Origin of the sequence: Tabrizicola aquatica (assembly GCF_002900975.1) — a bacterium.
Lineage (GTDB): Bacteria > Pseudomonadota > Alphaproteobacteria > Rhodobacterales > Rhodobacteraceae > Tabrizicola > Tabrizicola aquatica.
Genome location: NZ_PJON01000001.1, coordinates 281207 through 337512, shown reverse-complemented (window position 1 = coordinate 337512; position 56306 = coordinate 281207). Strand labels below are relative to the sequence as shown.

Below are 56306 nucleotides of genomic sequence, written 5' to 3'. Positions count from 1 at the left end.
CTGGCTGGGCGGCTCGGACGACAATCTGGAGGCGATGATCCGCTTTCTGGTCAGCCGCTATTCCACCAACCCGGCCTGGCAGGCGGTCAAGGCGGCGGCCCCGGTCGATTACCCCGAGGTCGGGCTTTACCACCCCTCGCTGAAAGCCCGCATCACCACCGACCCGCGCGACCTGCCCCGGCCCCAAGGCGCGACGGCGACCGTGGGCCTGCTGATGCTGCGATCCTATATCCTGTCGGCCGATACCGCGCATTACGATGCCGTCATCCGCGCGTTCGAAGCGAAGGGGATCGTCGTCCTGCCAGCCTTTGCCGGGGGCCTGGACGGCCGGCCCGCGATGGACGCCTATCTGCAGGGCAAGGTGGATGCGCTGGTCTCGCTGACCGGGTTCAGCCTTGTCGGCGGGCCGGCCTATAACGACAGCCCGGCCGCCGTGGCCGCGCTTTCGGGGCTGGACGTGCCCTACATCGCCGCGCACCCGCTGGAGTTCCAGACCCTGGGCCAGTGGCAGGCGTCCTCGGGCGGGCTGGGTCCGGTCGAGACCACCATGCTGGTGGCCCTGCCCGAGATCGACGGCGCGTCGAACCCCACCGTCTATGCCGGCCGCCACTCGGCCGATGGCTGCACCGGATGCGGGCGGACCTGCACCGCGGCCAATCCCGAGGCGCTGGAGACCCGCGCCATGGCCCCCTGCCCGGAGCGGATCGAGGCCCTGGCCGACAAGGTCGCGCGGCTGGCACGGCTGCGCGCTTCCAAGGCGCGGGACCGCAAGCTGGGGATCGTGCTCTACGGCTTTCCGCCCAATGCCGGCGCGGCCGGGACTGCGGCCTACCTGGGCGTTTTCGAAAGCCTTTTCAACACCCTGCACGCTTTGGCCCGCGACGGCTATGACCTGACCCCACCCGCCAGCGTCGAGGCCCTGCGCGAGGCCGTCCTGCACGGCAACGCCGCCCGCCATGGCCAGCCCGCCAATGTCCACACCACGATCCCCGCCGCCGAGATCGTCGCCAGGACACCCTGGCTGCGCGAGATCGAGGCCACCTGGGGCCCCGCCCCCGGCCGGGCGCAAAGCGACGGGCGGGGGGTGCATGTGCTGGGCGCGCAGTTCGGCAAGGTCTTTGTCGGGCTTCAGCCCCTGTTTGGATATGAGGGCGACCCGATGCGCCTTCTGTTCGAAAAGGGCTTTGCCCCGACCCATGCCTTCACCACCTTCTACCGCTGGCTGCGCGAGGATTTCGGCGCCGATGCCCTGCTGCATTTCGGGATGCATGGCGCGCTGGAGTTCATGCCGGGCAAGCAATCCGGCGTCGGCGGGGCCTGCTGGCCGGACCGGCTGATCGGCAACCTGCCGAACATCTATCTTTATGCGGCCAACAACCCCAGCGAGGCGACGCTGGCCAAGCGCCGGTCGAACGCGATCACCGTCACGCACCTGACGCCGCCCCTGGCCCGCGCTGGCCTTTATCGGGGGCTGACCGACCTCAAGGACACGCTGACCCGCCTGCGCGCCCTGCCGCCCGGGGCAGCGGAAGCCGCCGACCTTCTGGCATTGGCCGAGACCCAGGCCCAGGCCGTCGACATGACCGGCGCGCCCGAGGATCTGTGGCTTAAGCTGCTGGAAACCGAAGGTGCGCTGATCACCGACGGGCTGCATGTCCTGGGCCGCAAGCCGGATGCCGACACCCTGGCCGAACTTCTGTCGCTGCTGCCCGAAGAGGCGCGGGCCGATGCCGCCCGCAACCTGGTCGGCGATCACGAGATGACGGGCCTTCTGCGCGCGCTGGCGGGGCGCTTCATCGCGCCGGTGCCCGGCGGCGATCTGATCCGCGCGCCGGCGATCCTGCCGACGGGGCGCAACATCCACGCCTTCGACCCGTTCCGCATGCCCACCGCCTTTGCGCTGGCCGATGGCGCGGCCCAGGCGCAGCGCCTTCTGGACGCGCATCCCCGGTTGCCGCAATCGGTGGCGCTGGTGCTGTGGGGCTCGGACAACATCAAGTCGGACGGCGGACCGATTGCCCAGGCGCTGGCGCTGATGGGGGCGCGGCCGCGCTTTGACCACTACGGCCGACTGTCGGGCGCCGACCTGATCCCGCTGGCCGAACTTTGCCGGCCCCGGATCGACGTGGTGATGACCCTGTCCGGCATCTTCCGCGACCTGCTGCCCCTGCAGACCCGGATGCTGGCCGAGGCCGCCTGGAAGGCCGCCAGCGCCGACGAACCCCTGGCGCAGAACTTCATCCGCGCCCATGCCCTGGCATATGCCGACGAGATGGGCGTGCCCCTGGAAACCGCCGCGCTGCGGGTGTTCTCGAACGCCGAGGGCACCTATGGCGCGAACGTCAACACGCTGGTCGGCCAGTCCGCCTTTGGCGACGAGGACGAACTCGCCGATGCCTACGAGGCGCGCAAGGGCTTTGCCTACGGGATGAACGGCAAGGCGGTGAAGGTGCCGAACCTGCTGCAAAAGGCGCTGCGCGACGTGGACCTGGCCTATCAGAACCTGGAATCGGTGGAACTGGGGGTCACCTCGGTCGACCACTACTTCGACACGCTGGGCGGCGTCGCCCGCGCCGTTCGCCGCGCGCATATCCAGAACGGCGGCTCGGGCGAGGCAACGCCGGTCTATATCGGCGACCAGACCCGCGGCGGCGGCAAGGTGCGCACGCTGCAAGACCAGATCGCGCTGGAAAGCCGGTCGCGCACGCTGAACCCCAAGTTCTACGAGGGCCTGCTGCGCCACGGCGCCGAAGGCGTGCGCCAGATCGAGGCGCATGTGACCAACACCATGGGCTGGTCGGCCACCACCGGCCAGGTGGAGCCCTGGGTCTACCAGCGCCTGTCGGAAACCTTCGTCCTGGACGAGGCGATGCGCGAGCGGCTGGCGAAACTGAACCCCGAAGCCTCCAGCCGCATGGCGACGCGGCTTCTGGAAGCCTCGGACCGGCAGTACTGGCAGCCCGATGCCGAAACCCTGGCCGCACTGCAACAGGCGGCGATGGACCTGGAAGATCGCATGGAAGGAATTGCAGCGGAATGACCGGATGCATCGCCCTTCAGACCCGTCGGAGCGGGGGGCCAGCCCCCCGCACCCCCCGGGATATTTGTGGACAGAAAATGAAAGGGGCCACGCCATGAGCCCGAGAGACGACATTCCTTCCCTGCGGGGCCTGGACGGCGACGGCTCGGTGCAGGTGCATCTGGACCCGACGCAGAAGATCGAGGGGGCCAAGGTGTTCTCGATCTACGGCAAGGGGGGGATCGGGAAATCCACGACCTCGTCGAACCTGTCGGCGGCGTTTTCCATGATGGGCAAGCGGGTGCTGCAGATCGGCTGCGACCCGAAACATGACAGCACCTTTACCCTGACCGGGCGCTTGCAGCCCACGGTGATCGACATCCTGAAGGAGGTCGATTTTCACGCCGAGGAGCTGCGCCCCGAGGATTATGTCGCCACCGGCTTCAACGGCGTGAAATGCGTCGAGGCCGGGGGGCCGCCGGCCGGCACCGGCTGCGGTGGCTATGTCGTGGGCCAGACGGTGAAGCTGTTGAAGCAGCACCATCTGCTGGAGGACACCGATGTGGTGATCTTCGACGTCCTTGGCGACGTGGTCTGCGGCGGCTTTGCTGCCCCCCTGCAGCACGCCGACCGGGCGGTGATCGTCACGGCGAACGATTTCGACAGCATCTATGCGATGAACCGGATCATCGCGGCGGTGCAGGCCAAATCGTCGAACTACAAGGTGCGGCTGGCCGGATGTGTGGCCAACCGCAGCCGCGAGACCGATGAGGTCGACCGCTATTGCAACAAGGTCGGCTTCAACCGTCTGGCCCATATGCCCGACATCGACGCCATCCGCCGCAGCCGGTTGAAGAAGAAGACCCTGTTCGAAATGCCGGACGAAGAGGACATCCTGATTGCCCGCGCCGAATACATGCGGCTGGCGGATACGCTGTGGAAATCGGTCAACCTGCCCGAGACCTTCCCCGAGCCCCTGCCCGACCGCGAGATCTTTGAACTTCTGGGATTTGACTGATGCCCGACTATGCCCGCACCCGCGCCCGCGTCGAGACCTACTTCGACCGCACCGCCACCAAGGCGTGGGAGCGGCTGACCTCGGACGCGCCGGTTTCCCGCATCCGCCAGACCGTGCGCGAAGGGCGCGACCGGATGCGCGCGCTGATGCTGTCGCGCCTGCCGCAGGACCTGCGCGGGATGCGGGTGCTGGATGCCGGTTGCGGCACCGGGATGACGACCGAGGAACTGGCGCGGCGCGGGGCGGTGGTGGTGGCCGCCGACATCTCGCCGAAACTGGTGCAGATCGCGCAGGACCGGCTTCCGGTGGCGCTGCTGCCGCAGGTGACGTTCCAGGCCGGCGACATGACCGACCCCGCGCTGGGGTCGTTTGACGCCGTCATCGCGATGGACAGCCTGATCTACTATGGTGCCGACGATATCGGCCGCACCCTGCGGGCCCTGGGCCAACGCGCGGGCCAGGTGGTGTTCACCGTCGCGCCGCGCACGCCGCTGCTGATGGTGATGTGGCACGCGGGCAAGCTGTTCCCGCGCTCGGACCGCTCGCCGGTGATGATCCCGCATGGCTTGCGCGACCTGACGCAGGCCACCGGGCCGGGACTGGCGAAGGTCGGGCGCGTGGCCCGGGGCTTCTACATCTCGGACTGTCTGGAGTACCGGCCATGATCCTGAAGCAGAAGCATATCAAGGCCCTCTCCCCCGCCTGGATGCCCTTTGCCGAGGCGAGTTCCGAAAGCCTGCCGGCGGCGCAACTGTTGCGGCTGTCGCTGTTCCAGGTCTCGGTCGGGATGGCCACGGTGCTGCTGCTGGGCACGCTGAACCGGGTGATGATCGTCGAGCTTTCGGTCCCCGCCATGATCGTGGCGCTGATGATCGCCATTCCGGTGCTGGTGGCCCCGTTCCGCGCGCTGCTGGGCCATCGCAGCGACACGCACCGCAGCGCGATCGGCTGGAAGCGGGTGCCGTATCTGTGGTTCGGCTCGCTTTGGCAGATGGGCGGCCTTGCGATCATGCCCTTTGCGCTGATCGTGCTGTCGGGCGACCAGATTCACGGACCGGCCTGGGCGGGCGAGGTCTTTGCCGCGCTGGCCTTCCTGATGACCGGGATCGGGCTGCACATGACCCAGACCGCGGGCCTAGCCCTCGCCTCGGACCGCGCGACGGACGAGACGCGGCCGAAGGTGGTGGCGCTGCTCTACGTCATGTTCCTGCTGGGCATGGGCGTCAGCGCGGTCATCGTCGGCTTCCTTCTGCGCAACTACGACCCGATCACGCTGGTCCGCGTCGTCCAGGGCTGCGGCGCAGCAACGATGGTGCTGAACCTGATCGCGCTCTGGAAGCAAGAGATCGTCCGCCCCATGTCGCGTGCGGAACGTGAGGCCCCCCGGCCCCGTTTCCGCGATGCCTGGGCCGACCTGATGGCCGGGGGCCAGGCCGGGCGGCTTTTGATGGTGGTCGTGCTGGGCACGCTGGCGTTCAACATGCAGGACGTCCTTCTGGAACCCTACGGCGGCGAGGTTCTGGGCCTGTCCGTCAGCAAGACCACGCTGCTGACCGCGATCTATGCGATGGGCGCGCTGGCCGGCTTTCTGACCGCCGCGCGCTGGCTGGCGCAGGGGCGCGACCCCTATCGCACCGCCGCGCGGGGGATCCTGGTGGGCCTGGTCGCCTTTCCCTGCGTGATCTTCGCCGGGCCGCTGGACAGTGCCGCGCTGTTCTACCTTGGGGCTGCGCTGATCGGCATCGGCGCGGGGCTTTTCGCCGTCTCGACCCTGACCGCCGCCATGGCGCTGCGGACCTCGGGCACCGGCGCGGGCCTGGCGCTGGGGGCCTGGGGTGCCGCGCAGGCCACGGCGGCGGGGCTTTCCATCTTCCTTGGCGGCGCCTTGCGCGACGTCGTGGGCCATCTTGCCGGAAGTGGTGCGCTTGGCCCTGCCCTCACCGACCCGACCCTTGGCTACAGCTTTGTCTACCACGCCGAGATCGGCCTTCTCTTCCTGACCCTCATCGCACTCGGCCCCCTGGTCCGCGTGCGGCCGCTAACCGCAACCCCGAACTCCGGCGACCGCTTCGGCATCGCTGAATTTCCCACCTGATCCACGGAGGACAACCCAATGGTAGGTGTCACCTTCTTCGGCAACTTCGACCTCGCCAGCCTGTCGATCTGGCTTTTCTGGGGCTTCTTCGCCCTGCTGATCTATTACCTGCAGACCGAGAACATGCGCGAAGGCTATCCGCTGGAGCTGGAGGACGGCACACCCGCCCCGAACCAGGGCCCCTTCCCGGTGCCCAAGCCCAAGACCTTCCGCCTGCCCTTCGGCAAGGGCGAGGTCACCGTTCCCTCGGCCGCGAACGAGGCCGCGCATCGCCGCACCGACCTGGCGCTGGCGCGCACGGCCGTTGGCGAAGGCTTCCCCCATGCCCCGACCGGCAATCCGATGCTTGATGGCGTCGGGCCCGCCGCCTGGGTTCCGCGCCGGGACGAGGCTGAACTGGACGGCCACGGCCACAACAAGATCGTGCCGATGACGCAGCTTGACGGCTTCAAGATCAGCGCCGGGCGTGACCCGCGCGGTCTGCCGGTGCAGGCCGGCGACCTGGAAGTCGTGGGCCGCGTCTCGGACCTGTGGATCGATGCGCCGGAACAACTGGTACGCTACCTGGAGATCGAGTTGAACTCGGGCGCCAAGCGCCTGGTGCCGCTGACCCTGGCCCGGATCTGGGAGGACCGCGTGCGCGTGAACTTCCTGGCCTCGGACAGCTTTGACGGCATCCCGGCCACCAAGTCCCTGACCGAAGTGACCAAGCTCGAGGAAGACAAGATCTCGGCCTATGTCGCCTCGGGCTGGATGTACGACGCCCCGAAGCGCAAGCGCGGCTTCTGATAACCGACAGGTCGCGGCCCGCGCCCGGGCCGCCGCCTTTCACCACCAAGAACGGAGGGTCTGCCATGTCAGACCATGACGATTTCGCTTTCGACGCACTGCCTGGGCTGCCGGAACGGCCCCCGCAAGGCGAGTTGATCCTTTGGCAGGGTCGCCCGGATGCCTGGGCACTGGCGCGGGATGCCTTCAAGCTGCGCTGGTTCGCCAGCTACTTCGCGATCATCGTGCTGTGGCGCGCCGGATCAGCCTTTGCCGATGGCGGGCTATCCCTCGCGCTGGCCATGGGCCTGCCCTATCTGGTGCTTGGCCTTCTGGGCCTTGCGGTGATCTTTGGCCTGGCCTGGGCCCAAGCCCGCGCCACCACCTATACGCTGACCACTGCCCGCGTTGTCCTGCGGATCGGTGCGGCGCTGCCGGTGACCTTCAACATCCCCTTCGCGCAGGTGGGCACCGCCGCGCTGGACCTGCGCCGCGACGGCACCGGGACCATCGCGCTGGACACCACGGGCGAGACGCGGATTTCGACCGTGGCGCTCTGGCCGCATCTGCGGCCCGGCCACTGGTCCCGGACCCAGCCCGCCCTGCGCGCAATCCCTGATGCCGCGCGCACCGCCCGGATGCTGGCCGATGCCGCCGAGGCGCGGCTGACCCAGCCCGCCGTCACCCGTACGCCGGACCTGCATCCGGTCGCGGCGGAATAGGGGGCAAAGATGACACATCAACCCTCGCCCACCTTCAAGTCCCGCGAAAAAGAGATGGTGCCGCGCACCCTGCTTTGGGCCATGTTCGGCCTGGCCATGTCCACGCTGGCCATCACCGGCTTTGCCGCCCTGACCGACCGCCCGCCGGTGGCCCAGCCGCAGGCCGGCACCGTCACGCGTGAGGCCTGGATCATCCTGGAAGGCCATGACGCCCAGGCCGTCACCGTGCGCAAGCCGGATGGAACGGTCCTGCTGGACCTCGCCCATGGCGGCTTTGTCACCGTGGTCCAGAACGGCCTCGCGACGGAACGGAAGAAGCATCAGGTCGACCCGCTGAAACCCCTGCGGATCGTCCAGTACGACAACGGCCGTCTGGCCGCTGAAGACCCCGAAACCGGCTGGAGCGTCGAGCTTTATGCCTTCGGGGGTGACAACAAGGCCGCGTTCGAACGGCTACTCGATCAATCAGAATAGGGAACCACACACATGGGACTGTTCACCCGTACCAAGGAAAGCGTGCCCTGCACCGTCGAGGTCAGCCACCGCTTTGACGCACTTCACGCCCACGTCCGCTTCAACAACGGCGCCGTCGTCCACCCGGGCGACGAGGTTCTTGTCCACGGCGCGCCCGTTCTGGCCGCCTATGGCGAGGTCATCGTCGAGGACCGCACCGCCACCATCACCCGCGCCACGCCCATCGAACGGCTGTGGACCCGGATGACCGGCGATTTCGGCTTCATGGAGCTGTGCGAGTTTTCCTTCTCCGAGGAGATCCGGCTATGAATGCGCATTCCACCACGCACGAAGAACTGCACGCCGAAGTGGCGGGCCAGTTCGACACCACCGCGATGGCGACGGAAACCACGCTCCTGAACCCGCGCTTTTACACCACCGACTTCGACGAGATGGACAAGATCGACGTCACCCCCGTCCGCAAGGAATGGGACGTGCTGATCGCGCAGATGAAGTCCGACCCGAACAAGGGCCATTTCAAGAAGAACGCCGACTGGGACCAGATCGACTGGGACGGCATGGACCCTGCCCTGCGGGCCGAGTTCATCGACTTTCTGGTGTCGTCCTGCACGGCCGAATTCTCGGGCTGCGTCCTTTACAAGGAAATGAAGCGCCGCGGCACCAACCCCGACATCTGCGAGCTGTTCAGCTACATGTCCCGGGATGAGGCCCGCCACGCCGGCTTCATCAACGACGCCCTGCGCGAGGCGGGGGTGGCGGTGAACCTGGGCTTCCTGACCAAGGCGAAGAAGTACACCTACTTCCGCCCGAAGTTCATCTACTACGCCACCTACCTGTCGGAAAAGATCGGCTACGCCCGCTACATCACCATCTACCGCCACCTTGAGGCGCATCCCGAACAGCGGTTCCACCCGATCTTCAAGTGGTTCCGCGAATGGTGCAATGACGAGTTCAGCCACGGCGAGGCCTTCGCCCTCTTGATGAAGACCGACCCCAAGCTGACGCAAAGCTTCGTCAACAAACTGTGGATCAAGTTCTTCCTGACCGCCGTCTACTCGACCATGTGGGTCCGCGACCATGCCCGGCCGGAATTCCACAAGGCGCTTGGCGTCGACATCGAGTGGTACGACCAGGAAGTGTTCCGCAAGACCTCGACGATCAGCCGCCAGATCTTCCCGATCGAGCTGGACATCGACCACCCGCGCTGGATCCCGCGCCTGCGGGCGATGAACAGCGCCTTCCTGGCGATGGACGCGGCCCGGCGGCAGGGCGGCGTCGGCGGCAAGCTGAAAGGCTGGGTCGCCTCGGCCCGCGCCGCGCTGGCCTTTGCCAGCCTCTACACGATCCCGGTCAAACGCCACGCTTTGCCGGCCACCGTCCGGCTGGAGCCGTCGTATTGACCCTTGACCCCCATACCGCTGTTCCGGCAGCGGGTGGCCTTGCGGAATGGGCGCGTTCCGCAGGCCTGTGCGGCCCTCCCTTCGGGGGGGGCCGTACATGACCAATCCCTGGACCGCCGCCGCGATCACGCTGTTTCTCTGGTGGTTCTCCACCGGCGCGATCCTGTGGCGCGTCCGCCATGCCGACCGGGCGGGGGGCGGGGCGCATCAGCTTTCCGTCCTCCTCGGACTGCCCCTCCTGATCGGTGGGGTGGCCGGCCTCGGCTGGTCGCTGGACGACCCCTCGACCTTCGGCACCTACCTGGCCTTCCTCTCGGCCCTGGCCCTTTGGGGCTGGATCGAGCTGGCCTTCCTCTCCGGCGTCATCACCGGCCCGAACCGCCAGCCCTGCCCGCCCTTCGCGCAAGGCTGGGACCGCTTCCTGCGCGCCACGCTGACCATCCTGTGGCACGAGACCGCGCTGATCGCCGCGCTGGCGCTCTTGGCCTATGCCTCGCAGGGGGCGGCCAATGCCTTCGGCCTCTGGACCTTCGGCGTCCTCTTCTTCGCCCGGCTTTCGGCCAAGCTGAACCTCTTCTTCGGCGTGCCCCGCATCCACACCGAATTCCTGCCCCGCCCGCTGGCCCATCTGGCCAGCCACTTCCGCCACGCCCGGATGAACTGGGTCTTTCCGATCTCGATCACCGGCCTCAGCTTCGCCACCGCCTGCTGGCTTGAGCGCGCCTATTCCGCCCCGACCGAGGCCGCCGTCATCGGTCACATCCTGCTTGCCGCGCTGACCGCGCTGGCACTGCTTGAACACTGGTTCATGGTCCTGCCGCTGCCGGACCAGAAACTCTGGCGCTGGATGCTGCCCGACAGCCCCGCCACGCCCAACCCGCCGATCACCAGCCCGATCCCAGCCAGCCCGATTGCTGCCAGCCCGATTCTTGCCAGAAAGTGACGCCCATGGACTTCGCCCAACACTTCCAAGCCCAGCTTGACGCCCTGAAAGCCGAAGGCAACTACCGCAGCTTCGCCGATCTGGAACGGCGCTGCGGGGCCTTCCCCCGCGCGAACCGGCACGGCAACAGCGTGGAAGAGGTCACCGTCTGGTGCTCGAACGACTATCTCGGCATGGGCCAGCACCCCGATGTGGTCGCCAGCATGGTCGCCACCGTCCAGTCCTGCGGCACCGGCGCGGGCGGCACCCGCAACATCGGCGGCAACTCGATCCAGCACCGCGCGCTTGAGGCGGAACTGGCCGCGCTGCACGGCAAGGAATCGGCGCTCCTGTTCACCTCGGGCTATGTCTCGAACTGGGCGGCCCTCTCCACGCTGGGCGCGCGGATTCCGAATGCGGTGATCCTGTCGGACGAAAAGAACCACGCCAGCATGATCGAGGGCGTCCGCCACTCGCGCGCCGACAAGGTGATCTGGAAACACAACGACTGGCGCGACCTTGACCGCAAGCTCAAGGCCGTGGGCGACCGGCCGAAGATCGTGGCCTTTGAATCGGTCTATTCCATGGATGGCGACATCGCCCCCCTGCGCGAGATCGTCGAGGTCTGCGAAGCCCACGGCGCCCTAAGCTATATCGACGAGGTCCACGCCGTCGGCATGTATGGCGACCAGGGCGGCGGCGTCACGGAACGCGAGGGGCTGGCCCACCGCATCGACGTGATTGAAGGCACGCTGGGCAAGGCCTATGGCTGCGTTGGCGGCTATATCACCGGGACCACGGCGCTGGTCGATTTCGTTCGCAGCTTCGCCTCGGGCTTCATCTTCACCACCGCCCTGCCCCCCGCCGTGGCCGCAGCGGCAGCCACCTCGATCCGCCACCTCAAGACCTCGGGCGAGGAACGCGCCCGCCAGCAGGCCAATGTGGCCGAGGTCCGCCGCCGCCTGACCCAGGCCGGCATCCCGCACATGGCCAACGACAGCCACATCATCCCGGTCCTGATCGGCGACCCGGTCAAGTGCCGGATGCTTTCGGACATCCTGATGTCGGACTGGGGTATCTACGTCCAGCCGATCAACTATCCCACGGTGCCGAAGGGCACCGAACGGCTGCGCATCACCCCCGGCCCGCACCATTCGCCCGCCGATATCGACCACCTGATCGCCGCCCTGACCGCATTGTGGAGCCGTTGCGCAATTTCTCACGCGGTCGCGTGAATTTGTGCGACCAGCCCTTGCCAATCCCGGCCCGGGCCACAGTATACAGGCGAAACCGAACCCGGGAGGACCCCATGCGTTTTACTTTGACTGCCCTTGCCTTCGCCAGCCTTGCCGCGCCAGCCTTTGCGCAGGACGTCGAAGCGGGGAAAAAGACCTTCAACCAGTGCCAGACCTGCCACGTCGTCGCGAATGAGGCCGGCGAAGTGCTGGCTGGCAAGAATGCCAAGACCGGGCCGAACCTCTATGGCCTGCCGGGCCGGGTGATCGGCGGCCTGCCGGACTTCAAATATGGCGAGTCGATCGTGGCCCTGGGCGCCACCGGCGCCGTCTGGGACGAGGCAAGCTTTGTCGAATATGTCCAGGACCCGGCCAAGTTCCTGAAAGCCAAACTGGGCGATGACGGCGCCAAGTCGAAGATGTCGTTCAAGCTGAAGAAGCCGGAAGATGGCGCCAACGTCTGGGCCTACATCGCCTCGCTGTCGCCCGCTGCCGCTCCGGCTGCGGACGCGGCCGCCGCACCGGCAGAAGCTGCGACCGAGGCTCCGGCCGAAGGCGCGACCGAGGCTGCGCCGTCGAACTGAACTGAACTGATCTGGCCGACAGGCTGATCCTGACCCCCGGGCCTTCGTGGTCCGGGGGTTTTGCATTTCGGCGGCAGGTGGGCGGATCGCCCACCCTACGCCCGTGCAAAGCCGGTGCCGTCTATCACAGCCCCCGGCAGGATGATCTTGCGCCCGATATGCAGGACACAACGGCCGATGCTGGGACGCCGTTTCGGGCCAGCGTAGGGTGGGTGTATCACCCACCACCCTTCGCGGCACGGGTTGCCAAAAGGTTAACAGAAACGGCTAACCATCTGTTTAATTTAAACTTCGCGACTTTGTCCACCGTGGACAACCGCCCGATCAGCGCAGCGGCAACCCGCCCTCGGCCTCCAGAAAGGCCACGATTTCGGCAATCCCCACCCCCTGACGGACCCGGGCCATCACAAAGGGCCGCTCCCCCCGCGCCCGGCGCGTGTCGGCCTCCAGCAGGTCTAGGTCCACCCCGACATGCGGGGCAAGGTCGGTCTTGTTGACGACCAGGAGGTCAGATCGCACCACCCCCGGCCCCCGCTTCCTTGGGATGTCCTGCCCCGCCGCCGTGTCGATCACATAGATCGAAAGGTCCGCCAGTTCCGGGCTGAAGGTCGCCGCCAGATTGTCGCCCCCGCTCTCGATCAGGATCAGGTCCAGGTCAGGATGCGCAGCCCGCAGCTCCGCCACGGCCGCCAGGTTGATCGAGGCATCCTCGCGGATCGCGGTGTGCGGGCAGCCCCCCGTCTCCACCCCCCGGATGCGGTCCAGAGGCAGCACCTGCGCCCGCATCAGATACTCGGCATCCTCGCGGGTGTAGATATCGTTCGTGATCACCGCCATCGAACACCGCCCCGCCAGCGCGCGGCACAGGGCCTCGGTCAGGCTGGTCTTGCCCACCCCCACGGGCCCGCCGATCCCCACTTTCAAGGGTCCGTTTTTCGACGCCCCGGTCATGTCCTGAAGATCCTCACATCCATCGCCTCGTGCTGCATCGCCACAAGCTCCGCCGCCAGCGCCCCGCTGGCGATCGCCTCCACCTCGGCCCCCGCCGCCCACTCGGCGACCTCGCCGATCAGCGGATGAAGGCCCGCCAGCAGCGCCTGCCCCTCGGTCTGGCCCAGGGGGGCGAAGCGGGTGGCACAGGCGACCAGGTTGGCCGCAAGGGCATGCAGGTAGACCGCCACCACCTCGGCCACCGGCAGGTCCAGCCCCCGCGCCGCCTCGCCCACCGCGACGGGCAGGCAGCGCGGGGCGAGGTCCCGCCCCGTCAGGGCCGCGACGGTCCGGGCGAAGGCCGTGCCCTGCTCCAGCGTCTCGACCAGCCGTTCGCGACTGCCCGCCATCGCGCGGGCGAGGGCATCCAGTTCCGCCGGATCACCGCCCCGCAAGGCGCAGGCCAACAGCACGGCATCCGCCTGCCCCGTCCCGTGCCGCAGGACGCCGGCGATCCAGGCGCCGATCCCCGCCGCACCGCGCTCGCCCCCGGCGATCACTGCTTCCAGCCCGTGCGAATAGGCGAAGCCCCCGGTCGGGAAGGCCGGCGAGAGCCACTGGACCAGGGTCAGCAGGTCAGTGCGCATGGCCCATCGTCCGGCCCATGCCGTAGGCGCCGCCTTCCGGGGTAAAGGGTTCGCAGCCCTCGGTCACACGCGCGCCAAGGCCGCGCAGCATCTCGGCCAGGACATGGTCGGCGCGGATCACCAGGCGGTCGGGCTCGATCTGGCAGGGGGTGTGGCGGTTGCCGATGTGCCAGGCCAGCCGCACGAGGTCGCCGTGGATCACCAGCACCGGCTCTTCGGCTGCGGCGATCTCGATCAGGCGGCCGTCGTCCAGCTCCAAAGCATCCCCGGCCACGAGGTTCGAGGTTTCGGCCAGATCGACCAGAAAGCTGTCCCCGGCCACCGTCACCAACCGCTTGCGGCGCAGAAAGCGGTCGTCATAGCCCAGCACCACGCGGGCCGTGGCCAGGCGCGGCCACTGGCCCGCACGGTGCAGAATTCGGGCGAGCGGCAAGTTCATCGGCGGGCCTTAGCGATTTTTTCAAGGTTTCGGGTGATTCTGCCGGAAAGGAACAAAGGAGGATCAAGATGACAGCTCCCCGCCTCACGCTTGCAGATGAACTGGCCGAAATCCGGGCCGAGATTGCCCGGCTGAAACGCCGCGAAAGCGCGCTTGCGTCGATCGAACATCATTTCCCGGTGGTCCCGGTGTTCCGGCGCGGCTGGCCGATCAATCGGGCCGAACCGGGCACGGCCCCGGTGCGCAAGGCGGCGGGCGAGGTGCATGCCTGACGGCTCAGTACAGGAAGTAGCGCTGCGCAAGCGGCACCTCCTGTGCGGGCTCGCAGGTGAGAAGGACACCATCGGCCCGCACTTCATAGGTCTCGGGGTCGACCTCGATGGCGGGGGTGGCATCGTTCAGCTTCATGTCGCGCTTGCCGATGCTGCGGGTGTTCTCCACCGCCACGGTGTCCTTGGCCAGGCCATAGCTGTGGCGCACATCGGCCTGAAGCGCGGCCTGGCTGACGAAGGTGACTGCGTTGCGGGTAAGGCTGCCGCCATAGGCGCCGAACATCGGGCGGGTATGCACCGGCTGCGGCGTGGGGATCGAGGCGTTCGGGTCGCCCATCTGCGCCACGACGATCACGCCGCCGATCAGCACCATCTCGGGCTTGGCACCGAAGAATGCGGGCGACCACAGCACAAGGTCGGCGCGCTTGCCCTCCTCCACGCTGCCGATGTGGCGTGACAGGCCATGGGCGATGGCCGGGTTGATCGTGTACTTGGCGATATAGCGGCGGACACGCAGATTGTCGTTCGTGCCCTGCTCGCCCTCCAGCCGGCCACGCTGGACCTTCATCTTATGCGCGGTCTGCCAGGTGCGGGTGATGACCTCGCCGACCCGCCCCATCGCCTGGCTGTCCGAGGAGATGACGGAGAACGCGCCCAGGTCGTGCAGGATATCCTCGGCTGCGATCGTCTCGCGCCGGATGCGGCTTTCGGCAAAGGCCACGTCTTCCGGCACGCGACGGTCAAGGTGGTGGCAGACCATCAGCATGTCGAGATGTTCCTCGATCGTATTGATGGTGTAGGGCATCGTCGGGTTGGTGGAACTGGGCAGGATGTTCTGCGAGCCCACGACCTTGATGATGTCGGGCGCATGACCGCCGCCCGCGCCTTCGGTGTGGAAGGCGTGGATCGTGCGCCCGGCGATGGCTTTCAGCGTGTTCTCGACAAAGCCGGATTCGTTCAGCGTGTCGGTGTGGATCATCACCTGCACGTCCATCGCATCGGCCACGGTCAGGCAGCAGTCGATGGCGGCGGGGGTGGTGCCCCAGTCCTCATGCAGTTTCAGGCAGGAAGCCCCGGCGCGGACCTGTTCTTCCAAAGCGGCGGGGAGAGAGGCGTTGCCCTTGCCCGCGAAGGCCAGGTTCATCGGGAAGGCATCGGCCGCCTGCATCATCCGCATCAGGTGCCACGGCCCCGGCGTGCAGGTCGTCGCCAGCGTGCCATGCGCGGGTCCGGTGCCGCCGCCCAGCATGGTGGTAATGCCGGAATGCAACGCATCGTCGATCTGCTGCGGCGCGATGAAGTGGATGTGGGCGTCCATGCCACCGGCGGTCAGGATGCGCCCCTCGCCCGCGATGATCTCGGTCCCCGGTCCGATGATCACGTCCACCCCCGGCTGGGTATCCGGGTTCCCGGCCTTGCCGATCCGGGCGATCCGGCCATCGCGCAGGCCGACGTCGGCCTTCACGATGCCGGTGTAATCCACGATCAGGGCGTTGGTGATGACCGTATCCATCGCCCCTTCGGCACGGCTAAGCTGGCTTTGGCCCATCCCGTCGCGGATCACCTTGCCGCCGCCGAACTTCACCTCCTCGCCATAACGCAGCGCGTTGGCCCCGCCGCTGGAGCGTTCGGCGATCAGGTCCCGCTCGACCTCGACGATCAGTTCGGTATCCCCCAGCCGGACCTTGTCGCCCACGGTGGGGCCATACATGTCGGCATAGGTCTTGCGGGAAATGATGGCCATGCGGTCCCTCAGGGTTGGCCGGGGCCCCGACGGCCCAGGCGCTTGACGTTGGCGGCGGTGCGGCGGCGGATCGGTTTCAGCGCAGCCTCGGCGACAAGGGCCGGCGACTTGCCGGCCATCATCGCCTTCGATGAGGCCATCGCCACCTCGCCCATGGCGGCGACCTTTTCAGAGGACATGCGGGCGTTCTCGGACGGCAGGACGCGCCAGAGGCCCATCATCCCCATCATGCGCATGGCGACGACCATCTGCGCCTCGGCCAGCATCACGCTGGTCTGCAGCGACAGTCGTATCATTTCGGCGGGTGTCAGCATCGGGTTGCCCTTTCTAGGCGCGGAACCGGTCATCGACCGGCACCGACAGCGCGGTGGCGAGGGCATTGGTCTGCGCGGCCATCGCGATGACCGAAAGAAGCTCGCCATGTTGGGCGGACGTCATCCCCTTGGCCTTTGCGGCCGCCGTGTGGGAGTGGACGCAGTAATCGCAGCCGTTCGCGGTGGAGACGGCAATGTAGATAAGCTCTTTCACCAGGGGATCAAGCGCGCCGGGGGCCATGACGGCCTGCGCCCTCTCCCAGGTCGCGCGGAGAAGCGCCGGGTCGTGGGCCAAGGCCCGCCAGAAGTTGTTCACATAATCCGTCTGCCGCTTGGCGCGGATGTCGTCGAAGACGGCGAGGGCCTCTGCCCCCGCCTCCACGTCGCTTTGCAACGCGACCACCGCCATCACACCACCGCCATCACGCGGGCCGGGCCGCCGGTGCCGGTCTTGTGCTTCGGCGCGCCGATGAAGACCGTGGCCCCGCTGGCGGGCAATTGGTCAAGGTTGGCCAGGTTCTCGATCCCGAAGCGCCCGCCCGGAAGCCAGGAGAAATGCACCGCGAAATCCGCGGAATTGCCGGGGTCCAGCGACAGGGTATCGACGCCGATGGAGGCCACATTCAGCCCCGCCAGCATGTCGGTGGCCGCCTTGGAGAAGCCAGGGAAGGCCAGCTTGCCGTCCGGCGTGTTGCGGAACGAGGGGTCGGCGACCTTGGCGGCCCAGCCGGAATTCATCGCAACGCAGGACCCGGCCGGAATCGCGCCATTTGCCGAGACCCAGGCCTCGATATCCGCCGGCTCTACCATGGCGTTGGGGTCCTCGGCCGCCTTGGCGGTCAGGTCGATGATGCAAAGCGGGCAGACCAGTTGCTCGGGCGCCAGGTCGGCGACCGAGGTGCCGTCAGCGGTGAAGTGCAAGGGCGCGTCGATGTGGGTGCCGGTGTGCTCATAGATCGTCAGCTTCCACAGCTGATAGCTGGAATCGGCGAATTTGACGGCGGGGTCATAGAGGATGCCCGGATTGCCGTCGAAGGTCGGGAAGGCCCCGTCATAGGCATGGGTCAGGTCCACGACCTTGCCCGCCGCCTGGGCCAGCGCAGGCTTCGCCGTGGTCAGGCCGCTGGCCACAACGGCCGCAGTCGTCGCGGCAGCCCCGGTGAACAGGGCGCGGCGTGAGAGCATGGAGGATTTGATGTTCTCGATCAGGCAGGCGTCACACATCGCTCGGTCTCCTGTGTTGAAGGAGAGGGAAGCGTCCACCCGCACCTGCCCTTGCGTCAAGCACCATCAGAGCGGCCCCATGACCTTCTGATTGAAGCCATAGACCACCCGTTTGCCGGCGAGAGGCACCAGCCGGACCTCGCGCGTCTGGCCGGGTTCGAAGCGCACCGCGGTGCCCGCAGCGATGTCCAGCCGCTGACCATGGGCGGCGGCGCGGTCAAAGCTGAGGCCGGGATTCGTTTCGGCAAAATGGTAGTGGCTGCCCACCTGGACGGGCCGGTCGCCGGTGTTGGCGACCAAAAGGATCGTGACCGACGCGCCTTCGTTCAGGACCAGGTCGCCGGGGGCCGGGAAGATCTCGCCCGGGATCATTTGCGCCGCCGGAGCAGCGCGTAGACCGCTCCGCCCCCGACCATTGAACCCAGAAGCGCGGCGGAAAGCCAGCCGAACTCCACCCCGTGGGGATGGTGGTGCAGGCCCTCATGCGCCAGGGCGGGCGTGGCGAGAAGGGGCAGGACAAGCAGGGTCAGGCGGGACATCGGGGCCTCTCAGCGGATCGGGTGGTGGACGGTGACAAGCTTGGTGCCGTCCGGGAAGGTCGCCTCGACCTGGACGGAGTGGATCATCGACGGGATGCCGTCCATGCATTGGTCGGCGGTGACGACATGGGCGCCCGCCTCCATCAGATCGGCGACAGAGCGGCCGTCGCGGGCACCTTCGACGACGAAATCGGTAATCAGGGCAATGGCTTCGGGGTGGTTCAGCTTGACGCCGCGCGCCAGGCGGCCACGGGCGACCATGGCGGCAAGGCTGACCAGAAGCTTGTCCTTTTCGCGGGGGGTCAGGTTCATCGGTCCCTCAGACTTGCCAGACGCGCGGCAGGGGGCGGCCCTGGCGCAGAAAATGCAGAAGGCGGACGATCTGGCGGCGCAGGGGCCAGCCATCCACGGCCATCAGCCGCAACACGGTGCGGCCGGCAAAGCTGCTGACGCCGCCGGCGACGCCCGGCTCGTCCAGGATCGCGCGCAGGGGGTCCACCGGATGCTCTGCGGTCACGACCAGGCTGGCGAAGGCCCGCGCGCCGTTCAGCGTGGCGCTGCCTGCCAGTGCCGAGCTGTCCAGCGCCAGCGGGTCCAGCCACAGCGGCGCACCGTCGCGGCGGATCTCGCGCCGGTCGCGGAAGCGCAGGTCGCGCACCGTTTCGCCCATCGCGGCGCGGCCCAGGACCACCGCCTCCAGCGCCAGACATCCGGCACCGGGGGCAAGGTCGATGACGGTGCGACGGTCCAGCGCCGAACGGTCGAACAGGATCGTTTCTTGCGGCAGCCAGTCCAGCCAGCCGCCGGGGCCGACCTGGAACCGGACATCCATGCGGGCGGGCGGACCGCTGGCCCGGTAGGCCCGCTCGGCCGTCTGGGTCGTCGCCACCGCGCGGCCCTCGACCTGCAACTGAAAGCGCAGATGGTCGCCCGAGGTCAGGCCGCCCGAGGTGTTCAGGAACACCACCTCGCGCCCCGTATGCCCGTCCGGAAGGATCGCCTTGGCGCTGCCTTCGGTGCGCAGCCGGGCCAGCCGGTCGCCGGTCAGCGTGACCAGCGCCTCGCCCCATGCTCTTTGCATGACGGCGCGCGGCATGGTCTCGATCGGCTGGAATGCGGTCATCTGCGGCCCCTTGTCATTGGGACTGTCGGCCGGCTTGGCGCGGGCTGACAACGCCCGACCGGGGTGCAACGCGCTGGTGGGCGGATCACCGGGGGGCTGCGCCACTTTTCCCGGCAGACCGCCCAAATCCTGGGCAGTCGCGAGTCAGCCTTCGATCAACGCGCGCAGCCGGGCCACGCCTGCGGCCACCAGTCCGGCATCGCCCCGCGCCTCGACGTTCAGGCGCAACAGCGGCTCGGTGTTCGAGGCGCGCAGGTTCAGCCGCCAGTCGCCGAAGTCGAGCGAAAGGCCGTCGGTCCAATCCTCGGACCGCGCCTGCGGGGCCAGCGTGGCCCGGACCCGGGCCATGACTGCCGCCGCATCCGGCACGGTAAAGTTGACCTCGCCCGATGAGGGGTGATCACGCCGCAACCGGCTGGCAAGGTCGGCCAGGCTGTGCCCGGTCCGGCCCATCAGCCCCGCGACCAGCAGCCAGGGGATCATGCCGGAATCGCAGCAGAGGAAATCGCGGAAATAGTGATGCGCCGACATCTCGCCGCCATAGACCGCGCCGTGTTCGCGCATCGCGGCCTTCAGGAACACATGCCCGGTGGGTGCCAGCACCGACCGCCCGCCTGCCCGCGCGACGGTATCCTGCACCGCCCAAAGGACGCGCGGGTCATGCACGATCGCAGCCCCCGGATGCTGGGCCAGCGCGGCCTGGGCCAGCAAGGCCACGACATGCTCGCCGTCCAGAAAGCCGCCGGTGCCGTCGAAAAGGAAGCAGCGGTCAAAGTCGCCGTCAAAGGCCACGCCCATGTCCACCCCGGCCGCGCGGACCGCAGCCTCGGTCGCGGGGCGGTTCTCGGGCAAAAGCGGATTGGGTACGCCGTTGGGAAAGCTGCCATCGGGATCGTGATGCATCCGCACCAGGTCAAGCTGCGCGCCCTGGGCCGCCAGCCCCTCGGCCAGCGCGTCCAGTGTCGGCCCCGCAGCACCATTGCCGGCATTGACCAGCACGCGGATCGGCCCGACTGGCCCCACCAGCCCAGCCACATGCGCCACATAGGCGGCCCGCGTGGCGCTGGCATCCTGGACACAGCCGCCGGGCAGTCGGTCGGGGTCGGCTGCGCTTGCGGTCTTGAGGCGGACGAAATCGGCGTCGCTCAGCGGGACCGCGCCGGGGCCGACCAGCTTCATCCCGTTGTAATCGCGCGGGTTGTGCGAGGCGGTGACCATGATCCCGCCGCCTGCGCCCAGATGGGCGGTGGCGAAATACATCTCCTCGGTCCCGGCAAGGCCCAGGTCCAGCACGCGCACGCCTTGCGCCACCAGTCCGGCCCCCACGGCCTGCGCCAGGGCAGGCGAGCTTTCGCGGCTGTCGCGCGCCAGCACCACCGCGCCGGCCCCGGTCACCCGGGCAAAGGCCTGGGCGATCCTGTGGGCGACGATGTCGTCGAAATCGACGCCAAGGCGGCCGCGGATGTCATAGCGCTTGAACGGGCTCATCGCGGCAGGGGATCACCCACGCGCGCCGTAGTAAAGGCCCACGACATGCTCGGCTTCGGCAAAGAAGAGCCAGCGGGCGGACAGCGCCCCGGCCAGATGCAGCGCGGCGGCCAGGGCGATGCCCCAGCCTCCCAGCGGCAGCAGCAGCACCACGGCCGGCGCGGCCGAGGCCAGGACCAATGCGATCCGCCGCAGCTTTACCGCATGCTTGCGCCCCACCACGAAGATCATCTCCCGCTTCAGGTAGTTCCCGGCCGTATGTGCCGGGTCCAGGACCGACGGCACGCCCAACCGGTCCAGTCCCGTGGCGGTGCCCATGGTCTGACCGGCGCGCGCAAAGGCGCCGTCGCCCACCCTCCACACCGCCAGCAGCACCGCCCCCACGGCCAGAAGCAGCACCGGCGCCCAGGCGCGTCCCGACAACAGTGCGCCCCCCGCCAGCGCGAAGGCCAGGAACATCACCGGCGTCAGCCAATGGTGCCAGCGCGGCACCGCCTTGATCTGGGCATAAATCATCGCCGTGGTCAGGACCGTGCCCAGCGCCAGCAGGCCGCCGATCTGGCCCAAAAGCCGTGGCAGGCCGAGCCCGAAGATGTCGGACAAGGCCACCGGCGCCAGCAAAAGCAGCGTCGCGACCGAGGTCCAGGCCTCGCGGCTAAGCCAGCTGGTCCGCCATTGGGTGAAGGCTTTCAGCGCGTTCTTCGGGTTGCCAAGATGGAAGGTCGAAGCCAGCAGGCCCGCGACCGCCAGGCCGTAGCCAAGTGCCCACAGAAGGAAGGCCGCCCAGCCAGACGGCGTCAGCGCCCCCCAGCCCAGGAAGGCGAGGAAGCCGAAACCCAGGCCCGAAAGCGTGGAGAACAGGATGACCGAAGGCGCGGGATGCATCTCAGATTTTCCCCAGCATCCGGTCCAGCCAGCCGGCAATCCCGGTGGCCTTGACGTCCAGCAGCGGGGCCAAGGGGCTGGCCGTCCCCGGACCCTTCTTGCGCGGCGGCAGGTACTTGTTGGTCGGCTTCGTGCCCATGTCGGGCATCAGGTCATAGCCTCCGCGTTCGGCCACCAGTCTGGAGACCGCGCTGTCGGGGTCCGCAAGGTCGCCGAAATGACGTGCGTTCGTCGGGCAGGTGCGGACGCAGGCGGGCTCGCGATCCTCCTCCGCCAGGGTCTCGTTGTAGATCCGGTCGACGCAGAGGGTGCATTTCTTCATCACGCCCTGGGCCTCATCCATCTCGCGCGCACCGTAAGGGCAGGCCCAGGCACAAAGGCCGCAACCGATGCAGGCGTCCTCGTTCACCAGCACGATCCCGTCCTCGGCCCTTTTGTAGCTGGCCCCGGTCGGGCAGACGGTGACGCAAGGGGCGTTGTCGCAGTGCAGGCAGGACCGCGGGAAAGTCACGACCTGTGCCGGGGCGTCCGGGATGGCGACCTGATAGGAGTGGACGCGGTTCAGGAAGGTCCCCGAAGGGTCGGCTCCATAGGGGTTCTGGTCGGACAGGCCGATGCCGGCGTCGTTCCAGCCCTTGCAGGCGGTGACGCAGGCCTGACAGCCGACGCAGGTGTCAAGGTCGATGACAAGGCCGAGTTTTGTCTGGGTCGCTTGCGGAAGGGCCGTCATTCCATTCCCTCCACGGGGCTAACGAATTTTCTGCGATAATTCTGAATCCAATTCTTCGCAGAAGAATTGTGGCGCCCGCCACCCGCGCGCGGCGGGTCGGGCAGCTTTTCGAACATCGGCTCTGACGTCCCGCGCGGATGGTCCTTGGCCGCCACCCGCTCGACCCTCACGCGCTGGTCGAACCAGGCCGCCTGTCCCGTCACCGGGTCAGAGTTCGACAGGCGTACCCCGTCGCGATCCGGCAAAAGCTCGGAGATCAGGTGGTTGAGAAGGAACCCGGTCGTCGCCTCGGGCGCGCCTTCGTCCAGCGCCCAGGCCCCCTTGCGCTTGCCGATGGCGTTCCAGGTCCAGATGGTGTTCTCGTTCAGCGCGGCCATATGCGCGACCGGCACGACAATGGTCCCTGCGCGGGAGGACACCCGTGCCCAGTCGCCCTCGGCAAACCCTTGCGCCACCCAGATCTTCGTCGGCAGGTAGAGGTAGTTGTGCCCCTTGATCTGCCGCAGCCAGGCGTTCTGGCTACCCCAACTGTGATACTGGTCCATCGGCCGCTGCGTCAGGGCATGGACCTGGTAGCCGAAGGCCGCATCCTCATCGCCAAAGGGCGCATACCAGATCGGCAGGGGGTGCATCGCCTGTTTCAGCCGGTCGCGCAGGTGGTCGGGCGGCTGGCGCGGCCCGAAGCCCTCGGCGGCCAGCTGGAAGCGGCGGAGGGGTTCGGACCAGATGTTGAAGAGGTAGGGCTGCGGGGTTTCATAAAGTCCAAGGCGAACCGCCCAGTCCTGATAGGCGGCGTTCCAGGGCTTGTAGAAGCTTGCCTCGACCGGGACATGCGCCTGATAGAAGGCCCCGTTCTCGATATAGCGCTGCATCTGGTCGGGGTTCGGCGCGCCGCGACCTTCCGCCTCGCCATTGCCGCGGAAACCCATCAGCGGGCCGACACCGGGGCGGCGCTGGTGGTTCACGATATAGTCGGCGTAGTCCTTGAACTTCGCCGTGCCATCCTCGTTCACCATGCCAGGCAGGCCAAGTCGCGCGCCCAGGTCAAGGAGCACCGACTGGAAGCACCTCACCTCCCGGTCGGGTTCCAGCACCGGCCAGCGGATCGCATCTCCCGCCGCGTCGGGTTCGGAAATCGGGCGGTCCAGAAGGCTGATGCAGTCGTGGCGTTCGAGATAGGTCGTGTCGGGCAAGATCAGGTCGGCATAGGCAACCATCTCACTGGCATAGGCGTCGGAGTAGATGATCCGAGGGATCACATAGTCATCGCCGTCCTTCTCGGTCAGCATCTCCATCACGCGGGCCGAGTTCATGCTGGAGTTCCAGGACATGTTCGCCATGTAGAGGAAGAGCGTGTCGATGCGGTACGGGTCCCCGGCATGGGCATTGGGGATGACCATGTGCATCATCCCATGGGCCGAGAATGGATTTTCCCAGGAAAACGCCTTGTCGATCCGGGCCGGGCTTCCGTCGGGCAGCAGGCAAAGATCGTCGGGCGAGCGGACATACCCCAAGTGCGGGCCGGTCAGCGGCTTGCCCGGCGTGGTGACGAAATGCGGCGTCGGGTGGGCCTCGATGGGTTTGGGATAGGGCGGTTTCAGCCGGTAGCCGCCGGGGGTTTCCAGCGACCCCAGGATGATCTGGAGGAGGTGCAGCGCGCGCGCCGTCTGGAAGCCGTTGGAATGGGCCGAAATCCCCCGCATCGCGTGGAAGCTGACCGGGCGGCCGGGCATGTCCTTGTGCGAGTTCCCCCGGAAGTCCGTCCAGGGCTGGTCCAGCGTGATCGCATGGTCGAAAGCTACCTCGGCCAGTTCGGCGGCCAGCGCCCGGATGCGACCCGCCGCCACCCCACAGCGAGGGGCCACGGCTTCGGGCGCATACTCCGGCTTCAGATACTCCTCGACCATGTGGCGAAAGACCGTCCGGTTGCCCTGCCATTCGGCCCCAAGGTCGGGCTGCACACCCTTGCCGTCCCAAGGCGCGGGGTGGCCGGTGGTCTTGTCGATCACGAAGGGCTGGCTTTCGGCGTTCTTGACGAAAAGGCCCTTCTCCGCCCCCTCGGCCTCGGTCACCAGCAGCGGGGCGTTCGTCCATTGGGCCAGGTACTCCAGGTCGACCTTCCCGGCTTCCAACAGGCAATGGATCAGCGAAAGGATCAGCAGCCCATCGGTGCCCGGGGTGATCCCGATCCAGTCATCCGCAACCGCCGAATAGCCCGTCCGCACCGGGTTGACCGAGATCACCCGCGCGCCGCGCGCCTTCAGCTTGCCGATGCCGATCTTGATGGGGTTCGAGTCATGGTCCTCGGCCACCCCGAACATGACGAAAAGCTTCGTCCGCTCCCAATCCGGCTGGCCGAATTCCCAGAAGGCACCGCCGATGGTGTAGATGCCCCCCGCCGCCATGTTGACGCTGCAAAAGCCCCCATGCGCCGCATAGTTCGGCGTGCCGAAGTTCTGCGCCCACCAGCCCGTCAGCGACTGCGACTGGTCGCGGCCCGTGAAGAAGGCCAGCTTCTCGGGTGCTATTTCGCGCAGGGGCTTCATCCAGGCCACCGCCGTCGACAGCGCCTCTTCCCAGGTGATTACCTCAAAGGCCCCCGACCCGCGCGGCCCGACCCGGCGCAGCGGGGCAGTCAGTCGGCTGGGCGCGGTGACCTGCATGATCCCCGACGCGCCCTTGGCGCACAACACACCCTTGTTGATCGGGTGATCGCGGTTGCCATCGATATAGGCCACCTTGCCCGACTTGAGATGCACGTTGATCCCGCAGCGGCAGGCGCACATGTAGCAGGTGGTCTGGCGGACCTCGTCCCCGACCTCGCGCTGAGTCTCCACCCTTGGCTGGTTCACGCGCCCTCCCCGGCCGTCCCGACCTGCGCCTCGCCAGACATGACGGCCTGCGCCTCAAGCGCAATCTGGCGTTCCTCGTCGGCGGGCACAACAAGGATAACGACACGCGATGTCGCATCGTGCAGGGTGGTTTCGTTCCGGGCATTGGCGGAGGGGTCGGAAGATACTCCCATAAAGGCAAGACCGGACAGGATTTCGTTCCGCATCCAGGGATCGTTCTCTCCGATGCCGCCCGTAAAGACCACGGCATCCAGACCACCCATCGCGGCAACCATGCTGCCGGCATGGCGCAGTGCCCAATAGGCGAAATGCTGAAGCGCAAAGCCCGCCTCGGGCGTCCCCGCCGCGTGCAGCGCCCGCACGTCGCTGGCACCACCCAGGCCCAGAAGCCCGCTTTCCCGGTTCAGGATGCGGGTCGCGCCCTCAACCCCGTGCAACTCGGCCAGACGCAACACCGCGTTGCCGTCGATCGACCCGGTCCTCGTGCCCATCGTCAGCCCGTCCAGCGGCGAATAGCCCATCGTCGTCGCCACCGACTGCCCGTCCAGAATCGCGGCCAGAGAGCAGCCATTGCCCAGATGGCAGGCCAGCAGCCGACGCGGCAGCGGCCCCCGCGCCCGCAGGATGCGCACCAGCGCGGCGAAGCTGATCCCGTGAAAGCCATAGCGCCGCAGGCCCCGCTCACGCTCGGCCAGCGGCAGGGCATAGGTCGTCGCCACCGCAGGGTTCGTCGCATGAAAGGCGGTGTCGAAGGCCGCGTATTGCGGCAGCGCAGGGGCAAGCGCCGCAACCGCCTGGATTCCCACCAGATTTCCCGGATTGTGCAGGGGCGCCAAGGGGATGCAGGCGGCGATCTGTTGCAGCACGTCGGGTGTGACCCGGCAGGTCGCGGTCAACCCGGCCCCGCCATGCACCACCCGATGCGCGGCGGCCGTGAGTTGCCCGACCTGGACCCCGGCTTGCGCCAGCCCCGCCGCCATCGCCGCGCTGTGGCCATCGGCACCGATCTCGGCAACCGAGGCTTTGGCGACCTCACGCGCACCGTCAAAGACCTTCAGCTTCAGCGAGGATGACCCCGCATTCACGATCAGCCACATCAGACCAGCGCCTTTCCCAAGCCCAGGACCGCCAAGCCGGCCAGCAGGCCGATGGCGATCCTGCGAAAATCCTGCGGATCGGTGCCGAAGAAATGCCGCCCCCCCAGCCAGTTGCCCAGAAGCGTCACCGGCAGCGCGATCGCCGAGGCCCAGAGCGTATCCCAACTGACCAGTCCCGCCAGCCAGTAAAGCGGGGCCGAGTAGAGGTCGAGCAGCGGAAAATAGGCAATGAGCGTGGCGCGGAACACCGCCGCCGGCATCGGCTGCGCGGCAAAGAAGGCCGCCACCGGCAGTCCCCCCATGCCAGGCGCATTGGCCAGGCCCGAGATCACCCCGGCCACCCCATTGGGGACGCCCTTGACCTCGGCCGCCAGCCGCCAGCCCGCCAGCAGGACCACGCACATCAAAAGGACATAGCCCGAGATCACAGCCCGCGCCGTATCCTCGCTGACCCCGGTCAGGATCCACAGGCCCAGCGGCAACCCGATGGCCGCCCCGCCCAACAGCCAGCCGACGCGCCGCCAGTCCACGTCCGGCCCCGCCCCCTTGGCGGCTTGCAGGGACATGACCGTTTCCAGAACGACTACAACCGCGACGAAGTTCAGTGGATTGGTCACCAGACTGGAAGCCGCGATCAGCAGCGCCGAAAAGCCAAAGCCCGAGTACCCCCGCACAAAGCCCGCCACCAGACAGGCGACCGCCAGCCAGATCAGCGCCAGCGGCCCGAGGTCAAAGGGCATCAGACGACCTGCGGCCGCATGTCGGCTTTGGAGATCCCGGCGACTTCCACCGGCTTCTTCATCGCATCACGCCGGAAGGGCTCGCCCAGTTCCTGGTTGATCAGCGCCTCGATCAGCGTGGTCTTGCCGTGCTGCATCTGGTCCTCGATGGCCTTGTGCAGGGCGGCCGTCAGTTCCTCCATCGTCCGCGCCTGCACACCTTGCAGCCCGCAGGCCTTGGCGATGCCGGCATAGCTGACGTCGGTGTCCAGTTCCGTGCCGACGAAGTTGTCGTCATACCACAGGGTGGAGTTCCGCTTTTCCGCCCCCCATTGATAGTTGCGGAATACGACCATCGTGATCGCGGGCCATTCCTTGCGCCCGATGGCGGTCAGTTCCGTCACCGCGATGCCGAAAGCGCCGTCGCCGGCAAAGCCGACGACCGGGGTATCCGGGCAGGCGATCTTCGCGCCGATGATCGAGGGCAGACCATAACCACAGGGGCCGAACAGGCCGGGCGCAAGATACTTCCGCCCTGCTTCGAAGCTGGGATAGGCGTTCCCGATGGCGCAGTTGTTGCCGATGTCGGAGGAGATGATCGCCTCTTTCGGGAGGGCCGCCTGGATTGCGCGCCAGGCCATGCGGGGGCTCATCCATTCCGGCTTGGCCGCACGGGCGCGTTCGTTCCAGCTGGTGCCGGGATCGTCCTGCTCGTGGTCCATGGACGACAGCTCCTGCGCCCAGGCGGATTTCTTCTGTGCGATCAGCGCCTTGCGCTCTGCCCGCCCGGCATCGCCTGCGGTCTTTGACAGCCGAGACAGGATGCCCTCGGCCACCTTCTTCGCATCGCCCACGATCCCCACCGTCACCGGCTTGGTCAGCCCGATCCGGTTCGGATTGATGTCGACCTGGATCACCTTCGCGTCCTTCGGCCAGTAGTCGATCCCATAGCCCGGCAGCGTCGAGAACGGGTTGAGCCGCGTGCCCAAAGCCAGCACCACGTCTGCCTGCGCGATCAGCTCCATCCCCGCCTTGGACCCGTTATAGCCCAAAGGCCCCGCGAACAGGGGGTGCGAGCCGGGGAAGGCGTCGTTGTGCTGATAGCCAACACAGACCGGGGCGGTCAGGCGTTCAGCCAAGGCCATCGAGGCCGGGATCGCGCCGCCAATCACCACGCCTGCGCCGTTCAGGATCACCGGGAACTTGGCGCTGGACAGAAGCTGCGCCGCCGCCGCCATCGCATCATCCCCGCCCGAGGGCCGCTCGAACTCCACCACCGCGGGCAAGTTGATGTCGATCACTTGCGTCCAGTAATCCCGCGGCATGTTGATCTGCGCGGGCGCCGACTGGCGCTTGGCCTGCAGGATGCAGCGGTTCAGCACCTCGGCCACACGCGAGGGATCGCGGACCTCTTCCTGATAGCAGACCATGTCCTTGAAAAGGGCCATCTGCTCCACTTCCTGGAAGCCGCCCATCCCGATGGTCTTGTTCGCGGCCTGCGGGGTGACCAGCAGAAGCGGCGTGTGGTTCCAGTAGGCCGTCTTGACCGCCGTGACAAAGTTGGTGATGCCCGGCCCGTTCTGCGCGATCATCATGCACATCTTGCCCGACGCGCGGGTGAACCCGTCCGCCATCATCCCGCCCGAGCCTTCATGCGCGCAGTCCCAGAACTGGATGCCCGCCTTGGGGAAGATGTCCGAGATCGGCATGAAGGCCGATCCGATGATCCCGAAAGCATGTTCGATTCCATGCATCTGAAGCACTTTTACAAAAGCTTCCTCGGTCGTCATCTTCATCGCATATCTCCACGTCCCTGGGGGCCCGACAGGGCCAGTTGCGCGCAACCTACCGCCGCCCATCACCCGGCCTTAGGGCCAGTTTGTCCGGCCCGGTATGGCCAGAGGTTGCTCCTCGTGCGACTTCGGCCTCTCGTCGCGCGCGAGGAGTGACGAAGTCATCGACGAGCGACCGCCCGGGCAATGCGCGCCACGCCCTCGGCAATCCGCTGTGGCGCGATCGACGAATAGGCCAGCCGGTAGTAATTCCGCGGCCCCTCGCCCGCAAAGAACGCCCGCCCCGGTTCGATAAGCACCCCCTCGGCCCGCAAGCCCAAGGCCAGCGCCTCGGTGTCCACCCCCTCGGGCGCGCGCATCCAGAAGCTGGACCCACCAAAGCCACCCTGCCCCGCGACCTCCAAACTTTCGGCGGCAATCGCCTCGGCCATGACCTGGCGGCGGCGGCGGTAGGCGTTCTTCATCCGGTTGACGAGGGCGTCGTAATGCCCAAGCCCCAGGAAATAGGCCATCGTCCGCTGGATATGGCCGGGCGGGTGTTTCAGCATCAGGCCGCGCAGCGCCCGCGCCTCGGCGATGAAGCCTGGCGGACCGACAAGATAGCCTAGCCGCAGCCCAGGAAAGACCGATTTGGAGAACGATCCCGCATAGATCACCCTGCCCCCCCGGTCGAGCGACTTCAGCGCCGGGGCGACCGGCTTCAGGAAGGACATCTCGAACTCGTAATCATCCTCGATGATGACGAAGCCTTGCGCCTCGGCCGCCTCCAGCAGCGCCACGCGACGGTCGACGGGCATGGTCGCATTGGTCGGGCACTGGTGTGACGGCGTGGTGAAAACCACATCCGCCGCAAGGCCCTGCACCGGCAGCCCCAACGCATCAACGTCGACCGGCACCGCCTGTGCCCCGGTGGCCGCAACCACGGCGCGCCAGGCGGGGTAGCCCGGATTTTCCACCGCCGCGCGGCGGTCCGGCCCCAGCAGAGCGGTCGCGGCAATCCAGAGCGCGTTCTGCGCGCCCAAGGTCAGCAGCACCTCATCCTCGCGCGCTGCGATCCCGCGTCGGGGCAGGATCGTGCGCAGCAGTTCCTGCACCAGGAGGGGATCGTCGCGTTCGTAATAGTCGCTGGTCAGCGCCGCAAAGTCGCGCTTGCCAAGCGCACGCAACGCGCATTGCCGCCAGTTCTGGTGATCGAAAAGTGTCGGGTCCGCCTGGCCGTAGATGAAGGGATAGGGATAGCGGTCCCAGTCCTCGGGCCGCTCGACCTTGGGGATCAGGGTGAAGCGGCCACCGGTCAAGCCTTTGAAATCAATGGCGTCTGCCCGGGGTTCCGCCTGGGGGAACTCCGGCGCCAGCGGGGCATTGTCCGAGACGAAATAGCCCGACCGTCCCGCCGAGGTCAGGTAGTCCGACGAGACAAGATCGGCGTAGGCCAGGGTCACGGTGATCCGACTGACGCCAAGATGCTCGGCCAGGCCGCGAGACGAGGGCATCCGGCTGCCCGGCCGAAAGCGGCCCGCCAGAATGCCCTGCGTGACCATGGCACGGATCTGCTGTTGCAGAGAGCCGCTGGCGCCGGGGGTCAGGTAGAGGGCTTCTACGGGGATGGTGGCCATGACGGTGCAGATCAAGCGGCGCGGGCCGGGGGGAAGTCAAGCGACCCGGCCCGGAATTTCGCTTCATCGCGATCACTTGCATTGCTATCGGCTGCAGAAATGCCTAACTGCTCTCGGCCTGAAGAGTTGCCCGCCGCAGGGTCCCGCCAAGGCTGACCCGAAGCTGCCGCCCGCGTGCGGCCCCCCGATAGGCCAAGATGCCCGACTCCACCCCCCGCTCGGCCCGCGACTGGCTGTCCACGCTTGCCCGCTACCGCGAACCCTCAACCCGCCGCAGCCTGTGGGAGTTGGCGGCGACGCTGGTTCCGTTCCTGGCGCTTTGGACCCTGGCCTGGATGGCGCTGTCGGTCAGCCCCTGGCTGGCCCTGGCAATCGCGATCCTGAACGGCGGGTTCCTGGTCCGCATCTTCATCATACAGCACGATTGCGGCCATGGCTCGTTCCTGGCCAACCGCACCGCGCAGGACTGGACGGGACGCATCCTGGGCGTCCTGACCCTGACGCCCTATGCCGTCTGGCGCCGCACCCATTCGATCCACCACGCCCACCACGGCGACCTTGACGCGCGCGGGATTGGCGATGTGCTGACCCTGACGATCGAGGAATACCGGGCGCGCACGCCGTTCGGGCGGCTGATGTACCGGCTGTACCGCAACCCGGTCGTGTTGTTCGTCCTGGGGCCCAGCTATCTGTTTTTGCTACAAAATCGCCTGCCTTTCGGGTTGATGAAATCCGGCTGGCGCTACTGGACCAGCGCGATGGGCACCAATGCGATGATCGCGATCACGCTGGGGCTGATCATCTGGTTCGGCGGGTTCTGGCCCGTGCTGCTGATCTATCTGCCCACCTCGTTGATGGCGGCGACGCTGGGCGTCTGGCTCTTCTACGTCCAGCACCAGTTCGAGGAGACGCACTGGTCCAAGGGGGAGGACTGGCAGCTGCATGATGCGGCGCTGGAGGGGTCGTCCCACTATATCCTGCCGCAGCCCTTGAAATGGTTCTCGGGCAATATCGGCATCCACCACGTCCACCACCTTTATTCCCGCATCCCGTTCTACCGCCTGCCCGAGGTGATCCGCGACCACAAGGCCCTGGCCGAGGCGCAGCGGCTGACGGTGCGCGAAAGCCTGCGGTCGGTGAACCTGCACCTGTGGGACACGGTCGAGGGCAAGCTGATGAGCTTCAAGGAAGCCCGTCAGCGCTATGGGGTGGCGTAAGGGGGGCACCCCGCACTCCGGTTAACGAAGGATGAAGCGGGCAGTGTCCAGGGTGCCGCAACGGCCCTCTCTTGCCCCGTAACCCTCTGAGAACGCCGGGTTTACCGGTCGGTTCGGCCCGGATTTTGGCGTCTGCATTCGGTATGCATCGCGTAGACGGTCCATGCATACGCGCGGATCGCTGTGGGGGCGTTAACCATGAGGGGCGAATCGGGCGGAGTCGTCAGTTGGAACCCCACTACTGGGCACGACTAAGCTGAGCGAACGAGCGCTAGTGAATGAGCAATAGTGGAGCCTGGCATTTTGCCATACGGATGCCGAACAAGGCTGACATACCGCGCTCAATCCTGTTCATTACGATAAGTGAAGGTTAGCGGCGGAGGGTGGCGTTAAGGGCATTAATCATTCCCAGTCCATTCATCAAACCAATATACACCTTCTGCATTCTATCAAGATGCTCCTTGTTGAATTGCATCATGTTTCCTGGAAACCCTCGGCTCACAACATAACTCCGCTGAGACGGGCTCCAATCGCTGTGAATATAGGCGTTTCTGATATACTTCAGCGCAAGGAAGTCTTTGTAGATCTCAGGATCCAAATTCAGACCGCGCCTTTCAAAAGACGCCTTCAAATCTTTGATTCTATTTTCGTTGGACTTTCTGTTTAGATATGTAGCGATATCCGACCAAAGCTCATCCCCAGTATTCCATACCTTGATCATCGATTCTATCGACCCAACAGCCATAGAAACCCATAGCCGGCAAAATGCTGAATACTTAATAGAATCAGGAACTGCGACCTCAACTGGGTGATCGTTAACCAAGTCTTTGATAAGCGTGAGATATATCTGATCATCCGAATAAGCATCAATGAACTCGTTCGTCATCTTGACCTCGACTCCCAGAAATTGAGACGCACAAGCTAATACTGCCCATACGAGTGGAGGCCTTGTCAAGGCGTTATAAATCCGAGTATCGGGCCAATCCGATTTAGGATGGACCGTACTCACGGCTCAATATTTGGAGTTTCTCTTTAGCAACGCAAATCGATTCAGCAATGAATTGACTATGAGGGTGCCCCTTCCGGGACACCCTCTCCAGCCGCAAAGGGCCTAAATCCTTACCCAAACACCCGTCCCAGCGCCCCGTCAATCGCCGAGGTGATCTGGTCGATGTCATCCTTCGTCGCGATCAGCGCCGGACTGAGGCAGAGCGTGTTGTTCAGGCCCGGCAGGCTGCGGTTGGTGGCGCCGATGATGACGCCCTGCGCCATGCAGTCGGCGACGACGGCCTGGACCTTCTTTTCGTCCGCCGCCTCTTTCGTGGCGCGGTCGGCCACCAGTTCGGCCCCAAGGAACAACCCCTTGCCGCGGACGTCGCCGATGACCTTGTGCTTGTCCATCAGCGCCTGAAGGTTCGACAGGCAATAGTCGCCCATCGCCAGCGTGTTGGCCAGAAGGCCCTCATCCTCGATGATCCGCATGTTCTCCAGCGCGGCGGCGGGGCCAGAGGTGCAGCCACCGAAGGTGGAGATGTCGCGGAAATAGCTCATCGGGTCGGTGGGGGCGTCCTTGAACATGTCGAAGACACGCTCGGTCGTGACGGTGCAGCTGATCGCGGCATAGCCCGAGGCGACGCCCTTGGCCATGGTCACGAAGTCGGGCTTGATGCCGTAGTGCTGGTAGCCGAACCAGACCCCGGTGCGGCCGACGCCGCAGACGACCTCGTCGATGGCGAGGAGGATGTCGTATTTCTGGCAGATTTCCTGCACCCGCTCCCAATAGCCCTGGGGCGGGACGATGACGCCGCCGCCGGCGGTGACGGGTTCCAGGATCAGGCAGCCGATGGTGTCGGGGCCTTCGCGGAGGATGACCTCTTCGATGGCGTCGGCGGCACGCTCGCCATAGTTTTCCACATCCCACTGTTTGCGGTATTCCAGGCAGTGCGGCACGCGGACGAAGCCATCGGGGAACGGCCCGTATTGCATGGCGCGCTGGTCCTGGCCGGCGGAGGCCAAGGCGGCGATGGTGGTGCCGTGATAGTCGCGATCCCGGTACAGGATCTTCCACTTCTTGCCGCCGTGGTGCCGGTGCGCGATCTGGCGCACCATCTTGTACACCTTCTCGTTCGCCTCACTCCCCGAGTTGGAGTAGTAGACGCGCGACATGCCGGGCATCTTCTCGATCAGGCGCTTGGCGAAGACCGAGCCGGGGATCGAGCCTGCGGCACCGGCGAAGTAGTTCAGCTTGACCAGTTGGTCGCGCACGGCGTCGGCGATGGATTCGCGGCCGTAGCCGACGTTGACCGTCCAGACCCCGCCCGAGACGGCGTCAAGGTGTTCCTTGCCCTTGGCGTCCCAGACGCGCATCCCTTTGCCCTCGACGATGACGCGGGGGTCGACGGTTTCATACTGCTTGTGTTGCGACAGATGGTGCCAGACATGGGCGCGGTCGGCCTCGACCACCTGACCGATGTCGTTCAATCCTGCGAAGCCTTCCATGGCCGTCGTCCTTTCGTATCAGATCACCCGGCATCATCCGATATCCCCCGGCGCGGGCTTAGGACCAGAGGCGCGCGTTAGCTAAGTCCAGTGCGGCGCCGTGGCGGGTTGTGCATCCCGCAGGCGCGCTAGATGCTGGGGACAAAGCCATGGGGCGAAACGTGCTGCAGATCGACGATGTTCACAAGTCCTACCCGACGGCCGAGGGTGCGGTTGCGGTCCTGACCGGGGTCAGCCTGGCGCTGGCGGCGGGGGAAAGCGTGGCGCTGACGGGCGAGTCCGGGTCGGGCAAGTCGACGCTGTTGCATCTGGCGGGGGGGCTGGACCGGCCCGACCGGGGCGAGGTGACGGTGGCCGGCGTGGCGCTGTCGGGGCTGGAGGATGCGGGCCTGGCGCGGGTGCGGCGCGACCGGATCGGGATCGTGTTCCAGCAGTTCAACCTGATCCCCTCGCTGACCGTGGCGGCGAACCTGTCCTTTCAGGCGCGGCTGGCGGGGCGGCAGGACCAGGGCTGGGAGCGGCATCTGGCGGGGGCGCTGGGGCTGTCGGCGCTGCTGGGACGCTATCCGGACGAGTTGTCGGGCGGGCAGCAACAGCGCGTGGCGATAGGGCGGGCGCTGGCGGGGCGGCCGGGGCTGATCCTGGCGGATGAGCCGACGGGGAACCTGGACGAGACGACGGGCGAGGCGGTCCTGGCGCTGATGCTGGGGCTGGTGGCCGAGGCCGGGGCGGCCCTGCTGATAGTCACGCATTCGGACCGGCTGGCCGGGCGGCTGGAGCGGCGGCTGCATCTGCGCGGGGGGCGGTTCGCGTGACGGCGCTGGCGGCCCTGCTGTCGCATTGGCGGCGGCATCCCTTGCAGCTGGCGATGCTGCTGCTGGGCCTCGCGCTGGCGACGGCGCTGTGGTCCGGGGTGCAGGCGATCAATGCCGAGGCGCGGGCGGCCTATGCGCGGGCCGCCTCGGTCCTGGGGCAGGACCGGCTGGACCGGCTGGTCGGACCGCTGACGGTGACGCGTTATGCCGAGTTGCGGCGGGAAGGCTGGCCCGTCTCGCCGGTGCTGGAGGGGCGGCTGGATGGGCTGCGCGTCCTGGGGATCGAGCCCTTGACCCTGCCACAGGGGGCCGGCGTCGCCGCCCTGCCCGATCTGGCCGAGGCCGGGGGGCTTTTGGAGGGGCGGGCGGCGCGGGTGGCCCCAGACACGCCAGCCGAGGCGTTGGCGGGGTTGGAACTTGTCCGATCCGACGACCTGCCGCCGGGCACGGTTCTGGCCGACATCGGCCTGGCGGAACGGTTGCTGGCGCGACCGGGCGAGATAACGGCTCTGATACTGGACCCCGCGCGCCCCCTGCCCGGCCCGATCCCGGACGACCTGACGCTGCAACGCGCGGCACCCGAGGACGGGTTGGCGCGGCTGACCGACAGTTTTCACCTGAACCTGACCGCCTTCGGCTTCCTGGCCTTTGCCGTGGGCATCTTCATCGTCCATTCCGCCGTGGGTCTGGCCTTCGAGCAGCGCCGGCCGGTGTTCCGCACGCTGCGGTCGCTGGGAGTCTCGGCACGGGGGCTGGCGGGGCTAGTGCTGGGAGAGCTTCTGTTGCTGGCGCTGGTCGCCGGGGTGGCCGGGGTGGCGATGGGCTATGCGGTGGCGGCGGCGCTTCTGCCGGATGTGGCGGCGACGCTGGGCGGGCTTTATGGCGCGCCGGTGCCGGGCAGTCTGGGACTGCGGGCCGAGTGGTGGGCGACGGGGATCGCGATGGCGGTCGCAGGCACGCTGGTCGCGGCGGCGGGGGGGCTTTGGCAGGTCTGGCGGCTGCCGATCCTGGCCAGCGCGCAGCCGCGCGCCTGGGGGCGGGCCAATGCGCGGGCGCGGCGGATGCAGGCGCTGGCCGGGCTGGCGCTGTGGGCCGGGGCGGGGCTGGCACTGGTCCTGGGCCAGGGGCTGTGGGCAGGCTTCGCCGTGCTGGCGGGGCTTTTGCTGGGCGCGGCGCTGGTCCTGCCCCTGGTCCTGGGCGGGCTGCTGGCGCTGGTGGGGGCGCGGGCGCGGGGCGTCCTGACCGGCTGGTTCTGGGCCGACACGCGCCAGCAACTGCCGGGCCTGTCGCTGGCGCTGATGGCGCTCCTGTTGGCGGTGGCGGCGAATGTCGGCGTCGGCACGATGGTGGCCAGCTTCCGCACCACCTTTACCGGCTGGCTGGACCAGCGCCTTGCGTCCGAGCTGTACGTCACCGCCCCCGACACCGAGACCGCCGCCGCGATGCGGGTCTGGCTTCAGCCAAAGGTGCAGGCGATCCTGCCGATTGTCGAGGCGGACCAGATGCTTGGTGGCCAGCCCGGCAGCGTCTATGGCGTGGCCGATCATGCGACCTATCGCGAGAACTGGCCGCTTCTGGCGGCTGTTCCGGCGGTCTGGGACCAGGTGCGCGACGGGACCGGGCTTTTGGTGAACGAGCAGATGGCGCGGCGGCAGGGCTTGGCCCTGGGCGATCCGGTCGATCTGGCAGGGGGGCCCTTGCCGGTGGTCGGGGTCTATTCGGACTATGGCAACCCCTCGCCCCAGGTGATGCTGGGGCTGGCGGCGTTCCGGGCGCGCTATCCCCAAGCGCCAGAGCTGCGCTTTGCCCTGCGGGTGCCGCCGGGCGAGGTCGCGGCGCTGGCCAGCGCCTTGGGCGACCGCTTTGCGCTGGAGGACGGGGCGCTGGTCGATCAGGCGGGGGTCAAGGCCTTCAGCCTGCAGGTTTTTGAGCGCACCTTTGCGGTGACCGGGGCCTTGAACCTGCTGACGCTGGGGGTGGCGGCCTTGGCGATGCTGGCCAGCCTTTTGACTCTGGCCGGCCTGCGGCTGCCGCAGTTGGCCCCGGTCTGGGCCATGGGGCTGACACGGGGGCGGCTGGCGGCGCTGGATCTGGCACGGACGCTGGTGCTGGCGGCGCTGACGGCGGTGCTGGCCCTGCCCCTGGGCCTGGCGCTGGCCTGGGTGCTGCTGGCGGTGGTCAATGTCGAAGCGTTCGGCTGGCGTCTGCCGATGCAGGTCTTTCCGGGCGACTGGCTGCGGCTGGGTCTGGCGGCGCTGGCCGCCGCAGCCGTGGCCGGTGCCCTGCCCGCGCTGCGGCTGGCGCGGACTCATCCCGCCGCGATGTTGAGGGTGTTTGCCAATGAACGTTAGGGCCTGCCTTGCCGTGCTTGCCGCGCTTTTGCTGGCCGGTCCTGCCGCCGCGCAGGGTTTTGCCGACATGGGCGCCCCGGCCGAGGGGTTCGCCCTGCCCGATCCGGCCCGGGTGTTGGAGTTTCCCGCCGACCATGGCGCGCATCCCGAGTTCCGCATCGAATGGTGGTACCTGACCGCCACCCTGACCGCCGCCGATGGCACCGAGATGGGGGCGCAATGGACCCTGTTCCGCACCGCGCTGGCCCCCGGCGAGGGGGCGGGCTGGTCCAGTCCGCAACTGTGGATGGGCCATGCCGCCGTGACGACGCCGGACGCGCATCACGTCGCCGAACGGCTGGCGCGTGGCGGTGTGGGCCAGGCGGGGGTGGTGCTGGAGGGCGGCTTTCGCGCCTGGATCGACGATTGGCAGATGCTGTCCCGCTCTGGTCCGGGCGAGGACGCGCTGGACCGGCTGAGCCTGACGGCAACCGGGCCGGAATTCGCCTATGCGCTGGAGTTGCAGGCCGAGGGGCCGCTGGTCGCGCATGGCACGCGGGGCTATTCGGTGAAGTCCGAGGGTGGGCAGGCCAGCCACTACTACTCGCAGCCCTTCTACCGGGTCAGCGGCCGGGTGGACCTGCCGGGGGGGCCGATTCAGGTGACGGGCAGCGCCTGGCTGGACCGGGAATGGTCCTCGCAACCCCTGGCGGCGGATCAAAGCGGGTGGGACTGGTTCTCGCTGTCGTTTCAGGACGGGGAGAAGCTGATGGGCTTCGTCCTGCGCGACGGGGGGGATGGGTTCACCTCGGGCACCTGGATCGACGCGGACGGGACGCCGCATCCCCTGCCCGCCGGCGCGCTGCGGGCCGAGGCGCTGGAGACCCATGCCGTCGCCGGGCGCGAGGTGCCGGTCACTTGGCGCCTGACCTTGGCAGAACGGGGCCTGAACGTCACCTTGCGCGCGCTGAACCCCGGGGCGTGGATGGCAACGTCCGTCCCCTATTGGGAAGGCCCGGTGCGGATCGAGGGCAGTCATCAGGGCCGGGGCTATCTTGAGATGACTGGCTATTAGCGCCCCTTGCAGCCCCTGGATGTGGCATCCGGCCCTTCCGTGGGACCTGTTCGGCCACTACCCTGCGATCAGCACGGGCCAAGACGCGTCATGCTGCGGAAGTTGCCGGGCAGACTGCCGCTTGGACCGGCGTCCGGGAGCGTGCCGCATGCGCCCGTTCAGAACACTCATCTGCCCCTTGCGGCCCTGCGACCGATCCGCTATCCCCATGCCACCTCGACGGCGGGTTGGCGGAGAGGTTACGCAGCGGATTGCAAATCCGTGAAGACCGGTTCGATTCCGGTACCCGCCTCCAGAGTTTCCCCTGACATGTTGATATACAGCTGCCTTTTGTTGGCTGCATAGGCAATTCGCCACAAGGTGGCAGACCTACCTGGCCGGCCGTGGACGTCGAAACGGGCCCAGAACAGACGTTCATGTTGTGCGCGAGGCCTCTGGTCCGAGCCGATCGAGCTGGCGAAACGCGCCGGTGACCGCTGTGGCGAAACAAGCTTGTTCGGTTGGCAAGATCATGTGATCCCGACGCCAGGCTGCAGATGATTGGCATTTTGGGGACTGAGTGTCCCGCAAGATTGATACGGTGAGGTTTCAGTGACGCGTCTGGAGGATTGTCAGGCGCTGATCAGGACTGGGAACCTGGGGAGGAGTGCGAACACATGAAGCGGGAACGCATGATCGGCGCCGTTGCTGCGGTGGCCGCAGCATTGGCCTTTCTGCCGATCATACCCGCGTCATCAGAAGAGAAAGGTATCATCCTGGCTGAACCCGAAAGAGCCCAGCTTCGCGACGGCGAAGCCTATCTGTTTGGCCGCTGGATGCCGGCACCCAAAGGTCCCAACCCTCTGGTTCCTCGAATCGACCTCGGCACTGTGGGCGCATACGAGGCTCTTGGTAGCTGGAATGAGTTCGCATCCGGGCGTCTGCAAAGTGGCCAGCTGGTATACCTTGAGGAATGGCGGCGAGACCGCACGATCATGGACCTTGAAACCAGTATAGGGGGTCAGCCGCTAAGCAGCTTCGCCAGGCAGGGCAACGAACTGCGTTTTTTCATGCGCAATGCGGAAGATGTCTGGCAAGAAGTCGCGATTGGTCAGACGACCGGGGAAAGCCGGTATATCCGGCTGCGAATGACAAGGGACCTGCGGTCTGACAATATGGTGCCCGTTGCAGAGCTGGTGGATCAGTATCTCTGGCGCAAGAGCGACTACAGGTATCACCCGGACGGTCGGCTTGCCTCGATCACAGTGCGCGAGCGGGAGACAGGGTTCGAAGCCCGTATCCAGACCGTCGGACCCTGAAGCGGTCCCGCCCAAGGCTGACTCTCACCTGCCCCGCTGGCGGGTTCGACGCTCGGCCCCGGAACGAGTCAGGCTGCCGCGTGGGTGGCGTCGGACTTGGTCGGCCAGACCTCAAGCACGCCACAAAGGATGACCAGCGCGCCGCCGATCATCTCGCTGAGCGACAGACGCTCGCCCGCGAAGATCGCGGCCGTGATCGCCCCAAAGACCACCTCGGTCATCAGCAGGATGCCGACGCGGGCCGGGTCCAGGCGCAAGGTGGCCCACATCAGCGCGGCAATCGACAGGACCCACCAGAAACTGGCCGTCAGCAGGACATAGACGGCGATCGTGGACAGATGCTCGGCCGCAAGGGTCGGGAACGGCGCAAGCAGGGGGGCAGCAAGGCCAGAGGTCAGGGCAGCGCCAAGCGCGAACAGGAATGCGGCGGGCAACGGAGTGATGTTCGACCGCAACCGCATGCCGGCCGTCGCGAAGGCCCAGACAAGGCCGCCAATGAAGGCCATCCATTCGCCCAGGCTGCCCGGCACGGGTATGCTGCCATCGCCGCCCAGCATGATGAAAAGCCCCGACAGTCCCACGACAATCGCAAGAAGGCGCAGGCGCGGCACCGTCAGCCCAAGAAGGTAGCGGGCGATCAGAACGCTCCAGACCGGGCTGAAGAACCACAGCAGGACGACAAGCGCGACCTTTCCGTACAGAAAGCCGATGGAGTAGAGCGCGAAGGCCGCCCCGCCCAGCAGGATGGAGGCGATCCCGATCACATCCCTGCCCCGCAGCGCAGTCTTGTCGGCCAGGACGAAGGGCAGCAGAACCAGCGCGGCGGCCAGCGTGATGGCACCGGTTCCCCAGGCACCATCAAGGCCCAGATCGGCGACGGCGCGCACCGGAACCCAGTAGACCCCCCAGACGATCCCGGTCAGAAGGACGACGGCCGAGGCGAGGAACGGTGTGCGCATCTGTCTCCTCTCGCCGGATCACGAACCTGATGGCGGAAGGATACACACCGCCACGCAACGCCGGGTCGCCGCTGCGCGACAGCGGGCACGTCACTTGCGACAAACCCCGCCGACTGCCCGGGCTGCGTCCGCCCAGCCTGGTGCCAAAGCCATCGCGGCAAAGCTGGACAAGGCGGCGCGGGGTCCCTGTTGCGCCCGGACATGCGCGCCCCTTCGCCGCTCTGTCCCATTGCCATGGCAGACCGCACAGACAGTCGCGGTGGACGCGGAGTTCGTGATCCTTGCCACAGGTCGATCTTGCAGACCGCGGGATCAACCCAGCAACAGCGGGGGGCCTGGCGCGCAAGATGGCCGAAGTTGTCGTCGCCGCCTGCAATCGCAGGTGGTGACACCGGGGTGGCCCCGCAGCCCCTGCGGGTTGGTTGCGCTAGCAATTGCGCCTGCCGCCCCGTGGCAGTTGCGACGAGGCGCGAGGATGTCTAGATCAGGGAAAAGCACAAGGTTTCCCGTCGCATGGCGTCCCTGGACATTGCCGGTCTGACCAAAGGCTTCGCGGGCCACACGGTCCTGCATGACCTGGACCTTAGCGTCGGCTCGGGCGAGTTCTGGGCGCTGGTCGGGCCTTCCGGCTGTGGGAAGTCGGTGTTGCTGCGGATGATCGCAGGATTGCTGGCGCCCGATGCCGGGCAGGTCCGGCTGGACGGGCGCGACATCACAGCCCTGCCCCCGGCCGAGCGCGACATTGCCATGGTGTTCCAGGGCTATGCGCTTTACCCGCATCTCAGCGTCGCGGGCAATCTGGAGATCGGCCTGCGCCAGGCCGGAAAGTCGCGCGCCGAGACGCGGACCGAGGTGGAGCGGGTGGCGGCGATCCTGGGCCTGACGCCGCTGCTGGACCGCTTGCCGCAAGAGTTGTCGGGGGGTGAGCGGCAACGGGTGGCGATCGGGCGGGCGATCTCGCGCCGGCCGAAGCTGTTCCTGTTCGACGAGCCGTTGTCGAACCTGGATGCGGCCCTGCGCGTCCACATGCGGATCGAACTGGCCGAGTTGCATCGCCAACTGGGCACGACGACGATCTATGTCACCCATGACCAGGTCGAGGCGATGACGCTGGCCGACCGGATCGTGGTGATGAACCAGGGCCGGATCGAGCAGAGCGGGCGGCCGATGGACCTGTATCACGACCCCGACAACCTGTTCGTGGCGGGTTTCATCGGCTCGCCCAGGATGAACTTTCTGGATGGCGCGGTGCTGGGCCGGCCCGGCTGCACGCTGGGGGCGCGGCCGGAACATATCGCGGTCAGCCGGACGGGCGGCACCCTGCCCGGGTGGGTGGACCATGTCGAGACGCTGGGCAGCGAGACGAACCTGATCGTCGGCACGCGAGAGGCCGGCACGGTCACGGTCCGGCTGTTCGGCCATCAGGCGTTTGTGCCGGGCGAAGCGATCTTTCTGGAGTTCGACCGCAGTCGCGCGCTTTACTTCGACGCGGGCGGCAGGCGTTTGCGATAGGGGGCGGGGATGGCGATGGGACCGGCACGGCGGATCGGATGGGCCTTGGCCCTGACCCTTGCCATGACGCTGGCAACGCCGACCGCGGCCGAGCGGCAGGTAGGGATCGTGACCTTCACCGTGGACAACGTCACCGAGCAGTTCTTCGACACCTCGATGCACGAGTTCTTTCGCCGCGACATCCCCGGCACGCTGTTCGGCCAGACCCAGCCCATCACCGGCTCTCCGGGTGACATGACCTGGGACGATGTGCGCAGCCTGGCCGCGCAGGGCTGGGAATTCGGCGCCCACGGCTATACCCACGCCTATCCCCTGACCCAGGCCAGCGACGAGGTGCTGGAGATGGAGCTGGGCGTTCCAGTGGCGCAGGTCTATCGGCGAACCGGCATCTATCCGAGCAACTTCGCCTCGCCCAACGGGGATTTCGACGAGCGTGTGCTGGACCGGGTGCGGTTCTATTACGACGCGCATTTCCGCGGCTGGGGGAACGAGGGGATCAACCTTTTCGACCAGACCGACCATTTCCGCGTCCACCGCGAGCAGGTGGCCAACACCAAGACCGTCGCCGAAATCTGCGCCGAAATGGAGCGCGCGGGGCGCGAGGGGTACTGGCTGGTCTACATCTGGCATCGGGTGGTCGAGGTGCCGAGTTACGAATACGAGAACTCGGTCGCGCAGTTCCGGGGTGTGCTCGACTGCGCCGACCGGCTGCGCGACGACGGAGTGATCCGGCTGATGACCGCGCGCGATGCGTTGCAGGTGGTGCCGCATACGCCGGCGGTGCCGAAACGGGGGGCGCCATGACCGCCGCGCGGCGCGGGCCATCGACCTTGCGCAAGCTGGCGCTGGCGCTGCTGTTGGCCCTTGGCCAGCCGGCCCGCGCCGAGACCGAGGTGGGTATCGTGACCTTCACCGTGGACACGGCCTATGCCAGTTTCTTTGACCGCTTCATGCCCGAATTCTTCCAGCGCGCCATTCCCGGCACGCTGTTTGCGCAGACCGAAGCGATCGGAACCGCGCCGAACCGCATCACCTGGGACGACCTGCGCAGCCTGAAGGCGCAGGGCTGGGACTTCGGCGCGCATGGCCACGCGCATGTGCGGCTAAGCCAGGCCAGCGATATCGAGCTGGAGCACGAGCTTGCAGTGCCGGCCGCGCGCATCTTTCGGGCCACAGGGGTTTATCCGCACATGCTGGCCTCACCCTACGGCGACCATGACGACTGGGTGCTGGACCATATCCGGCTGTACTATGACGCGCATTTTCGCGCCTGGGGGAATGACGGGATCAACCCTCTGGATGGCACCGACCATTACCGCATCAACCGCAAGCAGATCGCGCCCACCCTGCCGGTCGAGACCATCTGCGCCGAGATCGAACGCGCCGGGCGCGAGGGGTTGTGGCTGGTCTACCTGTGGCACGAGGTGACCGAGACCCCGGAGCATCCCTGGCATGCCTCGGTCGAGCAGTTTCTGGGCGTGCTGGACTGCGCGGACCGGCTGCGGGATCAGGGGATCGTGCGGCTGATGAATGCGGGCGAGGCGCTGAAACTGGTGCCGCACAAGCCATGACGTGGATCATGACATGCGCGGCGAAAGGGGCCAGGACATGGGCCAGGACACGGGCCCTGACCGGGATGTGCTTGCCCGGCGGGGTGGGAACGCATAGCTCTTGGATGGGCTTCGGCACATGCAGCCGGATCGCGCGGGCCGGGGGTGGGCCTGGGGAAATGACGCGCAGGTCAGGGACGGTTCAGGACAGCGGGGTGGGCCATGTGGGCTAGCCTGGTGCTTACGGCTGGCGCGGTCGTCCTGTGGGCGCGGGCCATCGGCTCTTGGTCCGGGGCGGTGCTGGCGGCAGTGGGGGTGGTGGCAAGCCTGCTTCTGCTGGTCGGTTATGTCGCGATTGACCGGCTGACCGGATCGGGCATCGACGCTTCGGTGCTGTATCACCTGCAGACGGGGCTGGACGGGGCCGGGGTGGCGGATTTCCGGGGTCTGGCCATCGGCAGCGGGGTGGCCGCGCTGGCGGCGCTGGCGGCCGGGGGGCTGGTCTACCGGATCAGCCGCGCGCGGGATTCAGTGCGCCTTGGTCCGGTGCGACAGGCGCTTGGGCTGGCCCTGCTGGCGGGTGCGCTGTGGCTGAACCCCGCCGTCAGCGACCTTGCCCGGCTGGCGCAGAGTGGCACCGTGCAGGCCGCCGCCCCGGCCGGCCCGCCGCCCGAAGGCTTTGTCCCGGTGGACCGGGTGACATTCACCGACACACCGCGCAACTTTGTCCTGCTGTATCTTGAATCGGTCGAGCGGACCTATCTGGACGAGACCCGCTTTCCCGGCCTGATGCCGAACCTTGCCGCGCTGGAGGCCGAGGCGGTCAGCTTCACCGACCTGACCGAGGTGGAAGAGGCCGGTTGGACCATCGCGGGCATGGTGGCCAGCCAGTGCGGGATGCCGCTGATCGGCTCGGGCGCGGGGATCGACCGCTTCCTGCCGGCCGCCACCTGTCTGGGCGATCTCTTGGCGGCGGCGGGCTATGATCTGGCCTATGTCGGGGGGGCGGATACCGGCTTTGCCGGCAAGGGCACCTTCTATGACAGCCACGGCTTTGACCAGATCGAGGGCCGAGCAGAGTTGGAGCCGCGCCTGTCCGACCCGGCCTATGTCAATGCCTGGGGGCTTTATGACGACAGCCTTTACCCCTTTGCCCTGGACCGGCTACGCAGTCTTGCCGCGGGCGAGGCCCCGTTCGGCCTGGTGGCCCTGACGCTGGACACGCACCATCCCTTCGGCTTTCCCTCGGGCAGTTGCGCGGACACGCCCTATGGCGACGGGTCGAACCAGTTCCTGAACGCGGTGCATTGCGCCGACCGGCTGGCGGGCGCGTTCATCCGGCAGGTCCGCGCGGACCCCGCACTGCGCGACACGGTGCTGGTCGTCGCGTCGGACCACATGGCGATGCCGAACCTTGCGCGTGAGCAGCTTGAGGCCGGGCCACGCCGCAACCTGATGCTGGTCTTTGACCCCAGGCTTCCGCCCGACAGCCGGGACACGCCCGGCACCACGCTGGACCTTGGCCCGACGCTGCTGACGCTGATCGGCGCGCCGACGCCGGCGCTTGGCTTCGGGCGCGACCTCTTGGCTGGGGCACCGACGCTGCGCGATGGCACGCCCGACCTGCCCGCCCTGATCGCGGCGGCGCGGCCCTATCTGGCGGCGATGTGGGCCTATCCGACGATCCGGGACGGGCTGGCGGTGGACGTGACGACCAGCGAGGTGATCCTGGGCGACCGGCGGCTGACCTATCCGGTCCTCTTGCGCCTGGACGAGGATCTGGCGGTGACCGGCGTGGATTTCGAGTTGCACAGCGACATGACCCTGCCCGAGGTGGTGGCGACCCTCGACCTGGACCAGCGCCTTGTCTGGGTCGATGCCTGCGCCCAGACCGCGATCTTCGCCCCCGCCCCCGCGCCCGAAGGGGCGACGCTTTGTGCGCTGGCCGGCAGTCTGGCCAGCCCCGACCTGCGCCAGTTCGCGCTGACGCCCGAGGCTGGGTTGACCGCCGACCAACTGACCCAGCCCTTTGCCCGGTCCAGCGCGGAGCTTGCCTTCCACGACAGCCTGATGGCCGACCTGACCCGCCGTCGTCAGTTCGCGGCCGAAACGGTGGTGACCTACACCCCGCCGAACGGGTTGACCGGGCAGGTCGCCATCCGTTCGGCCGGTTACCTGAACGGAGAATCCTGGGTGCGGAACCCGGCGGCGGGGGACCGTGTCGGCCTGATGCGCGGCCTGACGCTCTTGGGCCTGACCCCCGACGCGGCCCCGGTGAAGCTGGGCCATGTCGACACCTGCGGCTATGGCGGCCGCCAGCCGGACCGGGTCGGCCTGGACAGCGGCTTTCAGGCCGCGATCAAGGCCAATGCCGCGGCCTATGGCGGCTTTGTCATCGTCGCCCACAACAGCGTCGTGTGCTACGAGGTCGACCCCGGGCTGGAGCCGCTTTTCGCCGGCACCGGCCTGACGAAATGGCGCGAGCTTTGGTACGAACAGCCCTATGTCGCGCTGATCGCCGGCAACGGCGAGGTGGAAGAGTTCATCGGCACCCGTCAGACCGCCCTGGGGGTTGAACTGACCAACATCCTGCGCGCGCCCCGCGACGACAGCCAGCGCCAACTGGACTGGCTGCCGCGCATCGCCCATGCCGGGGGCGCGCTGGACGGGTTGACCTACACCAACTCGGTAGAGGCGCTGGGGGCAAATGCTGGGGCCTTCGAGCTGATCGAGATCGACCTCAGCTTTACCTCGGACGACCAGCTGGTCTGCCTGCACGACTGGGACGCGGCGTTCCTGACCCCTGACGGCCAGCCCATCGCCCCCCTGCCCCTGGCCGAGGTGCTGGCCCGGGCCAAGGCTGGGGCCGGCTATACCCCCTGCACGCTGGACACGCTGGCAGCCGTGCTGGACGACCACCCCGACCTGCGGATCGTGCTGGACCTGAAGGCCCGCGCGATGGAGGCCTATGGCCGGATCGCCCAGACCCGGCCCGCGTTGCTGCCCCGCCTGATCCCGCAATTCTACCAGCCGCAGGAGTATGCGCCACTGCGCGAGATGGGGTATCCCGATGTGATCTGGACCCTGTACCAGTACGACGGCGCGGCGTCGGAGGTGCTGGCGGCCTTGGCCCGGATGGACCTTTACGGCCTGGTCATGCCGCCCGAACGGCTGGAGGCGGGCCTTGCCCTTGCCGCCCGCGACGCGACCGGCGTGCTGTCCTGGGTGCATACCATCAACACCCGGGCCGAGTTGGACGCGGCCCTTGTCGCCGGCGCGGCCGAGGTCTTTACCGATACCCTGCGCCCCGGCGCGGCTGTGCGCTTCGTCGCCGTCTCGTCGGGCTATGAGGCGGGCGAGTCCTCGCTGGCCCCGGTGGGTGGCGCGCCTTTGGGGTTGGAGCGGGGGGTGAACCTGCTGTCCCTGGCGCCGGGGGGGCCGGTGCTTCTGGCGCGCTTCGACGGCTGCGCGGCACTGGACACGGGCACCGCGCCCGACCCCGCCCCGTTCCGCGCCGCGCTGGATGCAGGGCTGGCCCAGGGTCAGGCGCTGGCGCTGATGGTCCATGACAGCGCCCTGTGCGAGGGCACCGATCTTGGCCCCCTCTTCTCTGACACGCCGCTGGACGCGGCCCGGATCGCCTTTCGCGCGCCCTATGTCGCGCTGGTCCGGCCGGACGGCTCGGTCCTAGAGTTCACCGGTCCCGAAGCCACCGCCTTGCGCCGGACCCTTCCGGTGGAGCTTGCCCCATGATGCGCCTTCTGTTGATCGCCGCCCTGGCCTTTTGGGCCGCTGCCGCCCCGGCGCAGGAGGGCAAGGGCCTGTTGACGATCACTTTCGACGACGCCTCGCGCGCGCAGGTCGACCATGGGCTGCGGCTGGCGCAGGCGCATGGGTTGGTGGGCACGCTGTTCGTGCCGACCGGGCTGGTTACCGAGACGCCCGGGGACTGGACGATGACCTGGGACGAGGTCCGCGCCTTCCACGCCGCCGGGTGGGAGATCGGCGCGCATGGCCGCACCCATGTCCGCCTGCCCGACCTGGCCCCCGATCAGCTTCAGGCCGAGGTCGACGAACCGGCCGCGACGATCGCCGCAAAGGTCGGGGTGGCGCCGGTCTCCTTCTCTTCGCCCTTCGGGGCCTTCACCGACGCGACGCTGGACCGGATCATGGCCAGCTACCGCGCGCATCTCTCCTGGCAGGGCCATGGCGGGCGCAATCCGCAGTTGGCCATCGACCCGCGCTTCATCGGGCGGCTGGAGGTGGTGAACAGCATGACCGCGACCGAAGTCTGCGGCGAGATGGTGGCCAGCGCCCGCGACGGGACCTGGCTGGTACTCTTGTTCCACGGGATCACCGAGGGCGCGCCGGGCGAGTATGAGGTTTCGGCCGCGATGGTGGACGAGATCTTTGCCTGCGCGGCCCTGCTGCGCGACCGGAAGGTGATCGAGGTCGTGACCATCCGCGACGGGCTGGACCGCACGGGGGGGACGCCATGACCGGACGGCTGACCCGCCGGGCGTTGCTGGGGGCGGCGGCCGCGCTGCCGGGCGTGGCCCTGCCGCTGCGACTGGCAGCGCAGACCGGGGCGGCGCAACTGTCGCTTCTGCTGGACGGGATCGGCCCCGGCCTGCCGCCCGCGCTGCTGCAGGCGGTCGTCGCGCCCTTCCTTGCCGCTGGCCTGCCGGTCACCTGCATCGCCGACCTTGCCGCCCTGGCCCCGGCAGGAGGCCCGCGCGATCCCTTGTGCGACGTGCTTGCGGCGCTTGCCAGGGGCGATCCCGGCCTTTTTGACCTGGCCCTGCCGATCGGCAAACTGCCCCGGCCCGAGCGTTATTTCCAACTGCGTCGCGCCGGAGAGTTGCGCGCCGCCGTCCTGCGCGCCTTTGCCGAAGGTCCGGCGGCCGGGCAGTCCTTTCCGGTCGTTACTCTGGTGGACCGAGGCGAAGACCCGAACATCGACCACACCGCCTTTCGTGGCGCGGGGTTCCGGGTCCACCTGACCACAAGCGACGGGCCTTTCGCGCAACAGGTGGCCGGTCGGGGCGAGTTGGTCGCCTCGGGCGGGATCTGGAGCCGGCTGGATGCGCCGGATCTGATGGCGCGGCTGTCAGAGCCGGCACCCGGCCTGCTGGCGCTGACGCTGACGGCGGGCAGCCCTGGGCTTGCCGACCAGGCCCAGCGGCTGGCCCGAAGCCTGGCCGAAATGCAGGCCGCCGGCCGGTTGCGCCTGACCAGCCCGGCCCAGCGCCGGCTTTATGCCGATGCGGGCCTGGCGGTGGACATTGCCCTGCTGGTCGCCCCCGGCACCACGCTGGAAGAGGACGAAGCACTTCTGGCCTTCACCCGCGACCTGGCCGCCCAGGGGGTGCCCCTGACCCTGACCGGCCACGCCGAGAGGTATGGCGCACTTCCCGGCACCGTCGCCTTCTGCGCCTTGCAGCCCGCGGACCCGGCCGCCGCGCTGCCCCCGCCCGCTTGCCAGCGCGGCCCTGATGGCCCGCCCGACGCCCTGAGCCTGCCGGTCCCGGTGCAGATCGGGGCCGAGCCTGCCATCTGGACCGCCCAGGGCATCGACCCGGATGGCCGCCTGCGCCTGACCCTGCGCGACCTTGCCAGCCCCGAGGCGGCGCTGGACCTGTCGCCGCTGGAGGATCACCTGATCGCGGTCCGCGCCGCCGATGTGATGCTGCCGGCCAAGCGTGAGCAACTGGTGCGTCGGCTGGTCGATGCGGCCCTTGCCGGGCGGGCCTATTTCCACACGCTCCCCGGCCTTGCCGACCACCTGGTGGCGACCGAACCGGTGCTGGCGCGCCTCTGGTCGATCCGGCGGCGGGTGCTGACCGACCCGTTGCAGCGCCCGTCCCCAGACACGGCCGAGCGCGACCGGCTGATCCAGGACGCACGGCTGGCCTGGCGCTATATCGACCGCTTCACCGACACGGAAACCGGGCTTTGCGCGGGCACCGTCCAGCAGGGCGCGACCACGGTGATCAACCGAGAGGCGACGCTGTGGGACCTGGCCAGCCAGCTGCACGGCATCCGCGTCGCGCATCAGCTGGGCTTCCTGCCCCGGGACGAGGCCGCAGACCGGGTGGTCCGCCTGGTTCAGCACCTGCCCCTGGCCGAGGTCGAGGGCCACCCGCTGCCCCCCGCCATGTTCCGCACCGACGACCTTACCGTGGTCGCTCCCGGCTTTGACATCTGCGATGCGGGGCGCTTTCTGATCGCCCTGCGCGCGGTGGTGACGGCGGGGCTGCTGGACCCGGTCACGGCCGAGTTGGTGGTCGCGGACTGGGACCTTGCCGCCGCCCTGCCCGGGGGTCGGCCGCACAGCCATCTGAACGGGCAGTGGATCGACACCACGCTGTCGCACTGCACCCCCTATATCCGCCGGGGCATGGCGATGTGGGGCTTTGACCTGGTCTCGCCCTATCCCGGACTGGCGCGGGGCACGGCGGCCGACCGGCAGATCGCGCTTTTCTACGACGTGGCGCGGATCGGCCAGTTGGGGGTCGAGCCGGGCCTTCTGGACCGGATCGAGCTGGGACCGGACCCAGAGGTCGACCTGATCGCCGATGCCCTGTTCGACGCGCAGCTGTCCTGGTTCGAAGCGACGGGCCAGTTCAAATGCGCCTCGGAAGCGCCGCTGAACTTTGCGCCCTGGTTCTCATACCAGGGTCTGCGGTTGGGCTATCTGGGACCAGAGGCCTGGGTCGTGCGCGGCCTGGGGGGGGCTGCCGAATACGACACGCCGGACTTCCGCGCGAAGGCCGAGCTTCTTAGCACCAAGTCCGCCTATCTCTGGGCCGCGCTGCGCCGGCATGACTGGTGCGACCAGCTGCTGGCGCTGATCCGGGACAAGACACGGATCGAAGGGTTGGGTTTCTCGGTCGGCGTGTTCACCGGCAACTTGCGGGCGATGCGGAATTACACCGACCTGAACACCAACGGCGTCATCCTGACGGCAATCGGCCATGTCCTTGCCTGACCCCGTCCCGCCCCTGCCGCCAGAGCGCGAACCCGACCCCGAACCCAACCACGTCTTCGAGGATCGCAGCGGTTGGCGCGGACGGATCGTGATCTTCCTGATGATCACGCTGGCCATGGCAACTCTGGTCTGGCTGTGGGACCTGGGCCAGCGGCTTCTGGTCGACCTGCCGCTGGATGCCATCCCGGTCGAGCTTCAGGGCACCGCCCGCCCGCCCGATGCCTTTGTCACCCTGCAATCGAACGCGGCCCAGCCCTGCCGCCGCGACACCGATGCCGCGAACGTGCGGCCCGTCCTTGGGTATCTGCCCGCCGCAGACAGCACCGCCCTGACGGGCCTGCGTGCCCGCTGCGACCAGTTGGACCGCGTCTTGGCCGATGCCTTCCTGCTGGGCGCGCCGGATGGGACGGTCGTCCCACTGTGGGCGCGCGAGAACCGGGCGCTGCAGGAATTGGCGCAGGACATCGCCCTGCCCGGCGGCTCGGCCCTGACGGTGGCGCGGATCACCGCCAGCACCCGGACGGACGAGCTGGAGGCGATCCTAACGCCCGGCCCCGCGCTGGACCGGCTGGTCGCGCAGATGGCGGCGCTGCTGCTGGACCAGCCGCAACCGGGCCTGTGCCTGAACCTTGAGGCCCATCCTTCGCTTGACCCGGCCACCCTGCACGAGGCGCTGTCCCGCCTGTCTCGGGCCACGAGCCGACCGGGCCAACCCGCGCCGACGCTCTGCCTTATCGCGGGGCCCGAGGCTGCTTTCTGGCGGAGCCCGGACCTGGTCGCGATGCTGGACCTGGCCGTGGTCAAGGGGTTCCGGGACAGCGCCACCCCGATCGCCCCCCCCGCGCCGCCCGCCTGGTTCGACCCGGCGATGGCCGAGGTCCAGCGCCTGATCCCGGCCGGGAAGCTGGTGCTGGCCCTGGGGGGGTTCGGGCAGGTCTGGCAAAGCGGTCAGGGCCGGGGCTTGCGCCTCAGCTACGGCGAGACGCTGGCGCGCGCCCATGCTGCCGGGGCGGAGTTGCGCTTTGACCCGGCCTCTGGCGCGACGGCGCTGCGCTATCTGGACGCCGGACGGCAGGTCAGCGAGGTCTGGCTTCTGGATGCGGCATCAGCGCAGAACCAGCTGGCGGGGCTGCCGGTCGATCTGGCCGTAGCGGTCTGGCCCCTGGGGTATGAGGACCCCGGCCTCTGGACCCTGCTGCAGGGGCCGCCCAAAGGCGCGGCGCGGCGGCTGCATGGCCCGGTGGACCTGTCGCAGCAGGTGCTGACCCCGATCGCCGGCCCGGCGGTTGGAACGATCACCCCGGCCGTCCCCGGCCTGCGCCAGCTGCGCACCGATCCCAGCGGCACCCGGGTCACCGCGCAGGACTATGCCTCCTTGCCGCTGCCCAACCTGATCCAGCGCCGTGGAGTGGAGCTTTCCGGCGGGCTGGTCCTGGCCTTCGACGGCCTGCCCGAGGCGGACAGCGTCGATCCCCTGCTTGCGCTGTTGGAGCGCCGCAGCGCCAAGGCCGCCTTCTTCGCCGACCTTCCCCTGCTGCTGGAACGGCAGGCGGCAGCGAAACGGCTGGCAGCGGCCGGACATGTGATCGGATTGCGGCAGATGCCTGCCCTGCCCGACCGGCCCGAATCCCAGACGGCCGCGCAGCTGTCGCTGAACTTTGCCCAGCTTCACCTGCTGCGGGAATTCGGCGCCCCGGCGCGGTTGATCCTGTTGCGCCCCGGCGCCGGCCCGCCGCGCTTCAGCCGCGACGCCTTTCAGGCCGAGATCGCGCTTCTGGAGCGTGGGCTGATCCCGGTCCGCTCCAGCTTTGACGCGCCCTATGGGCCCATCGACCCGGCCGAATTCACCGAGCGCATCCGGCGCGAGGGCGGCTTTGACCAGACCCAGGTCATCACGCTGGACCTGCGCGAATCGGGGGCCGAGCAACTGGCCGCCCTGCCCGACCTGCTGGACCGGCTGGCCGCGGATGGCTATCAGCTTTTGCCGCCGAACCTGGCCACCGGGGCCGAGGCCGCGACCCTGCCGGCGCTGGATCTGCCGGCACTGGATTTTCCCAGCCGGTCGCTCACCGACGGGCTGGCCTTCGGCGTGGCGAATTTCCTGCTGAACGGGGTGACGGTCCTGTTCTTCGCGATGCTGGTGATCTCGGCTGCCTTCTCGCTGCTCTACATCGCGCTGTCGCTGATCCGCCGCCCGCACCCGCCGCTTGATCCGGCCTATACGCCGCCGGTGTCTGTCATCATCCCCGCCTTCAACGAGGAGAAGGTGATCGCGGCCTGCCTGACCTCGGTCCTGCGGTCGGACTACCCGGACTTTCAGGTCTTTATCGTGGATGACGGGTCCACCGATCACACCTCGGACGTGGTGCGCGGGATGATTGCGGACCACCCCCGCGTCCACCTGTTGCGCGAGGAGAATGCGGGCAAATGGCACGCGGCCAATCTGGCGCTGAACCACATCACGACTCCGATCTTCATCGCGGCGGATGCCGATTCCATCTTCCTGCCCGACACGATCCGCTGGCTGGTGCAGCCCTTCAAGGACCCCGGCGTCGGCGCGGTCGCGGGTCTGGTCGAGGTCGGCAACCGCGTCAACCTGCTGACCGATTTCCAGCACCAGGAATACATGGTCACCCAGAACGTGCTGCGCCGCGCGCATGAGTTCTTTGACGGCATCCTGGTCGTGCCCGGCGCGGTCGGGGCTTGGCGCACCCGCGCGGTGCAGGCCAGCGGCGGTTTTTCCGGCGAGACGATCACCGAGGACGCCGACCTGACCGTCGCCGTCCACCGCGCCGGCTATCGCGTGCGGTTCGAGGAACGCGCCCGCTCGATCACCGAGGCGCCGGTGACCGTCCGCACCTTCCTGCGCCAGCGGCTGCGCTGGCAGCTGGGGATGCTGCAGGTCAGCTGGAAACACCGGGGAGTCGTCCCGTCGGGGATGCCGGTGGGCTTTTCGGTGATCGATTCGGTCTGGTTCGGCCCGGTCTCGCTGCTGCTGGCGCTCTTGGACGACCTGGTGCTGGTCACCGTGCTGGGGACCGCCGTCTACTCCATCGTCCTGCGCGAGGCGCTGCCGGGCGGGGCGCTGCCGATCCTGCTGTTCGCCAGCTATTTCATCATGACCGGGATCGAGGTCCTGCGCACGCTGGCCGCCTTCTGGTTCGAACGCCGCTGGGAATGGAAAACGCTGCTGCTGATCCCGTTCCTGCGCTTTGGCTATCGGCAGCTTTTGTACATGACTGCGATCCGGGGCATGTTCCGCGCGCTGACCGGCCATCCGACCGGCTGGTACAAGATCGACCGGATCGGTGCCCGGCTTAAGGCCGCGCGCAAGGGCTGATCAGCCGGCCCCCGTCACTCGGCCCCCGTCACTCGGCCCCCGTCACTCGGCCCCCGTCACTCGGCCCCCGTCACTCGGACCCCCGTCACTCGGACGAGGCGAGGCGGCGCGGTTTGGGGGCGAAGGGCACTTCGACCTTGGCCATGCGGATCATGTAGCTGGTGATCGGCATCCCGTAGGGATCGCGCAGGTCGGCCTTGCCGCCGGACTGGATGTATTCCTCCAGCGCGTAGGTCCCCAGAAGATGCGTCGCCGCCAGCATGCCGCTGGGGGTCAGCTCGATCCCGCCCACTTCGGTCCAGGCATGGCGATGCAGGTTCTGCGATTCGATGTAATGCCACATCAGCTTGACCCAGGCCTCGGCAGCCTTGTCCTGCACCTTGCGGCTGGCCAGGAACTCCTGCTTCGAATCGATGCCAGACTTGCCGGTCCAGCCGCCGGAATAGTTGTTGTCGTAGGGATCGCCGTCGTGGCGGACATAGCCCAGGTCGATCAGCGCAGCCTCGCCGAACTGATAGGCACCCAGGAAATTCAACGTGTTGACCGCCTGATAGTCGCCACTGGACTCCATCATGCGCAAGGCAACGAGAAACGCGCTCAAAGATGCCACGGACCTGTCCCCCGGTAACGGGGCAAGGCCCCAGCACTGCACGATAATCAACCGCAATGATGGCAATTTGGTGCCCGCGCAATCTGGCGATCGCCTGCGGCCGATACAAGGGCCGGCGGAAAAAGAAACGGCCGACGCGCGAACGTCGGCCGATCCGGTCTTGTCCGAAGCCGGGGCTTAGCGTGCGGCCATCGTGGCCTTCGCCCACCACAGCACGTCGTCCAGCATCGCCTTGGCCGACGGCGCGATCGAGCCCTCGATGTCGCCCAGGTTGCCCGAGCCGCCAAAGCCCGGATGCACCTTGAAGAAATCGCCGCCACCGATGCGCACGTTGTTCCGGGTCGGGACCATCTGCAGTTCAACCGCGATGTTCTGCAGGTGACCCAGCGCATTGGCGCCGCCCATCGAGCCATAGGCGATGGCCCCAGCCGGTTTCTTCGCCCATTCGACATAGGCCTGGTCCAGCGCGTTCTTCAGCACGCCGGTCACCGAGCGGTTGTATTCCGCCACGACGAAGATGTAGCCGTCGAACTCGGCGATCTTCTTCTGCCACTTCACCGCGACGGGGTCCTGGCTTGGGGCCCAGGCGTTCGAGGCGACCTCGTTGAAGAAGGGCATCGGATAGTCGCGCAGGTCCACCACTTCGACATCCATGTCGCCGCGGGCCTCGGCCTGGGCCTTGATCCAGGCGGTCGGGATATCGGCAAAGCGGGTTTCGCGGGTCGAAGAGACGATGATCGCGATCTTGGGTTTGTTGGCCATTGGTCGGGTCCTTGCTGGATGACGTTCACTACCCGCCATATGTGGGGCGAACGACCGCCACGCCAACTCCGCACCCCCGCGCCGGGTCTGTGCGGCGGCGCACGGGGCTATTGGGCACGGGGCTATTGGCCTTCGTAAGGCCCGCCCTCGGCCGCCAGCGCCTGGAACCAGCACATCTTGCCGGTTCCGGTCAGGATTTCGTCGGCTTCCTCGGGCGTGGCGGGCACACCGTCGTCGATCATCGGGTTGCGCAGCATGGCCAGCTCCTGCGCGAACAGGGAATTGAATTCGGCCAGGTCGGCCTCGGTCGACTTTACCGCGATCAGGCGGGAAAAGAACACCATCCATTCCACGCGGTTGGCGGCATAGTCGGGGTTACGCTCGATCTCGTTCGCCGTATAGGCAAGGCAGGTGATCGAACTGTCCAGATCGAAGCCCGGCAGCGGGTCGACGGTCTGGGCCTGCAGCGGCAGGGCGGAAAGCAAAAGCAGGGCAGCGGCGCGCATCGGGGTCCCCTCAAGGTTGGCGGGCTTCGGCTTAGCCCGCCCCGCCGCGTGCGCACAGTGGGTTTTTCCTGCCCCCACCCCCGGCCCGGGCTTGCCGACACCCCGGCACGGTGCTTTATCTTCGGCATGAGCAAGCCCAGCGACAACCCCGCCGATCCGTTCAAGAAGGCCCTGGCCGAGGCCACCCGCACCA

At 67.7% G+C, this 56306-nt stretch carries 51 protein-coding genes and 1 tRNA gene (2 of these 52 running past the window's edge); 27 read left to right on the top strand and 25 right to left on the bottom strand.

The features are described from left to right. From CXR42_RS01605 to CXR42_RS01550, 12 genes are all read left to right on the top strand, one after another. A protein-coding gene (locus tag CXR42_RS01605) for a magnesium chelatase subunit H (RefSeq protein WP_103255766.1) crosses the window boundary here: on the top strand, nucleotides 1-3040 show its 3' portion. It extends 563 nt beyond the left edge of the window; 3040 of the gene's 3603 nt are visible here — the last part of the coding sequence; the start codon falls outside the window, past its left edge; the stop codon is at nucleotides 3038-3040. Nucleotides 3041-3134: 94 nt separating this feature from the next. Further along, complete coding sequence (gene bchL / locus CXR42_RS01600; RefSeq protein ID WP_103255765.1) at nucleotides 3135-4037, top strand: ferredoxin:protochlorophyllide reductase (ATP-dependent) iron-sulfur ATP-binding protein; 903 nt, start codon at nucleotides 3135-3137, stop codon at nucleotides 4035-4037. Further along, nucleotides 4037-4702 carry a magnesium protoporphyrin IX methyltransferase gene (bchM, locus tag CXR42_RS01595; protein ID WP_103255764.1) on the top strand — a complete coding sequence of 222 codons (666 nt, stop codon included), beginning with the start codon at nucleotides 4037-4039 and terminating at the stop codon, nucleotides 4700-4702. Before bchL ends, bchM begins: the two co-directional genes overlap by 1 nt. After that, a complete protein-coding gene (locus CXR42_RS01590) occupies nucleotides 4699-6132 on the top strand; it encodes a PucC family protein (protein ID WP_103255763.1) in 1434 nt (477 codons plus the stop codon). The genes bchM and CXR42_RS01590 overlap by 4 nt, the downstream gene beginning before the upstream one ends. Nucleotides 6133-6150: 18 nt before the next feature. Further along, entirely contained in the window at nucleotides 6151-6921 is a 771-nt protein-coding gene (gene puhA / locus CXR42_RS01585; protein WP_103255762.1) for a photosynthetic reaction center subunit H, read from the top strand. Between the two features lie 65 nt (nucleotides 6922-6986). Continuing rightward, nucleotides 6987-7622 (top strand): photosynthetic complex putative assembly protein PuhB, encoded by a 636-nt coding sequence (gene puhB / locus CXR42_RS01580; protein WP_103255761.1) that lies wholly within the window; start codon nucleotides 6987-6989, stop codon nucleotides 7620-7622. Nucleotides 7623-7631: 9 nt separating this feature from the next. Continuing rightward, a complete protein-coding gene (puhC, locus tag CXR42_RS01575; protein ID WP_103255760.1) occupies nucleotides 7632-8096 on the top strand; it encodes a photosynthetic complex assembly protein PuhC in 465 nt (154 codons plus the stop codon). 12 nt (nucleotides 8097-8108) lie between these two features. Next, entirely contained in the window at nucleotides 8109-8405 is a 297-nt protein-coding gene (locus tag CXR42_RS01570; protein ID WP_103255759.1) for a hypothetical protein, read from the top strand. Continuing rightward, a complete protein-coding gene (acsF, locus tag CXR42_RS01565; RefSeq protein ID WP_103255758.1) occupies nucleotides 8402-9496 on the top strand; it encodes a magnesium-protoporphyrin IX monomethyl ester (oxidative) cyclase in 1095 nt (364 codons plus the stop codon). Before CXR42_RS01570 ends, acsF begins: the two co-directional genes overlap by 4 nt. Nucleotides 9497-9593: 97 nt before the next feature. Beyond that, complete coding sequence (gene puhE / locus CXR42_RS01560; protein ID WP_103255757.1) at nucleotides 9594-10439, top strand: putative photosynthetic complex assembly protein PuhE; 846 nt, start codon at nucleotides 9594-9596, stop codon at nucleotides 10437-10439. A gap of 5 nt (nucleotides 10440-10444) precedes the next feature. Beyond that, nucleotides 10445-11653 (top strand): 5-aminolevulinate synthase, encoded by a 1209-nt coding sequence (gene hemA, locus CXR42_RS01555; RefSeq protein WP_103255756.1) that lies wholly within the window; start codon nucleotides 10445-10447, stop codon nucleotides 11651-11653. A gap of 74 nt (nucleotides 11654-11727) precedes the next feature. Further along, nucleotides 11728-12237 (top strand): c-type cytochrome, encoded by a 510-nt coding sequence (locus CXR42_RS01550; RefSeq protein ID WP_103255755.1) that lies wholly within the window; start codon nucleotides 11728-11730, stop codon nucleotides 12235-12237. A 324-nt stretch (nucleotides 12238-12561) separates the two neighbouring features. On the opposite strand, the gene ureG is transcribed toward CXR42_RS01550, so the two are convergent. The 3 genes from ureG to CXR42_RS01535 are packed head-to-tail and all read right to left on the bottom strand — an operon-like array spanning nucleotide 12562 to nucleotide 14253. Next, the gene (gene ureG, locus CXR42_RS01545; RefSeq protein ID WP_103255754.1) at nucleotides 12562-13188 is read right to left on the bottom strand and encodes an urease accessory protein UreG; all 627 of its coding nucleotides are present in this window, start codon (nucleotides 13186-13188) and stop codon (nucleotides 12562-12564) included. Continuing rightward, nucleotides 13185-13814, bottom strand: a complete 630-nt coding sequence (locus tag CXR42_RS01540; RefSeq protein ID WP_103255753.1) for an urease accessory protein UreF — start codon at nucleotides 13812-13814, stop codon at nucleotides 13185-13187. The genes ureG and CXR42_RS01540 overlap by 4 nt, the downstream gene beginning before the upstream one ends. Next, nucleotides 13804-14253, bottom strand: coding sequence for an urease accessory protein UreE (locus tag CXR42_RS01535; protein WP_103255752.1), 450 nt, complete (start codon nucleotides 14251-14253; stop codon nucleotides 13804-13806). The genes CXR42_RS01540 and CXR42_RS01535 overlap by 11 nt, the downstream gene beginning before the upstream one ends. 68 nt (nucleotides 14254-14321) lie before the next feature. Here CXR42_RS01535 and CXR42_RS01530 point away from each other — a divergent pair, with 68 nt between their 5' ends. Next, entirely contained in the window at nucleotides 14322-14525 is a 204-nt protein-coding gene (locus CXR42_RS01530; protein ID WP_103255751.1) for a hypothetical protein, read from the top strand. A 4-nt stretch (nucleotides 14526-14529) separates the two neighbouring features. On the opposite strand, the gene ureC is transcribed toward CXR42_RS01530, so the two are convergent. From ureC to pdxR, 16 genes are all read right to left on the bottom strand, one after another. Then, nucleotides 14530-16269 carry an urease subunit alpha gene (gene ureC, locus CXR42_RS01525; RefSeq protein ID WP_103255750.1) on the bottom strand — a complete coding sequence of 580 codons (1740 nt, stop codon included), beginning with the start codon at nucleotides 16267-16269 and terminating at the stop codon, nucleotides 14530-14532. Between the two features lie 8 nt (nucleotides 16270-16277). Further along, nucleotides 16278-16583, bottom strand: coding sequence for an antifreeze protein (locus CXR42_RS01520; protein WP_103255749.1), 306 nt, complete (start codon nucleotides 16581-16583; stop codon nucleotides 16278-16280). Nucleotides 16584-16596: 13 nt separating this feature from the next. Continuing rightward, the gene (locus tag CXR42_RS01515) at nucleotides 16597-16992 is read right to left on the bottom strand and encodes a carboxymuconolactone decarboxylase family protein (RefSeq protein ID WP_103255748.1); all 396 of its coding nucleotides are present in this window, start codon (nucleotides 16990-16992) and stop codon (nucleotides 16597-16599) included. Next, on the bottom strand, nucleotides 16992-17807 hold the full coding sequence (locus CXR42_RS01510; RefSeq protein ID WP_103255747.1) for a cyclase family protein: 816 nt from the start codon (nucleotides 17805-17807) through the stop codon (nucleotides 16992-16994). The genes CXR42_RS01515 and CXR42_RS01510 overlap by 1 nt, the downstream gene beginning before the upstream one ends. A 66-nt stretch (nucleotides 17808-17873) precedes the next feature. After that, entirely contained in the window at nucleotides 17874-18179 is a 306-nt protein-coding gene (locus CXR42_RS01505; RefSeq protein WP_103255746.1) for an urease subunit beta, read from the bottom strand. Next, nucleotides 18176-18346, bottom strand: coding sequence for a peptidase M23 (locus CXR42_RS01500; RefSeq protein ID WP_103255745.1), 171 nt, complete (start codon nucleotides 18344-18346; stop codon nucleotides 18176-18178). The genes CXR42_RS01505 and CXR42_RS01500 overlap by 4 nt, the downstream gene beginning before the upstream one ends. Before the next feature lie 9 nt (nucleotides 18347-18355). Continuing rightward, nucleotides 18356-18658: an urease subunit gamma gene (locus CXR42_RS01495; protein WP_103255744.1), complete on the bottom strand. Its 303-nt coding sequence runs from the start codon at nucleotides 18656-18658 to the stop codon at nucleotides 18356-18358. A gap of 7 nt (nucleotides 18659-18665) precedes the next feature. Further along, nucleotides 18666-19469: an urease accessory protein UreD gene (locus CXR42_RS01490; protein ID WP_245875319.1), complete on the bottom strand. Its 804-nt coding sequence runs from the start codon at nucleotides 19467-19469 to the stop codon at nucleotides 18666-18668. 144 nt (nucleotides 19470-19613) lie between these two features. After that, entirely contained in the window at nucleotides 19614-20957 is a 1344-nt protein-coding gene (locus tag CXR42_RS01485; protein ID WP_103255743.1) for a phosphohexomutase domain-containing protein, read from the bottom strand. Between the two features lie 12 nt (nucleotides 20958-20969). Continuing rightward, nucleotides 20970-21842, bottom strand: coding sequence for a dimethyl sulfoxide reductase anchor subunit family protein (locus CXR42_RS01480; RefSeq protein WP_103255742.1), 873 nt, complete (start codon nucleotides 21840-21842; stop codon nucleotides 20970-20972). A gap of 1 nt (nucleotide 21843) precedes the next feature. Then, nucleotides 21844-22572: a 4Fe-4S dicluster domain-containing protein gene (locus CXR42_RS01475; RefSeq protein ID WP_103255741.1), complete on the bottom strand. Its 729-nt coding sequence runs from the start codon at nucleotides 22570-22572 to the stop codon at nucleotides 21844-21846. Then, nucleotides 22569-25424, bottom strand: coding sequence for a molybdopterin-dependent oxidoreductase (locus CXR42_RS01470; protein WP_245875318.1), 2856 nt, complete (start codon nucleotides 25422-25424; stop codon nucleotides 22569-22571). Before CXR42_RS01470 ends, CXR42_RS01475 begins: the two co-directional genes overlap by 4 nt. Further along, nucleotides 25421-26521: an acetate/propionate family kinase gene (locus CXR42_RS01465; RefSeq protein WP_103255740.1), complete on the bottom strand. Its 1101-nt coding sequence runs from the start codon at nucleotides 26519-26521 to the stop codon at nucleotides 25421-25423. Before CXR42_RS01465 ends, CXR42_RS01470 begins: the two co-directional genes overlap by 4 nt. Then, nucleotides 26521-27261: a sulfite exporter TauE/SafE family protein gene (locus tag CXR42_RS01460; RefSeq protein WP_103255739.1), complete on the bottom strand. Its 741-nt coding sequence runs from the start codon at nucleotides 27259-27261 to the stop codon at nucleotides 26521-26523. The genes CXR42_RS01465 and CXR42_RS01460 overlap by 1 nt, the downstream gene beginning before the upstream one ends. Beyond that, nucleotides 27261-29036 (bottom strand): sulfoacetaldehyde acetyltransferase, encoded by a 1776-nt coding sequence (gene xsc, locus CXR42_RS01455; RefSeq protein ID WP_103255738.1) that lies wholly within the window; start codon nucleotides 29034-29036, stop codon nucleotides 27261-27263. The genes CXR42_RS01460 and xsc overlap by 1 nt, the downstream gene beginning before the upstream one ends. 158 nt (nucleotides 29037-29194) lie before the next feature. Beyond that, nucleotides 29195-30649: a MocR-like pyridoxine biosynthesis transcription factor PdxR gene (gene pdxR, locus CXR42_RS01450; protein WP_103255737.1), complete on the bottom strand. Its 1455-nt coding sequence runs from the start codon at nucleotides 30647-30649 to the stop codon at nucleotides 29195-29197. Between the two features lie 197 nt (nucleotides 30650-30846). On the opposite strand from pdxR, the gene CXR42_RS01445 reads away from it, so the two are divergent. Further along, nucleotides 30847-31866, top strand: a complete 1020-nt coding sequence (locus CXR42_RS01445) for a fatty acid desaturase (protein ID WP_103255736.1) — start codon at nucleotides 30847-30849, stop codon at nucleotides 31864-31866. Nucleotides 31867-32236: 370 nt separating this feature from the next. Here CXR42_RS01445 and CXR42_RS01440 read toward each other — a convergent pair whose 3' ends face one another. Then, nucleotides 32237-32752 carry a hypothetical protein gene (locus CXR42_RS01440; protein ID WP_103255735.1) on the bottom strand — a complete coding sequence of 172 codons (516 nt, stop codon included), beginning with the start codon at nucleotides 32750-32752 and terminating at the stop codon, nucleotides 32237-32239. Nucleotides 32753-32985: 233 nt separating this feature from the next. After that, nucleotides 32986-34365: a hypotaurine--pyruvate aminotransferase Tpa gene (gene tpa / locus CXR42_RS01435; protein WP_103255734.1), complete on the bottom strand. Its 1380-nt coding sequence runs from the start codon at nucleotides 34363-34365 to the stop codon at nucleotides 32986-32988. Between the two features lie 149 nt (nucleotides 34366-34514). Between tpa and CXR42_RS01430 the strand changes: the two genes are divergently transcribed. The 5 genes from CXR42_RS01430 (at nucleotide 34515) to CXR42_RS01410 (ending at nucleotide 39883) form a co-directional block, all read left to right on the top strand. Further along, nucleotides 34515-35180: an ABC transporter ATP-binding protein gene (locus CXR42_RS01430; RefSeq protein WP_103255733.1), complete on the top strand. Its 666-nt coding sequence runs from the start codon at nucleotides 34515-34517 to the stop codon at nucleotides 35178-35180. A 53-nt stretch (nucleotides 35181-35233) separates the two neighbouring features. Continuing rightward, the gene (locus CXR42_RS01425) at nucleotides 35234-37531 is read left to right on the top strand and encodes an FtsX-like permease family protein (RefSeq protein ID WP_103256967.1); all 2298 of its coding nucleotides are present in this window, start codon (nucleotides 35234-35236) and stop codon (nucleotides 37529-37531) included. After that, on the top strand, nucleotides 37521-38585 hold the full coding sequence (locus CXR42_RS01420) for a lipocalin-like domain-containing protein (protein ID WP_103255732.1): 1065 nt from the start codon (nucleotides 37521-37523) through the stop codon (nucleotides 38583-38585). The genes CXR42_RS01425 and CXR42_RS01420 overlap by 11 nt, the downstream gene beginning before the upstream one ends. 221 nt (nucleotides 38586-38806) lie before the next feature. Further along, nucleotides 38807-38880, top strand: a tRNA-Cys gene (locus tag CXR42_RS01415). 361 nt (nucleotides 38881-39241) lie between these two features. Then, on the top strand, nucleotides 39242-39883 hold the full coding sequence (locus tag CXR42_RS01410; RefSeq protein WP_146037976.1) for a hypothetical protein: 642 nt from the start codon (nucleotides 39242-39244) through the stop codon (nucleotides 39881-39883). 68 nt (nucleotides 39884-39951) lie between these two features. Here CXR42_RS01410 and CXR42_RS01405 read toward each other — a convergent pair whose 3' ends face one another. Beyond that, entirely contained in the window at nucleotides 39952-40842 is an 891-nt protein-coding gene (locus CXR42_RS01405; protein WP_103255730.1) for a DMT family transporter, read from the bottom strand. Between the two features lie 513 nt (nucleotides 40843-41355). On the opposite strand from CXR42_RS01405, the gene CXR42_RS01400 reads away from it, so the two are divergent. From CXR42_RS01400 to CXR42_RS01370, 7 genes are all read left to right on the top strand, one after another. Continuing rightward, entirely contained in the window at nucleotides 41356-42354 is a 999-nt protein-coding gene (locus tag CXR42_RS01400) for an ABC transporter ATP-binding protein (RefSeq protein ID WP_103255729.1), read from the top strand. Nucleotides 42355-42363: 9 nt separating this feature from the next. Continuing rightward, complete coding sequence (locus tag CXR42_RS01395; RefSeq protein ID WP_103255728.1) at nucleotides 42364-43158, top strand: polysaccharide deacetylase family protein; 795 nt, start codon at nucleotides 42364-42366, stop codon at nucleotides 43156-43158. After that, the gene (locus CXR42_RS01390) at nucleotides 43155-43925 is read left to right on the top strand and encodes a polysaccharide deacetylase family protein (RefSeq protein WP_103255727.1); all 771 of its coding nucleotides are present in this window, start codon (nucleotides 43155-43157) and stop codon (nucleotides 43923-43925) included. Before CXR42_RS01395 ends, CXR42_RS01390 begins: the two co-directional genes overlap by 4 nt. A gap of 201 nt (nucleotides 43926-44126) precedes the next feature. Beyond that, nucleotides 44127-47657: a sulfatase-like hydrolase/transferase gene (locus CXR42_RS01385; RefSeq protein WP_103255726.1), complete on the top strand. Its 3531-nt coding sequence runs from the start codon at nucleotides 44127-44129 to the stop codon at nucleotides 47655-47657. Then, nucleotides 47654-48403 (top strand): polysaccharide deacetylase family protein, encoded by a 750-nt coding sequence (locus tag CXR42_RS01380; RefSeq protein ID WP_103255725.1) that lies wholly within the window; start codon nucleotides 47654-47656, stop codon nucleotides 48401-48403. The genes CXR42_RS01385 and CXR42_RS01380 overlap by 4 nt, the downstream gene beginning before the upstream one ends. Continuing rightward, nucleotides 48400-50895 carry a DUF3131 domain-containing protein gene (locus tag CXR42_RS01375; RefSeq protein ID WP_103255724.1) on the top strand — a complete coding sequence of 832 codons (2496 nt, stop codon included), beginning with the start codon at nucleotides 48400-48402 and terminating at the stop codon, nucleotides 50893-50895. Before CXR42_RS01380 ends, CXR42_RS01375 begins: the two co-directional genes overlap by 4 nt. Next, a complete protein-coding gene (locus tag CXR42_RS01370) occupies nucleotides 50882-54235 on the top strand; it encodes a glycosyltransferase (RefSeq protein WP_103255723.1) in 3354 nt (1117 codons plus the stop codon). The genes CXR42_RS01375 and CXR42_RS01370 overlap by 14 nt, the downstream gene beginning before the upstream one ends. An 85-nt stretch (nucleotides 54236-54320) precedes the next feature. On the opposite strand, the gene CXR42_RS01365 is transcribed toward CXR42_RS01370, so the two are convergent. The 3 genes from CXR42_RS01365 to CXR42_RS01355 all read right to left on the bottom strand — a co-directional run bounded on the left by CXR42_RS01365 (nucleotide 54321) and on the right by CXR42_RS01355 (nucleotide 56113). Continuing rightward, complete coding sequence (locus CXR42_RS01365; protein WP_146037975.1) at nucleotides 54321-54845, bottom strand: hypothetical protein; 525 nt, start codon at nucleotides 54843-54845, stop codon at nucleotides 54321-54323. A 177-nt stretch (nucleotides 54846-55022) separates the two neighbouring features. Beyond that, nucleotides 55023-55607 (bottom strand): NADPH-dependent FMN reductase, encoded by a 585-nt coding sequence (locus tag CXR42_RS01360; RefSeq protein ID WP_103255721.1) that lies wholly within the window; start codon nucleotides 55605-55607, stop codon nucleotides 55023-55025. Nucleotides 55608-55729: 122 nt separating this feature from the next. Further along, the gene (locus CXR42_RS01355) at nucleotides 55730-56113 is read right to left on the bottom strand and encodes a hypothetical protein (protein ID WP_103255720.1); all 384 of its coding nucleotides are present in this window, start codon (nucleotides 56111-56113) and stop codon (nucleotides 55730-55732) included. A gap of 126 nt (nucleotides 56114-56239) precedes the next feature. Here CXR42_RS01355 and cobT point away from each other — a divergent pair, with 126 nt between their 5' ends. Further along, nucleotides 56240-56306, top strand: the beginning of a protein-coding gene (gene cobT, locus CXR42_RS01350; RefSeq protein WP_103255719.1) for a cobaltochelatase subunit CobT. Its footprint extends 1802 nt past the window's final position; the window shows 67 of its 1869 coding nt (coding positions 1-67); its start codon is at nucleotides 56240-56242; its stop codon lies off the right edge, out of view.

What these genes read in the sequence shown, in the direction of transcription:
- bchL (WP_103255765.1), top strand. Translation starts at nt 3,135, where the DNA reads ATGAGCCCGAGAGACGACATTCCTTCCCTGCGGGGCCTGGACGGCGAC.
- bchM (WP_103255764.1), top strand. Translation starts at nt 4,037, where the DNA reads ATGCCCGACTATGCCCGCACCCGCGCCCGCGTCGAGACCTACTTCGAC.
- CXR42_RS01590 (WP_103255763.1), top strand. Translation starts at nt 4,699, where the DNA reads ATGATCCTGAAGCAGAAGCATATCAAGGCCCTCTCCCCCGCCTGGATG.
- puhA (WP_103255762.1), top strand. Translation starts at nt 6,151, where the DNA reads ATGGTAGGTGTCACCTTCTTCGGCAACTTCGACCTCGCCAGCCTGTCG.
- puhB (WP_103255761.1), top strand. Translation starts at nt 6,987, where the DNA reads ATGTCAGACCATGACGATTTCGCTTTCGACGCACTGCCTGGGCTGCCG.
- puhC (WP_103255760.1), top strand. Translation starts at nt 7,632, where the DNA reads ATGACACATCAACCCTCGCCCACCTTCAAGTCCCGCGAAAAAGAGATG.
- CXR42_RS01570 (WP_103255759.1), top strand. Translation starts at nt 8,109, where the DNA reads ATGGGACTGTTCACCCGTACCAAGGAAAGCGTGCCCTGCACCGTCGAG.
- acsF (WP_103255758.1), top strand. Translation starts at nt 8,402, where the DNA reads ATGAATGCGCATTCCACCACGCACGAAGAACTGCACGCCGAAGTGGCG.
- puhE (WP_103255757.1), top strand. Translation starts at nt 9,594, where the DNA reads ATGACCAATCCCTGGACCGCCGCCGCGATCACGCTGTTTCTCTGGTGG.
- hemA (WP_103255756.1), top strand. Translation starts at nt 10,445, where the DNA reads ATGGACTTCGCCCAACACTTCCAAGCCCAGCTTGACGCCCTGAAAGCC.
- CXR42_RS01550 (WP_103255755.1), top strand. Translation starts at nt 11,728, where the DNA reads ATGCGTTTTACTTTGACTGCCCTTGCCTTCGCCAGCCTTGCCGCGCCA.
- ureG (WP_103255754.1), bottom strand. Translation starts at nt 13,188, where the DNA reads ATGACCGGGGCGTCGAAAAACGGACCCTTGAAAGTGGGGATCGGCGGG.
- CXR42_RS01540 (WP_103255753.1), bottom strand. Translation starts at nt 13,814, where the DNA reads ATGCGCACTGACCTGCTGACCCTGGTCCAGTGGCTCTCGCCGGCCTTC.
- CXR42_RS01535 (WP_103255752.1), bottom strand. Translation starts at nt 14,253, where the DNA reads ATGAACTTGCCGCTCGCCCGAATTCTGCACCGTGCGGGCCAGTGGCCG.
- CXR42_RS01530 (WP_103255751.1), top strand. Translation starts at nt 14,322, where the DNA reads ATGACAGCTCCCCGCCTCACGCTTGCAGATGAACTGGCCGAAATCCGG.
- ureC (WP_103255750.1), bottom strand. Translation starts at nt 16,269, where the DNA reads ATGGCCATCATTTCCCGCAAGACCTATGCCGACATGTATGGCCCCACC.
- CXR42_RS01520 (WP_103255749.1), bottom strand. Translation starts at nt 16,583, where the DNA reads ATGCTGACACCCGCCGAAATGATACGACTGTCGCTGCAGACCAGCGTG.
- CXR42_RS01515 (WP_103255748.1), bottom strand. Translation starts at nt 16,992, where the DNA reads ATGGCGGTGGTCGCGTTGCAAAGCGACGTGGAGGCGGGGGCAGAGGCC.
- CXR42_RS01510 (WP_103255747.1), bottom strand. Translation starts at nt 17,807, where the DNA reads ATGTGTGACGCCTGCCTGATCGAGAACATCAAATCCTCCATGCTCTCA.
- CXR42_RS01505 (WP_103255746.1), bottom strand. Translation starts at nt 18,179, where the DNA reads ATGATCCCGGGCGAGATCTTCCCGGCCCCCGGCGACCTGGTCCTGAAC.
- CXR42_RS01500 (WP_103255745.1), bottom strand. Translation starts at nt 18,346, where the DNA reads ATGTCCCGCCTGACCCTGCTTGTCCTGCCCCTTCTCGCCACGCCCGCC.
- CXR42_RS01495 (WP_103255744.1), bottom strand. Translation starts at nt 18,658, where the DNA reads ATGAACCTGACCCCCCGCGAAAAGGACAAGCTTCTGGTCAGCCTTGCC.
- CXR42_RS01490 (WP_245875319.1), bottom strand. Translation starts at nt 19,469, where the DNA reads ATGACCGCATTCCAGCCGATCGAGACCATGCCGCGCGCCGTCATGCAA.
- CXR42_RS01485 (WP_103255743.1), bottom strand. Translation starts at nt 20,957, where the DNA reads ATGAGCCCGTTCAAGCGCTATGACATCCGCGGCCGCCTTGGCGTCGAT.
- CXR42_RS01480 (WP_103255742.1), bottom strand. Translation starts at nt 21,842, where the DNA reads ATGCATCCCGCGCCTTCGGTCATCCTGTTCTCCACGCTTTCGGGCCTG.
- CXR42_RS01475 (WP_103255741.1), bottom strand. Translation starts at nt 22,572, where the DNA reads ATGACGGCCCTTCCGCAAGCGACCCAGACAAAACTCGGCCTTGTCATC.
- CXR42_RS01465 (WP_103255740.1), bottom strand. Translation starts at nt 26,521, where the DNA reads ATGTGGCTGATCGTGAATGCGGGGTCATCCTCGCTGAAGCTGAAGGTC.
- CXR42_RS01460 (WP_103255739.1), bottom strand. Translation starts at nt 27,261, where the DNA reads ATGCCCTTTGACCTCGGGCCGCTGGCGCTGATCTGGCTGGCGGTCGCC.
- xsc (WP_103255738.1), bottom strand. Translation starts at nt 29,036, where the DNA reads ATGAAGATGACGACCGAGGAAGCTTTTGTAAAAGTGCTTCAGATGCAT.
- pdxR (WP_103255737.1), bottom strand. Translation starts at nt 30,649, where the DNA reads ATGGCCACCATCCCCGTAGAAGCCCTCTACCTGACCCCCGGCGCCAGC.
- CXR42_RS01445 (WP_103255736.1), top strand. Translation starts at nt 30,847, where the DNA reads ATGCCCGACTCCACCCCCCGCTCGGCCCGCGACTGGCTGTCCACGCTT.
- CXR42_RS01440 (WP_103255735.1), bottom strand. Translation starts at nt 32,752, where the DNA reads ATGACGAACGAGTTCATTGATGCTTATTCGGATGATCAGATATATCTC.
- tpa (WP_103255734.1), bottom strand. Translation starts at nt 34,365, where the DNA reads ATGGAAGGCTTCGCAGGATTGAACGACATCGGTCAGGTGGTCGAGGCC.
- CXR42_RS01430 (WP_103255733.1), top strand. Translation starts at nt 34,515, where the DNA reads ATGGGGCGAAACGTGCTGCAGATCGACGATGTTCACAAGTCCTACCCG.
- CXR42_RS01425 (WP_103256967.1), top strand. Translation starts at nt 35,234, where the DNA reads ATGCTGCTGCTGGGCCTCGCGCTGGCGACGGCGCTGTGGTCCGGGGTG.
- CXR42_RS01420 (WP_103255732.1), top strand. Translation starts at nt 37,521, where the DNA reads ATGAACGTTAGGGCCTGCCTTGCCGTGCTTGCCGCGCTTTTGCTGGCC.
- CXR42_RS01410 (WP_146037976.1), top strand. Translation starts at nt 39,242, where the DNA reads ATGAAGCGGGAACGCATGATCGGCGCCGTTGCTGCGGTGGCCGCAGCA.
- CXR42_RS01405 (WP_103255730.1), bottom strand. Translation starts at nt 40,842, where the DNA reads ATGCGCACACCGTTCCTCGCCTCGGCCGTCGTCCTTCTGACCGGGATC.
- CXR42_RS01400 (WP_103255729.1), top strand. Translation starts at nt 41,356, where the DNA reads ATGGCGTCCCTGGACATTGCCGGTCTGACCAAAGGCTTCGCGGGCCAC.
- CXR42_RS01395 (WP_103255728.1), top strand. Translation starts at nt 42,364, where the DNA reads ATGGCGATGGGACCGGCACGGCGGATCGGATGGGCCTTGGCCCTGACC.
- CXR42_RS01390 (WP_103255727.1), top strand. Translation starts at nt 43,155, where the DNA reads ATGACCGCCGCGCGGCGCGGGCCATCGACCTTGCGCAAGCTGGCGCTG.
- CXR42_RS01385 (WP_103255726.1), top strand. Translation starts at nt 44,127, where the DNA reads ATGTGGGCTAGCCTGGTGCTTACGGCTGGCGCGGTCGTCCTGTGGGCG.
- CXR42_RS01380 (WP_103255725.1), top strand. Translation starts at nt 47,654, where the DNA reads ATGATGCGCCTTCTGTTGATCGCCGCCCTGGCCTTTTGGGCCGCTGCC.
- CXR42_RS01375 (WP_103255724.1), top strand. Translation starts at nt 48,400, where the DNA reads ATGACCGGACGGCTGACCCGCCGGGCGTTGCTGGGGGCGGCGGCCGCG.
- CXR42_RS01370 (WP_103255723.1), top strand. Translation starts at nt 50,882, where the DNA reads ATGTCCTTGCCTGACCCCGTCCCGCCCCTGCCGCCAGAGCGCGAACCC.
- CXR42_RS01360 (WP_103255721.1), bottom strand. Translation starts at nt 55,607, where the DNA reads ATGGCCAACAAACCCAAGATCGCGATCATCGTCTCTTCGACCCGCGAA.
- CXR42_RS01355 (WP_103255720.1), bottom strand. Translation starts at nt 56,113, where the DNA reads ATGCGCGCCGCTGCCCTGCTTTTGCTTTCCGCCCTGCCGCTGCAGGCC.